The organism is Alteromonas sp. DY56-G5 (assembly GCF_041414725.1).
In the GTDB taxonomy this organism is placed as follows: Bacteria; Pseudomonadota; Gammaproteobacteria; order Enterobacterales; family Alteromonadaceae; genus Alteromonas; species Alteromonas macleodii.
On sequence record NZ_JANHZQ010000004.1, the window covers coordinates 1 to 57671 of the forward strand.

At 44.3% G+C, this 57671-nt stretch carries 46 protein-coding genes, 3 tRNA genes, 1 other RNA gene and 1 pseudogene; 13 read left to right on the plus strand and 38 right to left on the minus strand.

All coding sequences use genetic code 11. The features are described from left to right. Positions 1-110 precede the first annotated feature (110 nt). From NO989_RS02625 to NO989_RS02650, 6 genes are read right to left on the minus strand one after another with little or no spacing between them, the layout of a single operon-like run. Complete coding sequence (locus NO989_RS02625) at positions 111-1376, minus strand: hypothetical protein (RefSeq protein ID WP_371342003.1); 1266 nt, start codon at positions 1374-1376, stop codon at positions 111-113. Positions 1377-1378: 2 nt separating this feature from the next. Beyond that, entirely contained in the window at positions 1379-1990 is a 612-nt protein-coding gene (locus NO989_RS02630; protein WP_014948704.1) for an energy transducer TonB, read from the minus strand. Between the two features lies 1 nt (position 1991). Then, on the minus strand, positions 1992-2390 hold the full coding sequence (locus tag NO989_RS02635; protein WP_012517737.1) for a biopolymer transporter ExbD: 399 nt from the start codon (positions 2388-2390) through the stop codon (positions 1992-1994). 11 nt (positions 2391-2401) lie between these two features. Continuing rightward, on the minus strand, positions 2402-2926 hold the full coding sequence (locus tag NO989_RS02640) for a MotA/TolQ/ExbB proton channel family protein (protein WP_012517736.1): 525 nt from the start codon (positions 2924-2926) through the stop codon (positions 2402-2404). A gap of 1 nt (position 2927) precedes the next feature. Further along, positions 2928-4286 (minus strand): MotA/TolQ/ExbB proton channel family protein, encoded by a 1359-nt coding sequence (locus NO989_RS02645; RefSeq protein WP_014975938.1) that lies wholly within the window; start codon positions 4284-4286, stop codon positions 2928-2930. 6 nt (positions 4287-4292) lie between these two features. Further along, positions 4293-5054 (minus strand): DUF3450 domain-containing protein, encoded by a 762-nt coding sequence (locus NO989_RS02650; protein WP_014948702.1) that lies wholly within the window; start codon positions 5052-5054, stop codon positions 4293-4295. A gap of 460 nt (positions 5055-5514) precedes the next feature. Between NO989_RS02650 and NO989_RS02655 the strand changes: the two genes are divergently transcribed. After that, positions 5515-6072 carry a 2OG-Fe(II) oxygenase gene (locus tag NO989_RS02655; RefSeq protein WP_014975937.1) on the plus strand — a complete coding sequence of 186 codons (558 nt, stop codon included), beginning with the start codon at positions 5515-5517 and terminating at the stop codon, positions 6070-6072. Positions 6073-6078: 6 nt separating this feature from the next. On the opposite strand, the gene NO989_RS02660 is transcribed toward NO989_RS02655, so the two are convergent. The 8 genes from NO989_RS02660 to NO989_RS02695 all read right to left on the minus strand — a co-directional run bounded on the left by NO989_RS02660 (position 6079) and on the right by NO989_RS02695 (position 19395). Beyond that, positions 6079-7863: a putative 2OG-Fe(II) oxygenase gene (locus NO989_RS02660; RefSeq protein WP_371342004.1), complete on the minus strand. Its 1785-nt coding sequence runs from the start codon at positions 7861-7863 to the stop codon at positions 6079-6081. 7 nt (positions 7864-7870) lie between these two features. Next, complete coding sequence (locus NO989_RS02665) at positions 7871-8884, minus strand: aspartyl/asparaginyl beta-hydroxylase domain-containing protein (RefSeq protein WP_039226425.1); 1014 nt, start codon at positions 8882-8884, stop codon at positions 7871-7873. Between the two features lies 1 nt (position 8885). Beyond that, positions 8886-9143 (minus strand): hypothetical protein, encoded by a 258-nt coding sequence (locus tag NO989_RS02670; RefSeq protein ID WP_239299860.1) that lies wholly within the window; start codon positions 9141-9143, stop codon positions 8886-8888. Positions 9144-9160: 17 nt separating this feature from the next. Next, a complete protein-coding gene (locus tag NO989_RS02675) occupies positions 9161-10300 on the minus strand; it encodes a 2OG-Fe(II) oxygenase (protein WP_239299862.1) in 1140 nt (379 codons plus the stop codon). A gap of 69 nt (positions 10301-10369) precedes the next feature. Continuing rightward, the gene (locus NO989_RS02680) at positions 10370-13207 is read right to left on the minus strand and encodes a TonB-dependent receptor (protein ID WP_371342005.1); all 2838 of its coding nucleotides are present in this window, start codon (positions 13205-13207) and stop codon (positions 10370-10372) included. A gap of 337 nt (positions 13208-13544) precedes the next feature. Beyond that, positions 13545-15023 (minus strand): sulfotransferase, encoded by a 1479-nt coding sequence (locus NO989_RS02685; protein WP_371342006.1) that lies wholly within the window; start codon positions 15021-15023, stop codon positions 13545-13547. Between the two features lie 43 nt (positions 15024-15066). After that, the gene (locus NO989_RS02690; RefSeq protein WP_371342007.1) at positions 15067-18015 is read right to left on the minus strand and encodes a TonB-dependent receptor domain-containing protein; all 2949 of its coding nucleotides are present in this window, start codon (positions 18013-18015) and stop codon (positions 15067-15069) included. Positions 18016-18306: 291 nt separating this feature from the next. Beyond that, complete coding sequence (locus tag NO989_RS02695; RefSeq protein ID WP_371342008.1) at positions 18307-19395, minus strand: tryptophan 2,3-dioxygenase family protein; 1089 nt, start codon at positions 19393-19395, stop codon at positions 18307-18309. Between the two features lie 236 nt (positions 19396-19631). Here NO989_RS02695 and NO989_RS02700 point away from each other — a divergent pair, with 236 nt between their 5' ends. Further along, the gene (locus NO989_RS02700) at positions 19632-19913 is read left to right on the plus strand and encodes a late competence development ComFB family protein (RefSeq protein WP_014948691.1); all 282 of its coding nucleotides are present in this window, start codon (positions 19632-19634) and stop codon (positions 19911-19913) included. 15 nt (positions 19914-19928) lie between these two features. Here NO989_RS02700 and ffs read toward each other — a convergent pair. After that, positions 19929-20025, minus strand: an RNA gene (ffs, locus tag NO989_RS02705) — signal recognition particle sRNA small type. A gap of 86 nt (positions 20026-20111) precedes the next feature. Beyond that, the gene (locus NO989_RS02710; protein ID WP_014948690.1) at positions 20112-21170 is read right to left on the minus strand and encodes a Glu/Leu/Phe/Val dehydrogenase dimerization domain-containing protein; all 1059 of its coding nucleotides are present in this window, start codon (positions 21168-21170) and stop codon (positions 20112-20114) included. 308 nt (positions 21171-21478) lie between these two features. Here NO989_RS02710 and NO989_RS02715 point away from each other — a divergent pair, with 308 nt between their 5' ends. Next, positions 21479-21946 carry an Lrp/AsnC family transcriptional regulator gene (locus tag NO989_RS02715; protein ID WP_014948689.1) on the plus strand — a complete coding sequence of 156 codons (468 nt, stop codon included), beginning with the start codon at positions 21479-21481 and terminating at the stop codon, positions 21944-21946. Between the two features lie 45 nt (positions 21947-21991). Here NO989_RS02715 and maiA read toward each other — a convergent pair whose 3' ends face one another. From maiA to pspA, 7 genes are all read right to left on the minus strand, one after another. After that, a complete protein-coding gene (gene maiA, locus NO989_RS02720) occupies positions 21992-22645 on the minus strand; it encodes a maleylacetoacetate isomerase (RefSeq protein ID WP_014975930.1) in 654 nt (217 codons plus the stop codon). Between the two features lie 155 nt (positions 22646-22800). Continuing rightward, positions 22801-23811, minus strand: a complete 1011-nt coding sequence (locus NO989_RS02725; protein WP_014948687.1) for a fumarylacetoacetate hydrolase family protein — start codon at positions 23809-23811, stop codon at positions 22801-22803. 418 nt (positions 23812-24229) lie between these two features. Beyond that, positions 24230-25786 (minus strand): transcriptional regulator TyrR, encoded by a 1557-nt coding sequence (gene tyrR, locus NO989_RS02730; RefSeq protein ID WP_014948686.1) that lies wholly within the window; start codon positions 25784-25786, stop codon positions 24230-24232. A 215-nt stretch (positions 25787-26001) separates the two neighbouring features. Then, positions 26002-26802 (minus strand): phenylalanine 4-monooxygenase, encoded by an 801-nt coding sequence (gene phhA / locus NO989_RS02735; RefSeq protein ID WP_283645050.1) that lies wholly within the window; start codon positions 26800-26802, stop codon positions 26002-26004. Positions 26803-27005: 203 nt separating this feature from the next. Further along, positions 27006-27452 (minus strand): envelope stress response membrane protein PspC, encoded by a 447-nt coding sequence (gene pspC, locus NO989_RS02740; RefSeq protein WP_371342009.1) that lies wholly within the window; start codon positions 27450-27452, stop codon positions 27006-27008. Next, positions 27449-27688, minus strand: a complete 240-nt coding sequence (gene pspB / locus NO989_RS02745) for an envelope stress response membrane protein PspB (RefSeq protein WP_014948683.1) — start codon at positions 27686-27688, stop codon at positions 27449-27451. Before pspB ends, pspC begins: the two co-directional genes overlap by 4 nt. Positions 27689-27763: 75 nt before the next feature. After that, positions 27764-28447 (minus strand): phage shock protein PspA, encoded by a 684-nt coding sequence (gene pspA, locus NO989_RS02750; RefSeq protein ID WP_371342010.1) that lies wholly within the window; start codon positions 28445-28447, stop codon positions 27764-27766. A 222-nt stretch (positions 28448-28669) separates the two neighbouring features. Between pspA and pspF the strand changes: the two genes are divergently transcribed. The 6 genes from pspF to NO989_RS02780 are packed head-to-tail and all read left to right on the plus strand — an operon-like array spanning position 28670 to position 35266. Continuing rightward, positions 28670-29791 (plus strand): phage shock protein operon transcriptional activator, encoded by a 1122-nt coding sequence (gene pspF, locus NO989_RS02755; protein WP_371342011.1) that lies wholly within the window; start codon positions 28670-28672, stop codon positions 29789-29791. Positions 29792-29794: 3 nt separating this feature from the next. Further along, entirely contained in the window at positions 29795-31555 is a 1761-nt protein-coding gene (locus tag NO989_RS02760) for an ABC transporter substrate-binding protein (protein WP_371342012.1), read from the plus strand. Positions 31556-31614: 59 nt separating this feature from the next. Further along, complete coding sequence (locus tag NO989_RS02765) at positions 31615-32583, plus strand: ABC transporter permease (RefSeq protein ID WP_080752378.1); 969 nt, start codon at positions 31615-31617, stop codon at positions 32581-32583. Beyond that, positions 32570-33463, plus strand: coding sequence for an ABC transporter permease subunit (locus tag NO989_RS02770; protein ID WP_044583731.1), 894 nt, complete (start codon positions 32570-32572; stop codon positions 33461-33463). Before NO989_RS02765 ends, NO989_RS02770 begins: the two co-directional genes overlap by 14 nt. 1 nt (position 33464) lies before the next feature. Further along, positions 33465-34460 carry an oligopeptide/dipeptide ABC transporter ATP-binding protein gene (locus NO989_RS02775; RefSeq protein ID WP_371342013.1) on the plus strand — a complete coding sequence of 332 codons (996 nt, stop codon included), beginning with the start codon at positions 33465-33467 and terminating at the stop codon, positions 34458-34460. After that, a complete protein-coding gene (locus tag NO989_RS02780) occupies positions 34460-35266 on the plus strand; it encodes an ATP-binding cassette domain-containing protein (RefSeq protein WP_014948676.1) in 807 nt (268 codons plus the stop codon). The genes NO989_RS02775 and NO989_RS02780 overlap by 1 nt, the downstream gene beginning before the upstream one ends. Before the next feature lie 171 nt (positions 35267-35437). Here NO989_RS02780 and NO989_RS02785 read toward each other — a convergent pair whose 3' ends face one another. From NO989_RS02785 to NO989_RS02830, 10 genes and pseudogenes are all read right to left on the minus strand, one after another. Continuing rightward, the gene (locus NO989_RS02785; protein WP_014948675.1) at positions 35438-36568 is read right to left on the minus strand and encodes a sodium ion-translocating decarboxylase subunit beta; all 1131 of its coding nucleotides are present in this window, start codon (positions 36566-36568) and stop codon (positions 35438-35440) included. Between the two features lie 3 nt (positions 36569-36571). After that, complete coding sequence (oadA, locus tag NO989_RS02790) at positions 36572-38392, minus strand: sodium-extruding oxaloacetate decarboxylase subunit alpha (RefSeq protein WP_371342014.1); 1821 nt, start codon at positions 38390-38392, stop codon at positions 36572-36574. A gap of 19 nt (positions 38393-38411) precedes the next feature. Continuing rightward, positions 38412-38699, minus strand: coding sequence for an OadG family protein (locus NO989_RS02795; protein ID WP_371342015.1), 288 nt, complete (start codon positions 38697-38699; stop codon positions 38412-38414). A 219-nt stretch (positions 38700-38918) separates the two neighbouring features. Continuing rightward, a pseudogene (locus NO989_RS02800) lies at positions 38919-39328 on the minus strand (acyl-CoA thioesterase). 141 nt (positions 39329-39469) lie between these two features. Further along, positions 39470-39546: transfer RNA gene (locus NO989_RS02805), tRNA-Arg, on the minus strand. A gap of 53 nt (positions 39547-39599) precedes the next feature. Next, positions 39600-39676 (minus strand) — tRNA-Arg (locus NO989_RS02810). Positions 39677-39713: 37 nt separating this feature from the next. Next, positions 39714-39805, minus strand: a tRNA-Ser gene (locus NO989_RS02815). Between the two features lie 565 nt (positions 39806-40370). After that, a complete protein-coding gene (gene csrA / locus NO989_RS02820; RefSeq protein ID WP_012517705.1) occupies positions 40371-40562 on the minus strand; it encodes a carbon storage regulator CsrA in 192 nt (63 codons plus the stop codon). A gap of 134 nt (positions 40563-40696) precedes the next feature. Beyond that, a complete protein-coding gene (gene alaS, locus NO989_RS02825) occupies positions 40697-43294 on the minus strand; it encodes an alanine--tRNA ligase (protein WP_014948671.1) in 2598 nt (865 codons plus the stop codon). A 297-nt stretch (positions 43295-43591) separates the two neighbouring features. Beyond that, a complete protein-coding gene (locus NO989_RS02830; RefSeq protein WP_014948670.1) occupies positions 43592-44050 on the minus strand; it encodes a regulatory protein RecX in 459 nt (152 codons plus the stop codon). A gap of 118 nt (positions 44051-44168) precedes the next feature. Between NO989_RS02830 and NO989_RS02835 the strand changes: the two genes are divergently transcribed. Both NO989_RS02835 and NO989_RS02840 read left to right on the plus strand, forming a co-directional pair. Continuing rightward, positions 44169-45494, plus strand: a complete 1326-nt coding sequence (locus NO989_RS02835; RefSeq protein WP_321825201.1) for a GNAT family N-acetyltransferase — start codon at positions 44169-44171, stop codon at positions 45492-45494. Next, complete coding sequence (locus NO989_RS02840; RefSeq protein ID WP_110287704.1) at positions 45484-47559, plus strand: M13 family metallopeptidase; 2076 nt, start codon at positions 45484-45486, stop codon at positions 47557-47559. Before NO989_RS02835 ends, NO989_RS02840 begins: the two co-directional genes overlap by 11 nt. A gap of 228 nt (positions 47560-47787) precedes the next feature. Here the strand turns inward: NO989_RS02840 and betI are convergent, their stop codons facing one another. From betI to NO989_RS02860, 4 genes are all read right to left on the minus strand, one after another. After that, positions 47788-48363, minus strand: a complete 576-nt coding sequence (gene betI / locus NO989_RS02845) for a transcriptional regulator BetI (RefSeq protein WP_061485063.1) — start codon at positions 48361-48363, stop codon at positions 47788-47790. Between the two features lie 74 nt (positions 48364-48437). Further along, complete coding sequence (locus NO989_RS02850) at positions 48438-50861, minus strand: TonB-dependent receptor domain-containing protein (RefSeq protein ID WP_371342016.1); 2424 nt, start codon at positions 50859-50861, stop codon at positions 48438-48440. 253 nt (positions 50862-51114) lie between these two features. Beyond that, on the minus strand, positions 51115-52752 hold the full coding sequence (locus NO989_RS02855) for a SulP family inorganic anion transporter (RefSeq protein ID WP_014948665.1): 1638 nt from the start codon (positions 52750-52752) through the stop codon (positions 51115-51117). 11 nt (positions 52753-52763) lie between these two features. Beyond that, positions 52764-53417: a carbonic anhydrase gene (locus NO989_RS02860; protein ID WP_014948664.1), complete on the minus strand. Its 654-nt coding sequence runs from the start codon at positions 53415-53417 to the stop codon at positions 52764-52766. 158 nt (positions 53418-53575) lie between these two features. On the opposite strand from NO989_RS02860, the gene NO989_RS02865 reads away from it, so the two are divergent. Beyond that, positions 53576-54544, plus strand: coding sequence for a hydrogen peroxide-inducible genes activator (locus NO989_RS02865; RefSeq protein ID WP_014978617.1), 969 nt, complete (start codon positions 53576-53578; stop codon positions 54542-54544). Positions 54545-54561: 17 nt separating this feature from the next. After that, positions 54562-55449, plus strand: a complete 888-nt coding sequence (locus NO989_RS02870) for a LysR family transcriptional regulator (RefSeq protein ID WP_061485053.1) — start codon at positions 54562-54564, stop codon at positions 55447-55449. A gap of 135 nt (positions 55450-55584) precedes the next feature. Here the strand turns inward: NO989_RS02870 and NO989_RS02875 are convergent, their stop codons facing one another. Beyond that, positions 55585-57606: a methyl-accepting chemotaxis protein gene (locus NO989_RS02875; RefSeq protein WP_061485052.1), complete on the minus strand. Its 2022-nt coding sequence runs from the start codon at positions 57604-57606 to the stop codon at positions 55585-55587. Positions 57607-57671 lie beyond the last annotated feature (65 nt).

Here is a 57671-nt window from a genome sequence, read left to right on the forward strand (position 1 = left end):
AACACTCCGAATTTCACTATGCCTATTAGATCAAAGCCCCAGACTTTCGTCTAGGGCTTTTTCAACAGTCTGAGCCTCCCAAAGGGAGGCTTTTTTGCTAAAACCACATATTAGATACTAATACCGCGGTTCTTCGCTTTTTCCTTGATATAAGGTTCCCACGCTGCAGCGTTGCGGCGTAGAGAGCGATCTTTCTTAGCTTCTTGTACGTGCTTGTAAGCAGACTTGAAGTTACCTGCGTAGAAGTTCGCTTCCATTAACGTGAAGTGAATCTTCTCAGGGTCTTCAGCACCACGCTCTAGAGCATTCTCTAGTGCTTTAATAGCGCCTTTGTAGTCTTCCGCTACAAGTAAAAGTGTACCTTGCTTACGATAATGCTCAGGGTCTGAACTCTTAGCAGCAGCTTGTGCATACAAGTCGGCAGCTGTTTTGAAGTTCTTTGCCTGGTGATAAGCATTAGCTACGTTTGCTAACATATCGGCATCATTTTTTAGCAAGCCTTCTTTCACGTGCTTTTCAAGCAACTTGGCCGCCTTGTAAGGCATACCGTTACTTTGATAAAGCTGAGCAAGCGTCTTTATTTCTGACTCTTTCTCTAGATAGCCCTGCATATAAGCAAGTTCTAGCGTTGAAAGACCTTTCTTATAGTCTTCAACTAAGATGTAGAAAAAGCCAAGACGTGACCACCACGTTTTTTCCTGAGGGAAAGTTCTAACAAGATCTTCTGCCACAGCAACCGTTTCAGGGTACATCTTACGCTCGTAGAAAGAAGTTAGCTTTAATACATACGGGTTTTTGTTTGGCTCTTCATACAAAGCAATCGCTTTGTCTGCTGGCTCAACCATCTTCGCTAGTTGCTTAGATTCAAAGTAAGCCTGTGCCAAACGCGTATATACGTCTGCATCTTCTTTACACGTGAAGTCCATCCACTTGTTATACCATTTAATGGCATCAGTGTACTTCTCTTCCTGCATGCTCAAATCACCTAGTAATTTAAGTGTTTGAGAGTGTTCAAGGTCGTTTAGAACTTTTGGTTCAACTGATTCAACCAAATACCCTAAAGCTTTACCACCTTGACCTTCTTGCGCAGCAAGTAAGTTACCAATAAAACGCTTTACGTAAGCTCTATCGAAATCGTCAGATGCGTCGATTTCGTAAAGTACGTTTAATGCTTCATTAACTTGGTCTTCATTGTAGAACTCAAAAGCTTTCTGAACTTTTTTACCGGTACGCTCACCTACAAGCGTTGTTTTTCCTTTCTCATATCCAGGACAAACAACAGGTGCTGACTGCGCTAGGGCAGCGGGTGCTGAAAGCACCGCACCTGCGCCTAGCACTAAAGCAACGGCTGACATTTTGAATGTACGTTTCATCATGATCATTGCTCCAGTTTAAAGTCTAGCTGTACGAACATGCCAGGTTGTTTAACTGGCTTGCCATCAACGATCTTAGGCTTGTATTTCCACTTACGTAGAGCACGACGTGCTTCACGGTCGAATACGCGCTTAGGTTCAGCTTCAATAACTTCGATATCTTCAACACCACCAACTTCGTTGATAGTGAAAGACAGTCTTACCCAACCTTCACGGCCGTCACGGGCTGCATCAGGTGGATATTTCGGGTCGATACGAACGATAGGTGTTGCTTCACCATCACGCTGCATTGCACCAACACCACCGATGTTTACACCAACACCACCTGTGTCGATAGCTGGAATAGCTAAGCTAAAGCCATCTGCATCAGGTTCCGCTGTTTCCGGCTCTACTTGCTCCATTTTAGGAGGCTGTGGAGGCGGAGGTGGCGGTGGTGGTGGAACACGAGTACGCGTTTGCGTCTGGTCGTCTGGTTCCTGCATTACAATATCGATAACCGGTGCAGGCGGTACTTCGTCTGCTGGTCTAGATGAATTTTCAATCAACTTGGCCATTAGAACGAAAAGGGCAAATGCAACACCAGCACCTAAAAGTATAGATACAATTATACGTAACATCTTATCCCCTTGCCGCTACCGAGACTCGGTTAACGCCAGCGGCTTTAACCTGATCCATAATCTCAACTACTAAACCATGCTTCGCTTTTACGTCAGCTTGAATGATTACGTAGTCAGTAGGCTGCTCGGTAAGCAGTCTTTCAATATTCGCTCTTACGCTGTCCGGCGCAACTTCACGCTTATCTAGCCATACATTTCCGTCTTCAGTTACGGCGATGAAAATGTTTGCATTTTTGTGAAGAATCGCCTGGCTCGCATCTGGCTTGTTGACTTCGATCCCTGCTTCTTTAACGAAAACAGTGGTAACGATAAAGAAGATCAGCATGATAAACACGATATCCAACATGGGCGTCATGTCGATCTGTGCATCTTCTTCCTCGGTTCTGACTTTTCGAGCCATAATCTCTCTCTCTAATGATGTGGCAGGCTATCAACTAGCCCTTCTCTTGCCAGCTTCACTTTCGCTTCAAGACGTGAACTGATGAACAGTCCAGATAGCGCGGCTACCATTCCCGCCATTGTCGGGATCGTTGCCATAGAGATACCAGCTGCCATTAGACGAGCGTTGCTGGTGCCCTGTGTTGCCATTGTCTCGAAAACACTGATCATACCGGTTACTGTTCCAAGTAGACCGATTAGTGGACACATTGCAATAATGGTTCTGATAATCAGCATTCTAGCGTTAAGATCGTCTGACGCTTGAGAAATCCACGCGTCACGGATTCTATGCGCATACCATGATGTGGTATCTGCTCGGGCATCCCAATTCGCGATGATGTTTTTCTTCACCTTTGGGAAGACCGAGGTTAAATACCAGTAACGCTCAATCATTAAAACCCACATGAGAAAGAGCGCGGCAGCAACGAAGTATAGTACGTCACCGCCGGTAGCGATAAAGTCCCTGACCGATTCGAATAATCCAATCAGGTAATTCATATTACGCTTTCTCCGACTCTGAGTGAGCAGCTACGATACCCGCAGTTTGCTCATCAAGAATGTGGATGATTGACTTGCTACGAGAAGCTACGATGCTGTGAGTAAGGATTAGAGGCAGAGCCGCGATAATACCTTGAGCAGTAGTTACAAGAGCCATAGAGATACTTCCTGCCATCATACGTGGGTCACCTGTACCGAATAGTGTGATGGTTTGGAATGTCTCGATCATACCTAGTACTGTACCTAGTAGACCTAGTAGAGGAGCAATCGCTGCGAAGATCTTGATAACGTTGATGCCGCTTTCAATTTTTGGAAGCTCGCGAAGAATCGCTTCATCAAGTTTAAGCTCAAGGTTTTCTGCATCAGCAGTCTTGTTCTCTTGGTAAACTTTAAGGATACGACCTAGTGGGTTACCTTCTGAAGGATTGTTTACGTTCTTAAGCTGTGAACGCATTTTTCCACCAGTGATCGTTAGTGTGATCATTTTGTAGATACCAATTAGTAGGCCAATCGCAAGCATAATTGTGATTGTGTAACCAACTGGACCACCAGCATGATAACGCTCAGACATTGTCGCTTTTTGCTTCAATAGACCAAGGATTGCACCTTGAGAAGGGTCAGCAAAGAAAGGAACAAAACCAGAACTAGCGCCGATTAGTTCGTCAGCAGAAGCTACAAAGTGACCATCTGGTTGACGACCAAGAGGCTGAACAACTTCAGCTTCAGCGTCATACGCTAGGTAACCAGCTTCACCAACAAGGTTGAAAGTACCAACACGAACAACTTCTTGCTGTGAAGAACCGCCGTCAAGGTTAACAACTTCTGTAGTGAACTTAACTACTTCACCGCCTTCAGTCATTTCTTTCTGAAGAGCAAACCATAGGTCTTCAAGTTCTTTAATGTTTGGAAGACCTTTAGAGTCTTCTGACATTTCAGCAAGGAACTGACCACGGCCAGGGAATTGTGCACTTACGATTGATGTAGAGATACGGCCGTAAGCTTCAGAAGATGCTTGACGTACCACACCGAACATTTCACCAAGTGTACCTGTAGCTTGGTCTAGCTCAGCAGCTTTCTCGTTTAATGTAACTTCGTTGTCTGAGAATTGCTTCTGTAGACGGTCACCACGAGCTTGTTCAGCTTTAAGATCTGCTTGTGCTTTGCGAAGAAGTGCTTGCTTGTCAGCACGTGCTGATTGGAACTCAGCTTCGCGTTGCTTATCTAGGCGAGCTTCAGAAACGCGGTTCTGTTGAACCTGGTCTAGAAGGTCTTTCAGGCTCTTTGCTTCCTGAGCCTGCGCTCCGGTTGCTGCAACTGCAACTGTCGCAGCGGCTAAAAGAGATTTGAATACTGGTTTCATTAACAATTACTCCGCTGCGCTAATTGGTAGTTTAATCAGATCCGCAGGAATGACGTTGTTAGCCATTTTAACTGCGTCAACAACTGAAGACAGGTACTCGTCACCCAGTTTTTCCCATGCGCGGCTTTCGTTGTTCCATACCCATGCGTGAGTTTGGTCTAGAGAAAGTGCAACTAGCGCCGTACGACCTAGGTTAAAGAAGTCAACAGTAACTTCTGTGCCTGCGTCGTCGATAGTACCTTGGTAAGAGTTGATCTTAGTACCGTATTCAACTTCTACTAGGTAAGCTTCTAGTACCTGACGGAACTGTTCTGAAACAGTTACGTTAGAGTTAGCCATAAGGTCGCGAAGACGCTCAACACGCTGTAGACGCTCGTCTAAGTGAATTGGACGGTCTAGCTTGATGAACTGCTCTAGGCTGTCGATCATGCGGAACATAAGAGGAACGATGCCCTGCTTAGTTTGTTCGATGCTGTCGATCTGACGTTGTAATGAATCGATACCGCGTTGCTGGTCTGCAACTAGGCTTGCGATGTAATCGTTGTAGATTTTAAGGTTTTCTGTCTCATCTACTGTTTGACGATACTCAACAAGTAGTTCTTGAGACTGTTCAAACAACGTATTGATTTTTTCTTGAGATTTCGCTGCAGCCGCGTGGATTTTCGCTTCTTCTTTATGAAGATCTTCAAGCGTATCTGCAGAGACTGCGCTACCTGTTAGTGCGAATGCACCCATAACAGTAGAAGCAATAAGAGTTCTCTTGCTCATTTTGGACATAGTTCCCAACCAAATTTCTTATTTGAATCCTCGCCGATAGGAAAATATTCGGGCAAGGGGCGTATAAAACTTTCACAATTTTGTTTCAGGAATGTAGCGCCGACGTCAATTGTCAGTACTACGAACGTATTATACTCACATGGAATGTTACGTTTAGTCAAGTAACACACTGTTTACACCTAGTAGATTTCATTCCGTCTGCCTAATTTGTGTTCATTAGCAGTGCAGATTTCATTCCAAAATAATGACATCAAACAAGAATGGAGCATCACTGACACCTTAATCGATTAACTAATAATCAATTACCAAGTTTATTTAACAATTTATCAGCGCGCATTTCTGGCTACTCGCAGAAATTAGATATGATTTTTAACCTAGATGTTACTTGCTATTAAAAGAAGGGCTAATCATATAAACTTCATGAAAAATCCAAAATACAGACGAGTATGCAATGACATTCACGCCAACTCACCACATTACGATTGAGAACAAACCCCTGTGGATCTTCGACGACCTTTGTACTCAGGCAGAAGCGGAAAGCTTATTCAAAGGTTTACAAGTAAGCGCGTTCAAGCGAGACGAAATTGCTAGACCTGATACACAAGAATATCGGCATTGGGCAGTGAATCTAACATCTGAGCAAATTAGAACCCTCCCCGTATACCACAGAGCGATTGAGGCCATTCGCGGTATTACAAAACAAGATTTTAGTGCTTATAGAGGATATGTGAATCACGCATCGTATGGAGATATGCTTTTTACGCACACAGATTGTGCACCTGATGCGAATGAGTTCACTGTTTTGGTTTATATTGCACCTGAATGGGACATTGAGTGGGGAGGAGAAACGTTGTTCTATGACAACAACGACGATTGCTTATTCGCGTGCACACCAAAACCTGCTCGTGTTGCAATTTTCCATGGTGCGATCAAACACGTCGGCAGACCGCCCAATAGAATTTGTTACACGCCCCGCTACACCCTGGCGTTTAAGCTAGAAAAAGTGTAACTACGTTTAGTTTTCGTTTGGAATAATATCGAAGGCAACGGTTAATCTTTGTTCATCAGTGGTAAAGGCGTTAGTGCCATGCCACATATATGAAGGAAACAGAACGACCGTTCCCCCTTCGGGTTTGACTGCATAATCCCCTTCAAATCGTTGATTCGCAATATCAGCCCTACCAAACATCAACCAGCCTTGCCCATCCGTATTAACGGCTTTAGGCACATCCACATAGTAAACGCCGCTTAACCATCCTTCTGGATGGTAGTGAGACTTATGAAAGCCTCCATTTCTTAATCTTACTGACCAAGAACCGATATATTTAAGCTTATCGCTTAACCGTGATAAAAACGGATGGGTTTTGTCTGCACACTGTTGCGCGGTAAATAGTTTTGCCTGCGCTAAAATGTTTTCCGACAATTCTTTAATGATAGGTGAGGATGTGACGAATAAATCTTCATATGTTTGCGTCCCATTCTTCAATGATTGTCCAATAGGATGCCGTTGATTCTGATGTTTTTCTACAAGGGCAGTTTTTAGTTTTTCATTGAAATTAGCAGTATCAACTGGACTAGATTTAATAGCGTTAACGTAAACAAGCTTGTCATAGTCGCACAACCATTTATAACGGTTTTCTTGTTCGGCCATAGACCAACATGTAGATAACATTGTCCACCAACCTTGGTTTAGTGGTTCTATTTTTATCAATTGGTTGAAGCAGTTGAGTGCTTCTTTTGCGCGCCCCAAACAAAGCAGCGAATAGCCCTTCTCACTTAATAGCGCCACTTTATTTGACTGTATTTTGGCATTTTCTATTTCAACAATAGAAGCCTCATACTCACCTAGTTCTCTGAGCACTCTGGCCCTCAATGGCGCAATTTCGTGAGTCTTAATCGCTTCTGTAGTAAGTAAGTCTAATTGCTCTTTTGCCGCATGATATTCGTCTGCTTGTATTAGCAACTGAATAAAACGAAACCTGAAGCTATCGTCTTCAGGTTGTCGTTTGATATATGACTCAATATGAACAAATGGCGCATCAACTCCCTCTTCCCATAGAAACTTGGCCAGCTCCTCCTGAAGCTCCCAATCAGATGGTGCAACTTTCAATGCTTTCAGATACACCATTTCCGCGCGCTCTCTTTGATTTGATAGCGCGAGTACTGCTGCATAATTTCTTAAAATAGTAGGGTTAGCATTAGTTTTAGAAAGCGCTAATTCAAAATGCTTTAATGCTTGTTCATAGTCTTCAATTTTGCGATACAAATTGGCGATATTGTTCAAAGCAACAATATTTTCTGGACTAATAGCTAAGACATCTTTTAAGACGATTATGGCTTCATTAAAGTCTGATTGCTTCGAAAAAATGTCTGCCAAAATTAGCTTCGTTTGCACGTGATTCGGCACTAACGTTAGAACTTTTTCTGCTGCTATACGCGCTTGCTTTAACGCATTTTTTTCAATTAGTGCACGTGCCAAATTATAGTGTAAATCAACATTATTAGGCGCTGATTCACTCGCCTTTTGAAAGATCGATACTGCCAGGTCAATTCGCCGAGTGGATAGGTATAAATTACCTAAAGCATTTGATAATTCGGGGTGATTTTTAAATTTCTTCAGCCCTTTTACTAAATATTTCTCAGCTTCTTTCACTCGCTGAACTTGGCGAAGCGAGCCACAGAATAGTTGAATAAATACAGGGTCTTTTTGCAACAGAAATAACTGCTTCTCAATAAATTGGATAATCTGCTGATATTGTTTTTGGTTATAAGCTGAGACGAGCTGTTGTACTATATTCATACTATTATTATTTTCTTCGTAACTGTGCATCTAAGTTAGCTAACTTACCTACCCCATTGTTCCAGACAGCAAATTTTGTCATAAACTTTGCCAATCCTTCCTTTTCTAACGAAGATAAGTCTGGATGCCATATATCAAAAATAAGCACAATTCTTACTTCATCGCTCTCATTTTTTGCGGAATGTAGAAAGCTATCATCGAAGATCATCGCGGATTGTTCATTTTCCCACTTGAATATTTCGTCTCCCGCTTTCAACGATGCATGTTTTGTGACTTTTAAAGGTATATGCACAGTAAGCTTACAATTTGAAATTCCGTAATGCGGAGGGATGTATGCCCCAGGCTCTAGCACAGAAACAAACATTTCAGGTGCATGAGGTGGACAATGCGCCAATGGTGCCCTTTCCAATACTTCACGGAGCGGTTCACTTAACGATTTAAACACTTCACTGTGTTCCCCACCTTTTATTAGATGGGTAGAGAGCCATTCATCTCTTAGCTTGTTCCACTCTTCCAAATTCGGTAGATTTTCAAACTCTTCAACATATTTGCTTTTTGATACTTTGCCTATATCCAACAACTCATCTTTAAAAGGCTGCAATCTCTGTATCCAACTCTTTAATCCTTCACATTCCTGAATATCGTAAAACGGTTTACTGGTAAGCTCAGGAATATAAATGAAATTAGGTCGTTGAAGCGGGTTTGAAAAAGAAGGTTGTGCAAGACCAAACAAAACTTTGACCATTTCACCTAATCGCGGAGATATATCTTTAACAAACTGCAGTTCGTTGAAACCTGCTCTTCGCGCTAGATTTGCGGCGTTAGCAATATGTGTAGCTTTAACACGTGAAGGCTGGCTACCTTCGATATTGAAGTCTAGGGGAGAAGATTCGTACCACTCTAAATAAAGCGCTGTAGCGAGATCAAAATTCTGTTGTTTAAGGGCTTGTTCAATTTGCTTTGTCATTTTAATAAGTAGCGTTAGAAACGAGAAGGCTACTTTATAGTAGCCTTCGTTCACATTACAAGCCTGAGCCTGAAGTTTCAGTCCCTCTTTGCATACGAGTCCAGCTTTCGCGTGCGGCCTCTTCCATCATTTCCCTTTCTTCTGCTGTATAGCAAACTCGGCGCATCATATTTGAACCGACTTTTCGCTCCATCTTACACACCATACCGTCGTCTTCGTTACTTGCCACATCGCTTGATGAAGAGTTTGATGTTGAATTACATCCAGAGATTGCGAATGCTGTCACTAGACTTACTAGGATAAATTTTTTCATTTTGCTTCCTTGAACATTTATTTACAATTACTTCCGAAAACTAACGTACCATATTCGGTGCGATTTGACCTCACCCATTTTGTAAGCATCCATTTCTCGTTTGTGAAGACAGGTTGGCCACAATGATAACTCTGTTTTTCTAAGGCCAAATTTTTATCAACGTTAAGAAAACTCACTAGTTTTCCCTTTTCTGGAAAGATCGTTATCCCTAATTTGGGAAAGTGAGTAGCGCCCTCACTCAATGAATTCAAGTATGCCAGTATCGTATGGGTACGCTGGCCTCCCTCTTCAATAATACTGGTTTGCTTTAGTTGAGTATCAGTAAACCCATCATAATGCGGTTTGTATTCTTGGCCATCTTTGTACCTCAGTAAATTTAGTGGTTCACCATGCTGAGGTTTTGTATCAGACATACGGCTCATCTTCACTTCTACTTCGCGACTTATCCAATCTACCCATTGATTAGTGATAATAGCGACCTCACTCGTGCGAATATCATCTTTCATGGGATTACCATTCAATGGATTTAGAACCATAGATGGCTGAAGTAAACTTTTGTATCGAAGAAGCATGTAGTCACATTCAATATCTGACAGTACGCCGCTCATTTCACAAACGATACCGTTGCTATCAACAGCAGTTTTAGTTTTATTTAGTAGCGAGGTTTGCTTTTCAAGTACCGTGGTGATGGTTGTATCTTCACATAAAGACGTAGAAACATCGGCGTAATTAGGGTCTCCCATGAACAATTGACGATAAATGTTGGGATTATGGCGACCTAATGTACCCTTCAATTGAGCGTAAACCGATGTGTTTTGCTCAGTCCAACTAAGTAATACAATTAAGGACTCTGCATGCCCTGCTGAAGCAAGCCTGACGAGCTCACTCACCAGCTCATAATTCATTTCTTTAAATAGATAAAACCGTGAAATGAGTAAACAGTGAAACCTTACAGTAGGTTTTGAGTTGTCTGGTAATGCGCTCAGATAGTCGATAGCTGCTTTGGGGCTATTTGGTGCGATGTGATAAGCGTAGTCTAATGCGGCATACAAATGTCCTGACTGACCAGCAATGCGTAAACAATCATAAGCTTGACTGTATTCGTTCCTTTGAAAATGCAAATCTGCTTTTGTCAGGAGTTGTTCAATGCTCTTCACAATATTCTCCTACAAAAAAGGCCTCTTACGAGGCCTTTAAATTTTTGAAAATCTTATGCAATCATTGAATTAGAATTCAAGATTTACACGACCGTAGAAGAATCTTCCAGGGATTTCATACATTGATGGGTCGAAGCTATTCGCAAAAGTAGTGTAAGAAACTTCTGGGTCAGTATCCCAAAGGTTGTTAACACCAAGCGTTAGACGAAGGTTATCAGTAACTGCATAACCAACAGACACATCGTGGTAAGCCATATCTTCAAGCTCGTTAAAGCTATCTTTAACTAGGTTACCGTCATCATCAAATGTAGTCTCACCTGGATCGCTACATAGTGTATCTTCTAGGTAGTTACCATTCTCATCCGTATCGTCACCGAACGAACAAGCTTCTGTGGTGTGACCAATGAAGCGTACTAGGTAGTTTGCGGTCCAATCTTCATATGCCCAAGTAACAGACAGGTTAGTACGAAGACGTGGAATTACGTCACGGTCAAAAGCGCGACCTGCGTCATTCTCTGTAATTGACTCACCAGTTACAGGGTCAACAATGATAGTAGTACGCTCATCTACATAAGTACCATCCCAGTTAAGACGGAAGTCACCAAATTCAGTTTCGAAGTTATACGCAACGTTATAGTCGAAACCAGATGTTGTTTGACCACCAAGGTTAACAAGACCGTTGAATAGCTCAGTTACTACACCACCAGAGTTACGTTCGATTAGTGAACAGAATTGCGTACCAGTCTCAGCACACGCATCTAGGATACTTTGCGCGCCAACAGTTGATACTGCGTTGTCAACTTCGATATCAAATACGTCAAACGTAATTGATAAACCTTCAACTTGTGCTGGAGAGTACACTAAACCGTATGTAAAGCTCTCTGCTTCTTCAGGCTGTAGGTCAGCGTTACCGCCAACGGTCGTTCTGATTTGAGGGTTAGGCTGCTCGTAAGCTGACGGGATACCCGCACAACCTGGTGCGCTTGGGTTTCCTGCTTCACCGCCGTTACAAGGGTCTTGAAGTGTAACGAAGCTATCGCTGTTACCCAAGAATAGCTCTGATAGTGAAGGAGCACGGAACGCTTCAGACCATGTACCACGAACGATTAAGTCTTCGTTTACACGCCACTTAAGACCAACTTTAGAGTTTGTTGTATCACCAAAGTTGCTGTAGTCAGAGTAACGAGTCGCTAGTTCAAGGTCTAGTTGCTCTACGCCAGGCATATCTGAAAGTAGAGGAACAGCTAGCTCTAGATAGAATTCTTCAACACTAAATGAACCTGAAGTTGGCTGACGAGAGTTACCAGAAGTAATACCCGCTGCAATTAATGCGTCAGGCTGATCGTAACCAGACTGCCAGCGCTTTTCATAACCTGTAGCAAAAGCAAGGTAACCCGCAGGTAGCTCCATGATTTCACCAGAAAGGTTAGCAGTGTAGCTCTCTAGAGAAGAATTCAATGCATCTTGTGCAGTAAATTGAATGTAATCAAGCTGTTCTTGGGTGATTGTACCTTCCCCGATTGCAGTCGCGCCACCAAAGAAATTCAGAGGTACACATCCATCATCAGAATTGTTACAAGCGTCAACATCGCCTAGCGCCAATGCAACACGGTCCATGTTAAGCAAACCGTCAGTCAACGTATTTTGTGTAATATCTGCGTAAGTGTAAGTCGCGTCCCAGAAGAACTCCTTATCACCTAGTTCGATAACCCCTTCAAAACCACCGTTAAACTGGAATTGATCTACGTTCTGAGCGAACTGACGATAACCAGCTTCAAGCATACGACGACCAGCGAAGAATAGACTGTTAGGCTCACCGAAACCGGCTGCGTCAGTCAAGTCTAAGCCCGTTGGGTTAAAAGGGTTGTTTGCCGCAATAGTGATACCGGTAGTACCTGCTGCGTTACCCACGAATAAAGGTGTAGGCGCTAGGAGCTGAGACGAACGACGGTTACCGTAAAAACCTGTGACGTTTACAGTAAGGTTATCAGTCAGTTCATAACGACCCTGAGAATAAATATTGGTGCGTTCTTGAGGCGTTGAAAGGTAGTTAAGTGGCGCGAAGTTGAAAGCGCTGCTTCCGGTCCACGGGATTAGACCACCGTTGCCATCATTTTGAACGTTGAAAGAAGTGCCTTCGTCATCGAAGTACCAGAAACGGCCATTAGGTGTACCTGATGAACCGCCGTAACCAGTAGGTGCACCGAATACGGGAACCGCTGAAATTTCACGATCACCCGCGAATGTTGGCTCTTCTTCTACATAAGAAATATTAAAGTAAACGTTACCTTTGTCGTTAGAGGTACCGAAACCGATATCCCACTGTTCTTTGTTACCATCGCCTTCATCGTACTGACCCATGTAGCCAGACGCGTGAACGCCTTCAAAATCTTGACGAGTGATGATGTTTACAACACCAGCTACCGCGTCAGAGCCATATACAGCAGACGCACCATCTTTAAGTACTTCGATACGCTCGATAATTGCTGCTGGGATGTTGTTAAGGTCAACTGAACCGGTAAGACCTGGAGCCCAACGTTTACCGTTAACTAGAACAAGAGTACGGTTTGAACCGATACCACGAATGTTGATTGTAGTTGTACCATTACCACCGTTGTTGTTGTTGGTGTTAATAGCAGAACCTGCAGAAGGGATAGCCTGAAGAACGTCACCGATGGACGTTACACCAAATCGCTCAATGTCGATTCGAGACATTACTGTAACTGGGTTTGCACCTTCGATGTCTGTACGACGGATACGTGAACCTGTTACTTCGATTTTTTCTACTGCTTCCGCTGCTTGTTCGGTTTCCTGTGCGTTAACTGCACCAGTGAAGCCGATAGATGATGCAGCACCGAATGCGCACGCTAACTTCACTGATTTAGCCAGCTTAGAGTTTGTAAACATGTATTGTCTCCCTGGACCACTAAAACTCTTAGTGTGTGTTTCTTAAATCGTTTATATAACGAATTATTATTAGTAAGGTCAAAGCCTCACTTTGATAATAACCACATCCTGTGCGAAGGGTCAACTGGGATCAGACGGGTGTTTCACAAAAGTTCAATTTTTTTTTGTCTTTTAACTCTAATCTGTAAATATTAACTTACATTTTACATATACCTTACAAGCCTAAGCTTTTTTAGCTCACTTTTCATACACTTCAAACCAAGACTAAAGTTTAATGAACTCATCTATGCGGCGAACAGCAAAATCGATGACGGCCGCTTACAGTTCAGATACTCTTCTAATGAATTTCTGAATATGTTTTTTCGAACTTGGGGGGGATGTTTTTAGAGTGGGCATGGTCGCTGCTTATCGGCTGTCGAGCCTGATACATACTTGCAGTTCTTACTGCTGTTGTAATAACTCTTCCTGCTTCATATGGAGGTAAAGATAGCAACTCAGTCTCACGAGTAGCGCCTTGCTTTTCGTAAACCCTATTAATTACTTGTTTTATTGTTTCCTGTGGCTGGTCTTGCAAGGTTTCTAGCTGTATTACTATTGGTGCTACCTCTTTAGAATTAGCCAAAATTTTCGCTAATCTAGACTCATTATCAATAAAACTTTTTATTTTTCTAATATCCCAAGACCAATGTAAACTATTACTAAATTGCGTCTTGAATATTGACCATGCGTTATCAATTTCATTTCTTTTGGTGACAACAAAGATTGCTTTATTAAAAACGTGCTTGATAGCATAAGCATATCGCAAGTTACTTAAGCTTTTGTCAACGATCAGGGCATTTGATACCCCATATTCGCTACAAATCTTAAAATACTCGTCAGCTATCATACTGCATTTTTCTTCATCTAAAAGAGCGAGTGTTTTTAGGCGCTCTAGAGCATTTTTAGTTTTTAATACGTTATCTACTGCCATCGGAAAGGCATCTATTTCCCCCACACTCTGCGCTTCTGTATTTTGAATGATGACTTGTTCTACAAGCGTTGTTCCAGTTCGAGGAATTCCTAAAATAAAAATTAGAGAGCTTTTCGTTGAAACGCTTTCGTCTGTGAAGCTAGAAGGCTTAACCTCTGCGCACTTAACATTCTCGTTTCTCCAATCCTCAATTAATGAGTAATCAAATGACTTATCCTTTGGTGAGATCGCTCGCATGGTTTCTGCGCACTTTTCAAAATATTGGTAAGCGGTATCCACTTCGGAGGTTTTTAGGTAGGTATTCCCTAAGGCGTTGTAAAAGCATGCTTTGGACACTGATAAAGGGGCCTTGTCCATGCTAGATAGTAAGGTATCTAGTTCCTTCTGTAGCTCTTTTGCTTCCTCTGTATCAGACATCGTTGATAATAAGTGGAGTGTTTCCCCTGACGTTGGGACTGTTCTTAAGACTTCTCTAAGCGACTGCTTTGCTTGAGTGAAGTAACCCAGTTGATAAGCGAGTACTCCTTTTAAGTGTAATAGCACTACAGACGACACTCTGTTGCCGATAGACTGCAGGTATTCGTATGCCAACTCGGTTTTTCCTAAATCAGAGAGCATTCCCAAAGCTTGCGCTACCATTTGATCACTTTGGCTTTGTTCAAGCGCTTTTTCGATACAGCGCTTAGCTAGTCTATAACTGCCAAACGATTTTGCTATTTGCCCTACTCCAACCCATCTTTCTTGTAAAGGTGCTTGTAAGTTGATTAAGTCGCTAACTATCGCCTCAACCTGTGACTTATTGACTGATTTTGAGGCTGAAACTAACTTTTGCAATAGATGATTCATAGTAAAAAAGAAGCCCAGCACTATGCTGGGCTTTCGACCTTGTTTAGAAATTTACTTCTACACTGAAGCGCACGTAACGTGGCGTTTGGAAAGATGTAGGCAACCCGTAACTTGGGTTGTATTCTCCAAGGAATATTCCTTCATCACTTTGTCCAGCATAACGCTCGTTTATTTCGTTAAGCTGAGTAGCATCATCATTGTTGAATAGGTTAAAGATGTCAGCACGAAGTGCTACGTCCGCTTGCTCTAGCTCAATAAGGTATTTTGCACTCAAATCCAAAGTCCAAGTACTAGGCGTACGACCTTCAGAGCCACGAGAAACTAACTCACCATCTTTCACAAATGACTCCGCATCATAGTAGCTTGCAAAAAGATCAGTTGGGTGATAACCAAAAGAGTTAAGTGGTCTACCTGATGTCCAACGGAAGTTTGCTCCCAGTGTAAAGTTCTCAAAGAGCTGGTAAGCACCTGTTAGTTTAACAGCATGACGGCGGTCATTCGGTAAATTACCATATGCGCCATCAAGAAGGCCTGGTTGGTCAAAGTTTGTTGTTAAACCAGAATCTGTTTGGTCATTATCAGAACGAACAGCACCTTCAGTGTTACCCCAACTATGGCTCCACGTATAGGTGAAGCTCATCATCCAAATATCATCCCACGCTCGGTCAACAGTCAAATCAACCGCGGCATACTGACGTTCAGCTTCAGGGTAACCCAACATATCAGCAGGAATAGTGTATGTTCCGTATGGTACATCACCATCTCCATCTGGATCTGTGGTAATTTTTACATCGTTGCCTGGGTTTGTTAAAACATAATAATGGAAGCCAGAACATAGTGTACACGATGAACCAAACTCTTGTTGAATGTAGTCGTCGAAGCCTGCATCGATAGCAATATCTTCCAGAGAGCTTTTCAGGTCGCGGTAAGTTCCTTTGATACCGAAGCTCCAAGATTCGTTAATGACTTGCTCATAACCCAGAATATATTCATCTTGATACATAGGGTCGAGGTCGGCATTGACTGTTTCTGTCGTTCCTTTAAGCGTACCGTCACTGTATACCGTCAAACTGCCAGTAGCCTCGCCTAATACAGGCGTGAAATCATCATTTATTGACTCAACATCAAAATACTGGCGTGTATAGAGTTCATCACCCGCCAGACGAATGTTTGTATTCGTCGCAACTGGAAGATAGTAGCGGCCGTAGTTTGCAAATACTTTGCTCTCACCGTCACCTTTTACATCCCAGCTCAAGCCCAAACGTGGTGCCCACTGATCGCTTACATCAACAAATTTTTCACCGGCTTTGTTAAAGTTTTCGAAGGTTTCATTACGAAGACCAATTCTTGCAGTAATGTTGTCTGTCACTGTCCAAGTATCTTCAACATAATAAGCGAAGCTCTTGGTCTCAAAGTCGCCCTGGTTTACATAAAACTCTTGGCGAACTTGGCAGTCTGCATTACTCGGCTCATCTAGATTATCGCCACAGTTTTCATATCGGTATGCAACGCCACCTGCGCGAGAAGTATTTTCATAAGCCTCAAGGTCCTCATTATCGATACCAATTTTGAGGACATGGTCTGCATTAACGTACCACTCTACGTCAAAACGAATAGCCGTACGTTTATCTTCTTGAACTGAAGGCGTCGTTAAGCCGTAAGCACCATACTCTATGTTGGTAAATCTGTCGTAAATAACCGGAGCATCACCTAGCGGATTGGCGCCATTGTTCAGATTGCTGTAGCTCGTTTTGTTAACCGAGTATTGGGCACTCACGGTAAGGTCATCGGTAATGATGCCTGTATATTGAGCTCCCCAAGTCGTGCCGCCACGCTCCAGCGTATATTCACCTAACGACGATCCCACATTGTCGCTATCTGGGCTATATAGGAACTTTTCAGATTCTAGCTCTTCAGTATTATCCCATGCCGTAAATTCTAATATGTGCTCGGGCGTAATGTACCAATCAAGCTTTGCACTGAGTAACGTGTCGTTACCTTCGCGGTCGTAGATCGTTGTAGTCTCTGCGTAATCACGCTGACGTACTTTTTGATTTACTAAGCCGAAGAAAAAGAGTTTGTCTTCAATAAGCGCGCCAGAAGCCCACAGGTTGACGTTTGTCTCACCTGTTTCGTCTTCTTTGTTAACAACGTAATAGGCTGTTCCAGCCTCTTCTGCATCTTCTTGAGTTCTGTAGAATACGTCGGGCTGGTGAGCTCTAAGGGCTGCTGGCTCGTAATATGCGCTGGCTCCCCATTTGAATTCATTGCTACCGCTCTTGGTTCGTGCGTTAATAACACCACCTGTTGAACGCCCGAACTCGGCTGAGTAACCACCTGTTTTTACTTCGAAAGATTCGTACATTTCAAATGGAAGCTCTGAGCCCCCCAATCCGTTACGGAAGTTTGTAACGTTAATACCGTTCACATAGTAAACGTTTTCGCCAACTGAAGAACCGCCAAACGAAGCATAGTTACCGAAGTCGGAATCACCAGAAACGGTACCCGGAGCAAGTAGCGCTACTGAAGAAATATCGCGAGGTACTGGAACTTTAGATATAAACTCTTGGTCAACATATAGCTGTGACTCACTCGAAGTCACATCGATATTGGAAATTGAAGTTCCACGCACAGAGATTCTTTCGATATCACCCGCTTCGAGAGCGACATCCAAGTTTGTTTTACCTGAAGGCCTTACGCTGAATTGTTTTTCTTGCGCAACAGAGAAGCCATCTTTTTTAGCGGTTAAGCTATAATTGCCAGGTGGAAGAAGAGGAAAGGTATATCTACCGTCACTGTCTGTAACAATAGTTCTGGTTAACCCTGTTTCCAGATTTACAATAGTAACTTCTACTCCAGCAAGAGCTTGTTCTGTACTAGCTGATACTGATGTGCCAGTAATTGTACCTTTGGACTCTTGCGCAAATACGGGCGCAGAGAGGCCCATCGACGCGGCAACAGCCACCGCCGTAAGCGTTTTATTAAACGTCATTGTTTTTCCCTGGTTTTCATTTCTTATTAAAGTTTTTCTCTGTTTAGGTTTTTTAAAAACACCTTAAAACAGAATTAAACTAATGTTTTTATTAGGATTTTTTAAAATTATCCTTTTGTATAATTGACATATTGGCAGGATGAAAATCAAGTACTCTTCGATAGGATGCGGTTAGCTGCACCATAAACGTGCAGCTAACTTACTGATTTTGTTGTTTACGTTTAAATTTCATGCAGAGAAAAATGCGACGAATAACAGTAAGAAAAAACGCATAAAAGCTTACTTTTCAAACTATTGGAGATAAAACCCCAGTCGTCTTCTTACAGTTTCAGGCAATTCTGGCAATGCACTTTTGGGAAGTAAGAAGGTTGCCATGTTAAAAAAGTCTAAATAGATACGATTAGACTCAGTGGTCTTCTTGAGGTAATGATGTCCTGACGATCCACCAGTGCCAATTTTAGTGCCCAGCATGCGCTGAACCATCATTGCGTGACGATAGCGCCATATAGTGAGTTGCTCGTCTATCTCTGTGAGTGCGGTAATAAGCTGGAACGGCAGATTAAAGATAGGCTCTTCAGAGTACTGCTTTATAAATAATGCAGAAAGCAATGCTTTATGACTCAAGCGGAACTTGCCCTCGCCTCTTAACTTTTCAAACTGCGTATCATCAAACAACGCATCAAAGTTCTCCATCGTTGCTTGTAAGTCTTTTAGCTCTTGTCGCCGCTCTGTATCAGATAGCATGTCACTAGTTGAAATTGTATGATGATCGTCTTCCAACATTTCGTCTGCCGAATCTTTATAATATTGCCAAAAATCGAAACCTTCCGTTTTTAGAAGCGGCATTCTTGAAAGCCATTTGTCGACCAGCTCAAACAAACTGGGTTTGCTTTCAAGGGTTTCCAATAACGCTCTATCTTTATCAGTCAGACGGTTGTAGAAGCTTTGCTTATCAAAGTCGATTCTGAAATCACGCTTTAGGCCTAGTGATATTTCTAAACGCTTGAACTGTATACTTTGGAAGCCCGACGCAGGCACCAAGTAGTCCCTAAACGACAAAAACTGCTGTGGCGTCATGGTTTCCATGATAGCAATTTGATCGTTCATTAACTTTTGAATTTGTATGACTCGCTGTAAGCGATGCACCACTAGCGTTAGCTGCTGATCTTTAACTGTTTCTTGATTAAACGTATCAATTACTGCATTTAATTCATGAAGAACCTGCTTGAACCAAAGCTCATAAACTTGGTGAACAATAATGAACAGCATTTCTTCGTGCGCCGCGTCACCGTACTTCTCACTCTGTAATTCCTGCGCCCCCAAAATCTTATCAAGCTGCAGGTAATCGCCGTAGTAGCAGGGCTCTATATTTTTTTTCATGTCGTTCTTGCCTTATTGCTTTGTTTAACTTCGTAATTCTATCACCGTCGACTCGACATCCACAGAATACAAGCTATACATTATAAGGATATATAGCCAAGGTTCGTGTTGTGCCATTTAGCTTGTATAAAAATGTGTCCAATTAATTGGACAAGTGCTGTATTTTCCGCACAACATATTTGCATACCACAGCACTTTTACGCAGGGCGCTAACAACAATTATAAGGGGAATGAACATGAAACTAGATGACGACATCCATAACTATTATGAACACCTGGTTTTAGAAAGAATCAGTAAGCTGGGGCTCGATACCACGAAAAGTCCTGATTACTTAGCAGACTTGTGCTGTCTTGCCTTAAATCAGGTTCCACCACGTTATATCCGCTACGAAGTAGACATGGCGTTTTACCTGCCTCAGAGCGAACGAAATCAAATGGAAATGAATGTTGAGCATGCTATCAGCAAAGCGCTCAAGTACTTAGATGAAATAGAAAAGACTAAAAAAGAAGACGAATAAGGAATTTGGGTGGCGGGCCTCCAGCCACATCCCGGCACATGAGTCGTCTGCTGCGGCTGCTCCCTTCCAGGCCTGACCGGGTTCACAGAGTATCATTGCGGGAGGACCAAAAGCCCACCATAGAAAATCGCATTCAAAGCAAAGTCATTCGCCCCTGCCTGAGTGCAGGGCGCATTATGACTATTTGGTTGAGAGTTTTCAACCCTTTAAAGAAAATCTCTCTTCGGCAATAAGGTTGGCAACACGGTTTGTCGCCGCCCCTTCTTGCTCTGCACGGGTATAAATTTCTTTTAGCGTTTCGCCGATTTGCTCAATATGTGCGCGAAGCGCTTCATTAGAACTCGATTCCATACGCTGATGGAAGATGTCGATAACGCCACCCGCATTGATCACGTAATCTGGCGCATACAGAATGCCGCGCTGTTGAAGCAATTCACCAATATCTTCACGTGCAAGCTGGTTATTTGCAGCGCCTGCAATTACTTTGGCTTTGATTTCAGGCAATGACAGATCGTTAATGGCTGCACCCAACGCACATGGCGCTAACACATCCACATCTAAGCTCAGTATTTCTTCCGGCGCTACAGCTGTCGCACCAAATTCAGATACTGCTTTTTCAACACCTTCAGGATAGATATCCGCAACATAAAGCTTGGCACCGTGCTCATGCAAATGCTTTGCAAGACGGTAGCCAACGTGCCCCATACCTTGTATAGCAACACTGACGCCATCAAGGCTGCGCTTCAAGCCGTACTCTACCGTCGCCTTCAATCCCACAAACACACCGTATGCTGTAGACGGAGCCGGGTTTCCGTCAGGTACTTCGCCCGCATAGTGGTATTTAGCATTAACACCAGCGATGTAATCCGACTCGGTTGCCATGGTTTGCAAGTCCGTTACTGAAATACCAGAGTCTTCAGCAGTGAAATACTTGCCGCCCAATGATTCAACAAACTTGCCCATTGCCTTCATCATTTCTGGCGATTTAGCCTTACGAGGGTCGCCGATGATCACTGATTTACCGCCGCCAAGCTCCAAGTTAGCCATGGCTGCTTTATACGTCATCCCCTTTGACAGTCTCAACACATCGGTCAATGCCTCACCACTATTTACGTAGGGCCACATGCGACAACCGCCAAGTGCTGGCCCCAGATTGGTATTGTGTACAGCAATAATGGCGCTCAAGCCCGCCTTCTCGTCATGATAAAACGCAACGTGTTCGTGATTATTGAACTCCGGGTGATCAAAAACTGACATATTTTCCCTATTAATACTGTGATGAATTAAAGCCTACCCAAGGTCTAGCTGTCACGAAAACGAAACGCCGCTCATTTGGGATGATGTGAGAGTCTGAAGATGATTTGCGGTACACTTATCGGCCTCGCAAAGATCAGCAACATTTTGCCAAGTGTATCCGATTGTTTTGAGGACAGGCCTTGCAAAGTTTGTTAATGAAATTTACAAACTGAAACGCAATAGAATTGATTACAATTTTTCTAGGACAGCTATCCTAGAATTTTTTTTGATATATAATAAACATCATAAAAACGACGGAAACAGTGTTAATGAAATTGGATAAATTTGACCGTGAGATTTTGCGCGTACTTCAGCAAGACGCCACGGTGTCGATGGCAGATTTAAGCCAGCGTGTAGGATTGTCGCATACTCCGTGCTGGAGACGTGTCAAACGAATGGAAGCCGACGGCATCATTCTTGGTAAAGTCACATTACTAAACAGCAAAAAACTGAATTTAGGTGTGTCGGTCTTTATCTATGTCACGTTGAAAAACCATGACGGTGACTCGCTAACCGATTTCGAAAATGCCGTACAAAACATCGATGAAATCGTGGAATGTCATACCACCAGCGGTGAAAAAGACTATTTACTAAAAGTGATAGTGGAAAGTATTGAAGAGTACGAATTCTTACTTAAAACGAAATTAACTCACCTGCCTCTTGTCGATCATTTAAGCTCAACCTTCGCCTTAAAGCAGGTGAAAAACACCACCGAGCTACCGATTAAACGCCAATAACTCAAAAAATGGGGTCAGAGTACATTTCTACTCTACCCCGTCAGTCTAAGTGGCGTCTATTTGATTTTCGGGCTTAGCCCGCTCAAAAGCATCTAACTCGTTACAGTTCTTCGCTATCTTACTAATTAAAGGGTAGCGACTCATATCGACGTTAAAACGTTGCGCATTATACACTTGGGGTACTAAGCAAATGTCAGCCAGCGTAACATCGAAATCAAAGCAGAACTTTCCAGCTTGGGTCTGAAGACGCTTTTCAATGCCGTCGAACCCCAGCGTTATCCAGTGGGATGCCCACTTCGCCACATCATCTTGTGACGCCTCAAAATTCCCTTTTAGCGCATTCAGTACACGTAGATTACCCAAAGGCTGAATATCACACGCGATATCTTGTGCTAGCGCTCTGACTCTGGCTCTCTCTGTTCGATGTTCAGGCACCAGCTGGTGTTCGCCTTCATACCGCTCATCAAGATATTCGATGATTGATAGCGATTGATTCAGAATAATATCTTCGTCTTCGTCGACCAAAGTAGGGACAAGGTGCGCAGGATTGAGACGCGTATATTCGCTACTATGCTGCTCGCCACCGTTGTTTACAAGATGTACAGGTACATACTCGTACTCAACCCCTTTCAAATTCAGCGCAATCCGCACGCGGTAAGAGGCGGTCGAACGCCAATAGCCGTAAAGTTTTATACTCATGGTACTACCACACCTATTAAACGTTTTTGGTAGGAGTGCAGGGCTTTGATGATTCTAAACGCTCTACTCCCTCTTATAATGATAGTGGGGAAAACAACAACGTGCCTACTGAGTAAACCACGTTATTACCCCACACTACTTTTCATTTTAAAATTTTAGCTAAGCGGTTTAACTTGCTGTTCAATGGCACCAAAAACAGAGTGGCCTTCTTTATCTAGCATTTCTATGCGAATACGATCGCCAAATTGCATGAAAGGAGTAGAAGGTTTGCCGTCTCGAATAGTCTCAATCATGCGCACTTCTGCAATACATGAATAACCCACACCGCCTTCAGCGATGGCAGAGCCATGATCTGTACCCTGTTTATTAGACACTGTACCCGAGCCGATGATAGCACCTGCACCTAGGTTTCTGCTCTTGGCGGCATGCGCGACTAGCTGACCAAAATCAAACGTCATGTCCTGACCCGCTTCAGGCTTACCGAATAGTTCACCATTGTAGGTTGAACGCAAAGGCAAGTGCACTTTGCTATCTTTCCACGCATCACCTAATTCATCTGGTGTTACAGCAACCGGAGAAAAGCTAGACGCAGGTTTTGATTGGAAGAAGCCAAACCCCTTCGCCAGTTCGCCTGGGATTAACCCTCTAAGTGACACGTCGTTAACTAACATAATAAGTCGAATGCGCTCTGAAGCTTGTTCAGGCGTACACGCCATAGGAACATCATCGGTAACAACAGCGACTTCACCTTCGAAATCGATTCCCCAATCATCACTTGGAAGTATGATGTCATCCTCGGGTCCAATAAAGTCATCGGAACCACCTTGATACATCAATGGGTCAGTCCAAAAGCTTTCCGGCATTTCTGCATTACGCGCCTTTCGCACCAATTCCACATGGTTCACGTAAGCACTTCCATCAGCCCATTGGTAAGCTCTAGGCAGAGGCGACTCACAGCGAGATGCGTCAAACGGCACGCTGTCACACGCATTGTCATTTAGCGCTTGGTATTTCATCTGTAGCTGAGGGGCAATCTCTTTCCAATTATCCAATGCGTCTTGCATCGTTTTCGCAATGTCCTGTGCACTGCATGCTCGAGAAAGATCCTTCGACACTACCATTAGGCAGCCATCTCGGGTTTCATTCTTATAGGTTGCTAGTTTCATTGTTCTTTCCTCGAAAAATTATTCATCAGCTTGGCGCTCTTGTCTTTTATCAGTACGTTCTGAATAAAAGACCTATATTTTTTTACGCGGCAGCATCACACACAATTCCATGATGATAGTTATGCCACTAGTTGGTGTGCGTTGAGAAGTGATCTGTTGACGAAGTTTTATTTGGCTGTAAGAAAGGATGTACGCTAGTAAGCCTCTGTTGAGCAGGTATAGCGCTGCCCGCTTGCTCCGTGGGCGATGTAAATTTATCGTAACAGATGAATTGATATTGCTATGAGGCACTAAAACGCATTAACGATAAAAAAATTGGCGTAGACCATTTGCCATTTTTTTACTTTACTAAGCGACGTCAAATATACTTGGTCACATTGACCTTCACCCTATGGCAAAGGTCAATGCTCCCATCTAATTAAAGCTTAACCGTTGCTTTGTTAATGCCGTACTCACGTAACTTATTTGCAATTGCCGTATGACTTAATCCCAGTTTTTTAGCCAATTGACGTGTACTTGGGTAAGAAGGATATAACCGCTTGAGCAAGTCCTTTTCAAACTTCTTCACTTCTTCGTCTAATGTGCCGTCAAAGTTTTCGTCAATATAAGTGACGCTTGGCGCACAACTTGGAAGCTGAATGTCTTCCTTGGTAATCTCCTTACCGTCAAGGAGTGATAACGCGCGATACAACGCATTTTGTAGCTGTCTCACATTACCCGGCCACGGGTACTGCTGCAGAAAATCAACACAGGATTTACTGAGTTTCGCAGGACGACGACCTAACTTGGTACTGTGTTGAACGATGAAAGACTCGGCAAGAGGAACGATATCCTGCCTTCTGTCTTTTAAAGAAGGCATAACTAAACTTAGTACGTTTAAGCGGTAGTACAGTTCTTTTCTAAATCGTCCTTCTTCTACAAGCTGGCCTAAGTCACGACAGGTGGTGCATATAAATCGCACGTCTACCTTAACTGGCTCAGAATCCCCTACTCTTCTAAATTCGCCGTCTTCTAGAACGCGGAGCAGTTTAGCTTGAAGCTGAGAAGACATATCAGCAATTTCATCGAGAAGAAGCGTACCGCCTTTTGCTTGCTCTAATAGCCCCACTTTTGCATTAGGCTGATTGAATGCCCCCGCTGCGTAACCGAATAATTCAGTTTCTGCCACGCTGTCTGGTAAGGACGCGCAGTTTAAAGCTAAAAATGCTCCTTCACTGCGACGGCTAGACTGGTGACAGGCTCTGGCAATCATTTCCTTGCCTGTGCCTGTTTCACCAAAAATTAAAATGGGTGCATCCAAATCAGCTATTCGCTTGGCTTCATGAACAACTCGCTTCATAAACGGAGATTGAGTGACAAAGCGGTCAAAGCTATCAGTGGGAGACTGGTGGAACGCGGTAAATTGTTGCCCTAGTCGCATCTCTGATTTTAATATCACCACAGCACCTGCCATGATCATATTCTGCTCGCCGTCAGGTACGGTAATAGGCAGCATATCGGCTAGGTAATCCTGTTGAATAAACTTCACTTTTGAAGACTGAGGGCCAGGCGATTTACCGTCCATCCATTTAGTAAAGTTAAAGCCTTTCACAACTTCGCCAATTTCAATGCCTTCTATTTCGCTACTCGGAATTTCTAGCCCCGCGCATACCGCTTCATTGCATAGCAAGATATTGCCTTTGGCGTCGATAGAAAACACAGGGTCGGGCAACGTTCTTAAAATAGCGGAAAGCTGATTTTTTTCACGCTCTCCTGGCATGAAAAGCGTCGTCTTCACATCGTCGATACCATCGATGCGGCGAATTTGAGGCATGAGGTGTTGAAAATCTGCAAATTCGATATTGGGAAAATTAAGGAAAATTTTCCCCGCAGGGTCAATTTCAATACCGCGTAAATCTATTTCTTTAGTAACGAGAATATCTAAAACATCTTGAGTGATACCAAGACGATCCTGACAGCTTATTTCTAGACGCATAGGGTGTTATAGCTATTTTGTAAACATATATGTACAGAATATCATACTTTTACAAAAAGATAACAAGATAAATGTTACAGATGGTTAAATTTGCGATGAATCACACATTTAAGAACGCGTAGAGAGCATGATTAAAAGGCCGCGCATACCAAATAAAAAAGATGCCGCTTCAGTGAGCGGCATCCTATATAAAACACATTTAATTAACAATAGTGTTAACTGGCTTTTTTCTCTTTAGGTGGGAAAAGTGGGGAAAATAGCCCTAAAGACTTCGCTTCTTCTACGAGTGCCATAATATCCATTTCCGCTAATTCAAACAGGTGGTCGAATTCCGGTAAGATATAATAAAGAGGCTGCATAATATCGATACGATAAGGTGTTCTTAATGCATCAATAGCAGTGAGCGGGTTACGCAGAGGTGTGTCGCTGTCTAACGCATATATTGTCTCGCCAGGAGAAGATAAGATGCCTCCACCGTATATCTTCAATTCATCTTTGGCTCTCACCAATCCAAACTCTACGGTGAACCAATAAAGACGAGCAAGATAAACTCGGTCTTCTTTGCTGGCAGCAAGGCCCAACTTTCCGTAAGTGTGAGTAAAATGAGCAAATGCAGGATTCGTTAGTAGCGGACAATGCCCGAAAACTTCATGGAAAATATCCGGCTCCTGCAAATAATCGAATTCTTCTCTGGTGCGAATAAAGGTGGCAACAGGAAATTGCTTATTCGCCAGTAATCTGAAAAATTCGCCAAAATTAATTAACGCAGGCACTTCAGCTGTTTGCCAACCCGTTTTCTCCATCAGTACTTTGTTGATGTCGAGTAGCTGAGGGATTTCCTTTTCATTTAACTTCAACAAATCAAGCCCGTCTAAGTATTCTTGGCACGCTCTTTCTTTCACCAGCGGAATTTGTCTCGCATAGAGTTCAGACCAAATTTGGTTCTCTTCGTCTGACCAATGGATAATGCCATTCTCGTCAGATTGTCTCGACTGGTATTGCGTTGATTTTGGCATAACTTCTGTAACCAATAAGAGTTGAAAAACTTGTCTATCAGTCTAATGAAATTCGCGACGTCGAAAAGTGTAAGCCCTTACGAGCGACTCGATTTTGCTGTAACAGGAATTTTACAAAACCAAGTAAACGCATTGTTTTGTATAACAAAAAGCCGCTCATTACGAGCGGCTTCATTCAAGTTTGCTTGGTGCGCCATCGCCAATTAAAGACGGCTAATTTCTTTATTGAGTTGATATTCGCGAGACGTTACATAAGTTTCCATTTTACGAAGTCGAACTTCTGCTTTTTCAAAACGATTGCGAATATCGTGAAACGCTTGTTTTGGTGGCTCGCCCGCCTGCCAAACTTTCGTTTTCACTTCCACTTTTGGGCTTTTTACCTGACCACCGTTGGGATTTATCCATCCTTTACCTTTTGAGAAAACAGGTTGCGTTGGCGCATTTTTTAACCCAACAGGTTTTTTATCGAGAATGAACCAAGCTGCAATATATGCAACAAAGATGAAAGGTCCGGCTAACAAGAAGAAACCTGTTACAACTAAAATCCTTACTAACCAGGTTTCTAAGCCAAAATATTCAGCTACACCCGAGCACACGCCTGCAATTCTTGCATTTTCTGGGTTGCGATAGAGCTGCTTACCGTTTCTCATGCTCTATTCCTCCACTCAGGTGCCTCGCTGTCTAAAATGGCCTCTAGAGTTTCAATGCGTTCGCTCATTTTCTCGGCTTTCTCGGCTAAGTCTTGCAAAGATGCGTGCTCTTCTGCACTCAATCCCTGATTCACTTGCTTCTTGCTTCGATAGTGTAATATTAGCCAAATTGGAGCAACGAATATTGAAAACACCACAAGGGGCATCACCAACATTGCAATCGTACCTTCATCCATCTCAATCTCTCCTACAAACTCTGATGTAATTACCCTCCTTCCGATTTCACATCCGGAGGGTACACCCTACTCTTATTATTCTGATTTTTCGGTGCTTGTGTTTGCACCTTTTACTTTCGCTTTAAGCGCAGCAAGTTCGTCTTCAACTTTGTCACGGGCCTCTAGTTCAGCAAACTCATCCTGTAACGTTTTCTTACCTAGATCGTAAGCTTCAACCTGCGACTCAAGGTCATCGATTTTACGCTCATATTGCTCAAAGCGTCCCATCGCATTATCTACTTTAGTGCTATCCAGCGTCTTTTTCACTTCAAGACGAGAGCTTGCAGTTTTCTGGCGCATAATAATCGCTTTTTGGCGACTCTTCGCATCAGCTAGCTTTTCTTGAAGCTGACCAATTTCATCCTGAAGTTTGCTGATTTGCTCATCAACAATAGCCAGCTCTTTACTTAACGCTTCAGCAGCTTCTGCAGACTTCTTCTTTTCCTGCAGCGCAGCACGCGCCAAGTCTTCTCTGTCTTTGCTCAAAGCAAGCTCAGCTTTAGCTTCCCAGTCACTTGCATCGCTTTCATACTTTGCAATTTGACTAACAATTTCTTTTTTGTTGGCTAAGGTCTTTGCTGATGCTGAGCGCACCTCAACCAATGTGTCTTCCATTTCCTGAATGATTAATCTAACCATTTTCTCAGGATCTTCCGCTTTATCTAAAAGCGCATTAATATTCGAATTCACAATATCTGTAAAACGCGAGAAGATACCCATAATAATTACCTCTTGCTAAAAATGGTAAGTGTTTAAAAAACACCACACTTGATAAATAGGTTACTCTTGGTATTAGTTGTATTCAATATGCTTGCCAACTTTATAACTGTGCTAACCTGCTATTTTTTATACACTTTTTATAAGTTCAAATAATACTCGTTTCTCAATATGTTTTGTTCTACACTATTAATTGGTCGAAATGACTAACTTTTGAGGGATTTAATGAGTAGGTATCGACAGCAAGACAATTTACTTGGCCAAGCGAATAGTTTTCTAGAAGTTTTAGAGCAAATTTCACAAATTGCACCGCTAGATAAACCAGTGCTGGTAATAGGTGAGCGAGGCACAGGTAAAGAGCTTATTGCCGCGCGACTTCACTTCTTATCTAAGCGCTGGGATCAGAACTATATTAAGCTTAATTGTGCTGCCTTAAGTGAAAGCCTATTGGAGAGTGAATTATTCGGTTATGAAGCAGGTGCGTTCACCGGTGCCTCAAAACGTCGTGAAGGTCGCTTTGAAGTGGCCCACAACGGCACCTTATTTCTTGATGAACTGGCTAATACTTCTGGCCTTATTCAGGAGAAGCTACTGCGCGTTGTCGAATATGGCGAATTTGAGCGCGTTGGCGGAAGCAAGTCAGTAAAAACTGACGTACGCCTTATTGCAGCTACAAACGAAGACTTACCCGCGCTTGCCGATGCAGGTGAATTTCGTGCAGACTTACTCGACCGACTTGCCTTTGACGTAATTACCATTCCTCCGCTACGCGAGCGTAGGGAAGATATCATGATGTTGGCAGAAAACTTTGCTATTAATATGGCCCGTGAAATGGAAATGGAATTATTCAGCGGCTTTACAGAGAAGGCGAAGCGGACCCTTCTTGACTACGATTGGCCAGGCAATATACGTGAACTAAAGAACGTGGTCGAACGTGCAGTTTATCGAACAAATAATCCTCATTTGCCCGTACATGAAATCGTTCTTGACCCCTTTGAGTCAGCTTATCGCCCGAAAGGTAGAGTGAAGACCAATGACAGAGTGAATACGCCCGACTCACCCATTACTCAGTCCCCTTCAGAGCCCGCTGCCACCAATGAACGCATTGAAAGTGCAGACATTACGCCACTGGCACCAGTGAAAAAGCCAGAAATTGTTGAATATCCCATAGATTTGAAAGAACGTTCTCAACAACATGAGATAGATATGATAAAACAGGCACTTGCTGACAGTCAGTTTAATCAGAAGAAGACTGCTGAAAAATTGAGCCTGACGTATCATCAGCTGCGAGGCTATCTCAAAAAATATAACTTATTAGATTCTTCCGCGGAAAGCGTCGAGGCGTAAAGCATGTCCCATGGTTTGGTAAAGCGTTTGTCATTATGTATATGTACAGCGCTTCTTGTTGCATCCTGTGCTAAGCAGAACAAACAAGCGTTTTACAATACGGGTATTATATACTGCTCTGAAAGCAATCCAGTTACCTTCAATCCGCAGCTAGATACATCAAGTACAACGTCAGATGCATCTTCACACCAACTCTACGACAGATTGCTTGATTTCGACCCTGAGTCTGGCCGCATCGTGCCTAGTTTGGCGAGTAGCTGGTTAGTGAGTGATGACGGTCTTACCTACGCTTTTCAACTGAGAAAGGATGTATGGTTTCACAATACGCGCTACTTCACGCCAACACGAAACTTTAACGCCGACGATGTTATCTTCAGTATAGACAGATGGCGCCTACGCTCCCATCCATACCACTACGTATCTGGTGGGCGCTATCCCTACTTCGAAAGCATAGGCCTTGCACAAAATATCGCGTCGGTAGAGCGCGTAAACGGCTACCGCGTTGAAATTACACTTAAGCGCAGGGATAGCTCATTTTTGGCAAATCTAGCAACCGATTTCGCCGTTATCTTATCAGAAGAATATGCTAACCAGCTGGCACAGACCGGCACGCCGGGCAAAATCGATGAGCTTCCAGTAGGTACTGGCCCCTTTAAATTCGATAGCTATCGCAAAGACCATTTCATTAAGTTCCTGCGCCACGACAACTATTGGCGTGACCAAATGGAAGATGCGCCTACAAGTGATGAAGCCCTAAGCTATAACAATACTGTAGAGAGTGCCAACCAAGAAGTTGAAAATGGCCAAGGTGGCGAAGATACTGTTCAAGATGGTACAGCACAAAACGGTAACGAAACGCGCCCTGTTGTAGAGCAACTTATATTCGACATTACGCCAAGAAGCTCACTGAGGCTGGCTAAATTAATGACCGGTGAATGTGACGCTACCGCTTTTCCTGCACAGACTGAACTTGAAGTGATTCGGGCAAAAGAAGATCTGACGCTAGCGGAAAAACCAGGACTAAACATTGGATTTTGGGCGTTTAACACTCAACGCCCTCCTTTTGATAACCCAGATGTAAGACGTGCGCTAGCGGCCGCAATCGATAAGAACACATTGCTAGAAGCGGTGTATTTTGACAGTGCTACTAGAGCTAAGACCCTGCTGCCTGCGGCAAGCTGGGCGTTTCAAAATGACGCAGATGACACCGCCTACAATCCAGTTCTTGCGCGCAAATTATTAGCTGACGCCGGTGTTAAGGCCGGCTTTTCTATGACGATATGGGCTATGCCTGTTGAACGTTCTTACAATCCTAACGCAACAAAGATGGCCGAGCTCATTCAGCGTTATTTGCGTGATGTAGGCGTAGAAGCAACCATTGTCAGTTACGATTGGACTACCTTCAGACGCCATCTTCAGGAAGGCCTGCACGACTCGGTATTAATTGGTTGGTCTGCCGACAATGGAGACCCAGATAACTTCTATCGTCCGCTATTGAGCTGTGGCGCTATACCCTCAGGTACAAATCGCGCCATGTGGTGCAGTGAAGACTATGATAAGTTACTCAACGACGCTCTTCAGACAGATGATATTGAAGAGCGCACAGCCATATACCGGCAAGTTAACCGATTATTATACGAACGCCTTCCTCTTGTTCCCATCGCACATGCCTACCGCTATCAGGCATACAGAAATGAACTAGAAGGAATGACCATTAATCCCTTTGGCGGTGTACGCTTTGGTGGAGTAAAAAAAGCACTGTGATCCAGATCCTCGTAAGATACTGCACTTTATTTATATTAACGCTTTTGGTGTTAACGATTATGTCGTTTTCACTCGCCTACCTTTTTCCAGGCGATACACTTGAAAACCTAACAGGACTCGTGCCGCAAAATGAAATTCAACGCGCGGCATTGGAGCGGCAATTTAAACTAGATCAGCCCTATATTTTCCAGTTTTTCTATTATGTAGGCAATTTGCTCACTGGTGACTGGGGATACAGCTTTACGTCAGGTCTGCCGTTAAGAGAAGAGGTAGGTATTGCGATGCCAGCCACAATAGAACTGGCAACCTATGCCATGTTGATGGCGTTATTCATTGGAATACCACTTGGTTATTATGCGGGGATTCGCAGCTATTCAACGTCTGATCACCTAATAAATAGTGCGAGTATAACGACCTATTCTTTTCCTGTTTTTTGGTTTGCGCTCCTGCTTATATTGGTTTTCAGTTTGCAGCTAGACGCTGCACCGCTGTCGGGTCGTATCAGTTTGCTTTATAACATCGAACCCGTGTCAGGCTTTATTCTCATTGATATTTTATTGTCCGACGTAGAAAACAAGACCTTAGCCTTCAAAGATGCGTTATCGCACTTAGCATTACCTACGTTTGCCATTGGTGCTATCGCCACCGCTTCGATGATACGTATAACAAGACGTTCTGTTATAGACGTGAAACACCGTCCCTATATCGCTGCAGCAATATCTAGAGGCCTTTCAAGTTGGCAGATATTCTTTCGTCATATTCTGCGTAACGCGTTACTGCCCATTTTACCGCTAATGGCGATACAAATTACAACATTAATAACGAACGCGATGATTGTCGAAACCTTGTTTTCTTGGCCGGGGATCGGTAATTGGCTGATTCAAGCTATTTATCAACGAGATTACCCTGCCCTTAGAATTGGTATGATGGCAGTATCCACGGTGGTAATTACACTCACGATTCTGGTTGATTTGTTTAACCGAATGATTGACCCAAGCAGAGAGAAATACGAACGTGCCACAGTTTAGTTTATACGACGAAGAATTCCATCCGTCGCCGTGGCAACGGACTTGGGCATCATTTAAAGCGAGCCACATCGCCATGCTGGGCCTGATTATGCTGGCATTGTTTGTTGTGTGTGCGCTGTTCGCACCAATCATCACTCCCTATGATGCCGTGGAACAAAATATCGACGGACTGTTAATACCGCCTAGCTGGTTAGCTAATGGCTCTATATCGCACCTTTTCGGTACTGATGCGTTGGGTCGAGACCTATTTACCCGCATAATTTATGGGTGTCGCATCACACTAGGCTCCGCATTCATTACTGTTGTGCTTGCCATGTTAGTTGGCGTTAGCCTTGGGACCTTTGCTGGCATGCTGCGAGGTGTTCGCTCAAGTATCGTCAACCACTTACTCGATGCACTTATGGCCATTCCCACGCTACTTATTGCGATTATTATCGTTGCAATATTGGGTACCGGTTTGGTTAACAGCATGTGGGCAATTACCCTTGCGCTTATTCCACAGTTTGTTCACCACACAAGAAGTTTTGTGCGCGCCGAAATGAAAAAAGAATATATAGTGGCGTCTAAATTGGACGGTGCCAGTAGATGGCAACTTTTTGCTCATTCTATATTACCCAACATGACCGAAATGCTGGTTGTACAGGGCACGCTTGCACTTTCTATTGCAGTTATCGACATATCTGCACTTGGCTTTCTGAATTTAGGCGCACAGTCACCGCTTCCTGAACTTGGTGTTATTCTAGCTGATGGGCTAGATGTTGCTTATCTAGCACCGTGGAACGTTGCCGTCCCCGGCATGGCAATATTCTTCATGGTGCTATCTATCAACATTGTGGGTGACGGTTTGCGTTCAGCACTTAGAAAAAGAGTGAGTCATTAATATGCCAATGCTTGATATTAAAAACCTCACCTTGGAGATGCAGAGCAGCGATGGCGCAATTAAAGCGCTGGATAAGGTTAACCTGTCGGTTAGCAGCGGGGAAATTCGCGCACTGGTAGGAGAGTCTGGCTCAGGCAAAAGCTTGATCGTGTCCGCCATTTGCGGAGCCCTTCCTAGCCAATGGAATTTAACGGCTGACCGCATGAGTTGGAATGGTGAAAACCTGCTGAGCATGTCTGTGCAGCAGCGTCGTGAGGTAATGCGCCGAGAAATAGCGGTCGTGTTCCAAAACCCACAGGCGAGTTTAGACCCATCGGCAACTCTTGGAGAGCAGTTGGAAGAGAGCATTCCCGATGAATTTGTTGAAGGGAGCTGGTTCTGGCAACGAGCACAACATCGCAAAAAGATCGCAATAAGCACCGTTCACAAAGTAGGAATAAAGCACCACAAGCATTATTTAAGCGCTTTTCCTCATCAAATACCGGCTGACATAGGTCAAAAATTCATGATTGCGATGGCCTTGGTTTCACAGCCTAAATTGCTCATCGCCGATGACCCAACTCGGGGAATGGAGCCTACAACAAAAACACAAATTCTGAAGCTCTTCACGCGTTTGAATCAGACGCGCTCGCTCTCGATCTTGTTTGTTAGTCACGACCTACTGGCAATTGCAAGTATGTCTCATTCTATGACGGTGTTGTATGCAGGGCAGACTGTAGAATCAGGTAGAATGAAGCACATTAAGAAGCGCCCTCTGCACCCTTACACAAAAGCATTGCTAGACAGTGCGCCGAGCTTCAGAAAAGATTTACCACCGAAATCGCTGCTACCCACGCTTAGTGGCTCTATTCCCACACTACAGCATTTGCCTATTGGTTGCCGATTAGGTCCGCGTTGCCCTCGTGCTCAGCGCGCCTGTGTACAAACGCCAGCCGTGCGTAAAATTCACGATCACAATTACAGCTGTCACTTCCCTCTACATATGGAGAAGCTGTAATGGATATCATGCAGGTTAAAGATCTCACGTTTATTCATAACGAAAGGAAACGTTGGCTAAAACGCCCTGAAGTATTTCAACTTGGCCCAGTGAACTTAAGCGTAAAGCGCGGTGAAACCATTGCAATTATTGGTGAAAACCGTTCAGGTAAATCCTTGCTAGCTAAGCTCTTGGTAGGTGCACTGCCTGCTGATGCAGGTGAAATTGAAATTAACACGCACAAATATTTAGCCAAATACCAGTCTAAAGATAGCCAGCAAAAACGTACCCATGACATTCGTATGATCTTGCAGCATAGCTCCGAGTCGATGAATCCATCGGTTCCTGTGGGAAAAATTTTGGATGAGCCATTGCGTTTGAATACAGGCCTAAGCGAAGCAGAACGCAAACCAATTATAGAAGATATGTTGGTGAAGGTAGGCCTCTTGCGCGAACACTATTACTTTTATCGACATATGCTTTCTGATGGACAGCAGCAGCGCGTAGCGCTAGCCAGAGCCATTGTGTTAAAGCCCAAAGTGTTAGTGGCTGATGAACCCTTTGCAGCGTTAGACCCTTCCATTCGTTCGCAAACGGTGAATCTTATATTGAAGCTTCAGCAAGAACTTGGCTTGGCGTTTATCTTTATTAGTCACAACTTGGGTATTGTACGACACATTGCAGACAGGATTATTGTGATGGAAGGCGGTGAAATTGTAGAAGAAGGCAAGACCGAAACTATCTTTAGGTGGCCGCAGCATACGCGCACTAAAAAACTCGTTACCGCCTACCAATCACTGGTACCACAAAACACAATTCGAGAATAAAGAGCTTATCGTTTGGGTACTGTTTTCTTTGAGAAGCGCACTTACGTACCGAACTGGCACGCTCGACTCGTCACAAAAAGAAAACCCTAGAAAGCCTTTTTTTGAACAAACGCCATGCAATAAAAAAGGGGCAAATAAATTGCCCCTTGTACAGCAATGCATTTGTGCATTCTAGCCAACCAGAGCCAATAGAATACCTGCGGCAACCGCACTACCTAGCACGCCAGCCACGTTAGGCCCCATCGCATGCATAAGTAAGAAGTTATGAGGGTTAGCTTCTAGCCCAACTTTGTTCACCACTCTGGCTGCCATCGGCACAGCAGAGACGCCAGCTGCGCCAATCAGTGGATTTATACTGCCACCCGACAGCTTACTCATTAGCTTGGCCATGAGTACGCCTGCGGCAGTGCCTATACCAAACGCGATAGCCCCAAGCCCCAAAATACCTAAAGTCTCGACCGTAAGGAATGCTTCAGCTGATAACTTTGATCCTACTGCTAAACCAAGGAAAATGGTGACCGTATTGATGAGCTCGTTTTGGGCTGTTTTACTCAATCTGTCTACCACGCCACACTCTTTCATTAAGTTACCGAAGCAGAACATGCCGACAAGCGGCGTAGCGGCAGGTAAAAACAAGATAGTCATAAACAGCACTGCGAGCGGGAAAATAATCTTCTCTCGCTTTGACACAGGCCGTAGTTGACCCATTTTTATCTCGCGCTCTTCTTTTGTGGTCAGCGCTTTCATGATGGGCGGCTGGATAATAGGCACCAACGCCATATAAGAGTATGCAGCGACTGCAATCGCACCAAGCAAATCAGGTGCAAGGCGTGAGGCGAGGAAAATGGCAGTAGGCCCATCCGCGCCACCTATAATAGCAATGGCGCTTGCATCCTTTAATGTGAACTCAAAGCCAGGTATAAGGTTCAGCGCTATAGCGCCAAACAAGGTAGCGAAAATACCGAACTGCGCAGCCGCGCCAAGTAACAGCATTTTGGGGTTAGCAATAAGCGCACTGAAATCCGTCATTGCGCCTACGCCCATAAAGATGAGCAGAGGAAATACCCCTGTATCAATGCCGATTTTATAAATGTAGTGAAGTAAGCCCCCCGCTTCTGAAAAACCAGCAATAGGGATATTAGTAAGCAATGCACCAAAACCAATAGGCAATAAAAGCAGTGGCTCAAACTTTTTAACAATGGCCAAGTACAGCAAGCCAAAACCTACTGCCATCATTATAAGCTGGCCGGCCTCAAAATGCGCGAGCGCGGTACTATCCCAAAGTACCATTAACTTATCCATGTACTACCCCAATAAGATTAACGGTTGGCCACTGGTTACGGCATCGCCCTCACCTACGGTAATGTCGGTGACCGTACCGGTGTATGCGGAGCGGATCTCTGTCTCCATTTTCATGGCTTCTAAGATCATCACCACATCGCCTTCTGACACGCTGTCGCCGTTTCTCACCAAGACTTTGAAGACGTTACCTGCAAGCGGTGCATCGATAGACTGTGAAGCGGTAGAGTCTGATGGCGCAGCGCTGTTGGTTTGAGGCTGTGCTTGCGTCTGAGAGCCACTAGCAGGTGTAACGCTCGTCAGCGTACCTGAAGGTGCCACTTCTACGCGATACACTCTTCCATCTACGTTTACGTCGTAAGTTTCACTCGCGGTAGCCCCTTGTGAGCTTGACTTGGCTTCAGCAGGCTTAGGCGCACTCGAGCTTTGCGACTCTTGCGCGCTAGGTGCAGGTTCAAACGCATCAGGGTTGCCGCGGTTTTCGATAAACTTTAGGCCTATCTGCGGGAATAAGGCATAAGTCAAAACATCATCAATTTTATCGTCTGACAGCGATAGTTGCTTTTTCTCAGCCAGTTCATCAAGCTCTTTACTCAGTGTATCCAGCTCTGGTGCAATATTGTCAGCAGGGCGACATGTCACGGGCTCTGCGCCATCAAGCACACGCGCCTGCAACTCCTTGTTTACTGGTGCTGCGGTAGCGCCATATTCACCTTTAAGAACGCCTGCGGTTTCTTTTGTAATGCTTTTGTAACGCTCGCCGGTGAGTACGTTAAGCACTGACTGCGTGCCCACGATTTGTGAGGTTGGCGTAACAAGAGGAATGAACCCAAGATCTTCCCTTACCCGTGGAATTTCTTTTAACACTTCTTCGAATTTATCTTCAGCGCCCTGCTCTTTAAGCTGACTTTCCATGTTGGTTAGCATACCGCCTGGCACTTGCGCCAAAAGAATACGTGCATCTACCCCCTTGAGACGACCCTCGAACTTACTGTACTTCTTTCTTACTTCCCTGAAGTAACTGGCGATTTCTTCTAGTTCTGGCAGTGCAATACCCGTATCGCGCTCTGTACCTTCCACGATAGAAACCATGGTCTCTGTTGCACTATGGCCGTAAGTCATGCTCATTGAAGAAATAGCCGTGTCCAGCATATCAATACCGGCATCGATAGCTTTTTGATACGTCGCCGTACTCAACCCTGTTGTGGCATGGCACTGCATGGCAATAGGTACATCAACCGTTTCTTTTAATCCGGTAATCAATGCCTCGCACTCGTACGGTTTTAAAAGCCCAGCCATATCTTTTACGCAGATAGAATGAACCCCTAGGTCTTCAAGCTGTTTCGCCATTTCGAGCCAAAGCTTAAGATTGTGCACAGGGCTTACCGTATAAGAAATTGTCCCTTGCGCGTGAGCGCCACTGTCTATGGTCGCTTTTATTGCGGTTTTCAAATTCCTAATGTCATTCATGGCATCAAAAATTCTAAATACATCTACGCCACTTTCGTGAGCACGCTCTACAAAGCGAGTGACAACATCGTCAGCATAATGGCGGTAACCCAATAGGTTTTGACCACGCAACAGCATTTGCTGTTTCGTGTTAGGCATGGCTGCTTTTAGCTTTCTGATGCGCTCCCAAGGGTCTTCCCCTAAATAACGAATACAGGCATCAAATGTAGCACCACCCCAAGATTCAACTGACCAAAAGCCAGCTTTATCTAGTTTTTCCGCTATGGGAAGCATATCTTCAATACGCATGCGCGTAGCAAGAAGGGATTGGTGGGCATCACGCAGAACCAGCTCGGTAAGGGCCAGAGGCTTAGACATGGTAACTCCTGATTAGACTTTATTTTTTAGAATTTTGGCGATGGGTATGAATTGCGGCAGAAATAGCCGCGATAAAGTTTCCGTCTATTCCTGGTTGTACCGCTTGATTGTTTCGACTCAAATTAGCTGAAGGCCCTTTTAAATGAGCTGAAGGCTCTGCTATTTCACCGGGAAAAGCTTCACAAAATCGGGCAATGAGATGAATACCCACAATAAGAAGCCCTAAGAATGAGAAAACAAATATCATTCCTATAAGCATAAGAGAACCCGCTTCAAAGAGCAGGCTAGCGACGGATCCCGAATTCATATTCAATCCTGTTGTTATTTTGTACCTGAATAAGTATCACGTGGTTTTTCAAAACACAACAAAGCAGCATAAAAAAACACTTTAAAATGAATAAAACCCGCCAAAATGAAACTTAATGCATTATTTCTTAATAAATTTGCAACAAAAGCATATTTTAGGAATTAGCATAAGCGTTGCCGATGCCAGCAATCTACGTTTACGTTCATTTATACTCACACCTTAATGAAAGCCTATATTTTCCGTAAAGTCACTGTCTAGCTGTTTAGCGAAATCTTTCGCATGCACCGCCATAAAAGTTATAAAACAGCTATTTGCGAACGAAGTAGTATTTTCCGTGGCGTCGCCCGATTTAACCACAACATAGATATGCATACTTGACGCTCCAGTGTGTACCAACGATGCGGTTATTTCTACGAGTTGACCTACCTTTATTGGCTTTATAAAGCGAATACCGTTCGATGAAACTGTAACGCAATAGCATTTCGACCACTGCGCGGCACAGGCATAGGCTGCTTGGTCAATCCATTTCATTAAGCTGTTATAGAGAGCATGCCACCGTGAACGTTACCGCCAAAGTTTACGTCGGTAGGTTCTGCTAAAAATCGAAAAGTAGTAGATGGATGTGCCATAGCGTACCTCGCGCTTTACTGCTGTTAAACACATTAAGTTTAGCTTAAATTTTAAACAGCGCGCTTAGACGAAAGTGGAGAGAACAAAAATAAAAGGAGTAAAAATGAAAAAACCCACCTAAAAAGGTGGGTTTTTCAATATGGCGCGTGTGGAAGGATTCGAACCTCCGACCGCCTGGTTCGTAGCCAGGTACTCTATCCAGCTGAGCTACACACGCGTAAACTTGTGTACTTTTGAATTCTACCTCAAAAGGTGACGCTTTAAAATAAGTGGCGCGTGTGGAAGGATTCGAACCTCCGACCGCCTGGTTCGTAGCCAGGTACTCTATCCAGCTGAGCTACACACGCGCAAAACTTGTTGTTGGCCGTCACTGCCAACGAATAATGGCGGAGAGGGAGGGATTCGAACCCTCGATACGCGTATATGCGTATGGTTCCTTAGCAGGGAACTGGTTTCAGCCACTCACCCACCTCTCCTTGACTGCGGGGTGCATTTTACGGATTCATTGGCCTGAGTCAAACCTTTTTTATAAAGAAATTGTTCACCCGCTGCCATTTTAAACGATTCGAGCAAAAAACCAGTAATTTGTTCGCAATACAAGCAATTAAACCGAATTTTATTTAACGATGCTCGTTAATTTGCATTCGAATATGCGCAGCTTCATTGCAGTTTTAACTGACCCGCCTTAATAATTTAGTCAATTTTTCAAAAATAATATCAAAAAGTTTTGAATTTATTTGTTCATAACCAAGTACGCTGATTCGTATTACTTACTTAAGTTATTTAAAAACGCTCCAAAATCTCAAATAAAGCGGTATATGTCTCTATTTAAAAATCGTCCACCCAGAAGGCATTGTGCTAGAAAAAAGCTGTGCACGACCCAGAGACTTAACTTGGTCGTTAGCGCGAGACATCACAACGTCATTTCTGGCGAAATAGAACAGAAACAATAGACTTGCGCTAAAGCCCGATAAGATTTACTCACTTAAAACAAAAAAGGCCAGCGTAAGCTGACCTTTTCCAATGAAGCGTATAATGCAATTATTCTGCAGAGCCTGGCTGACCGCCTTTTTCTGCTTGAATGCGCATGTATATCTCTTCACGGTGCACAGAAACTTCTTTTGGTGCATTCACACCGATACGTACCTGATTCCCTTTTACACCTAGTACGGTAACGGTTACATCGTCACCAACCATAAGCGTTTCACCAACTCGACGAGTCAAAATAAGCATTCGCTTGCTCCTGTTCCTTAATACTGAACATCATCCATTAAGATTTGCCAACCCATCGGCACGACCCGATGGAAGCGACAGTGATTCCATGTTTCTGCGTCACTTCAAAAACTCACTGTTATACACAAAAATAATTATAGCTTATCTTGTAACCAAGCGTTAACCGAATCTAGCGCCTGGCCCAAGTTTTCAGGCTGGTCACCGCCTGCCTGTGCCATATCTGGACGACCGCCCCCTTTGCCACCTACTTGTGATGCAACAAAGTTAACTAGCTCGCCCGCTTTAACTTTACTAGTGAGGTTTTTAGTAACGCCAGCAATAAGATTCACTTTCGCGTCATTAGCCACACCTAATACTACGATCCCTTCACCAATTCGGTTTTTAATGTCATCCATCATTGAACGCAATGACTTCGCTTCAACACCTTCCAAATTCGCAATAAGAACTTTAACGCCATTTATCTCTACTGCATTACTAAGCATATCAGCACCTTGCTGACTCGCCAATTTTTGTTTCGCAGAATTGAGTGCTTTTTCTAGTTCTTTAGTCTGATTTTGTAGAGAAACTACGCGATCAAGTACATTTTGGCTGTCTGTTTTCAATAACGCAGACAATGAAGACAGTGTCGCTTGTTGGGTTTGCACGACTTCAAGTGCATGCTCGCCAGTAACTGCTTCGATACGTCGAACGCCCGATGCAATACCCGCTTCACTGGTAATTTTAAACAAGCCAATATCACCAGTACGTGTAACGTGAGTACCACCACATAGCTCAACAGAGAATGGCCCCATGGTTACCACGCGAACTTTTTCGTCGTACTTTTCACCAAATAGCGCCATTGCGCCTGATGCTTTGGCTTCATCCAAATCCATTAGTTCAGTTGCTAACGTGTGGTTTGCACGTATTTCTTGGTTAACTCGTCTTTCAATCTCAGCAAGTTGCTCAGCCGTTACTGCCTCAAAATGCGAGAAGTCAAAACGCATGCGCGGCGCTTCAACCAATGAACCTTTCTGAGTTACGTGCTCACCTAAAATTTCACGCAGTGCTGCATGAAGTAAATGCGTTGCGCTGTGGTTCTTTTTAATGGCTTCACGATTTGCTGCATCAATCGCTGCGGTTGCCGTATCACCTTTAGATACCGAACCTTTAGCAATACCTTTGTGTGCAAACGCATTACCCATTTTTTGGGTGTCAGTAACGATGAATTCACCGTTTGCCACGCGAAGCACACCTTTGTCACCTGCCTGACCACCGCTTTCAGCGTAGAACGGTGTGCTGTCTAATACCACAACGCCTTCTTGACCGTCTTCAAGCTTCTCAACAAACGCATTGTCGGCAATAAGTTCAACCACATTCGCCTGGCCTTCTACATCGGTGTACCCAGTAAATGAGGTTGTGTGGTCAATGGCGAGTTTACTATTGTAGTCTGCACCAAAGTTGCTAGCCTGCTGTGCACGGGCACGTTGTGCTTGCATAGCAGCTTCAAAACCTTCTTCGTCAATCTTAAGGTCGTGCTCACGCGCTACATCATTGGTTAAGTCAGTAGGGAAACCATAGGTGTCGTAAAGCTTGAACACTACGTCACCCGGCACTGTGTCGCCTTCTAGAGTTTCTAGTGTATCGTTTAGGATAGCCATACCACGGGCTAACGTTTTGCTAAACTGCTCTTCTTCAACACGTAGTACTTTTTCAATTACCGGTAGCTGGTCTACAAGTTCTGGATACGCTTCACCCATTTCTTTGGCAAGTGATGCTACAAGCTTATAGAAGAAAATATCGTTTGCGCCAAGTTGATAGCCGTGGCGGACAGCGCGACGAATAATGCGACGTAATACGTATCCGCGCCCTTCATTTGATGGCATAACGCCATCGCAAATTAAGAAGCTGCACGAACGAATGTGATCGGCGATGACCCGTAGCGATTTATTTTCTAAATCTTCGCTTCCAACAATTGATGCTGCTGATTTGATCAAGTTTTGGAAAAGGTCGATCTCGTAGTTGCTGTGCACGTTCTGCAAGATAGCGGAAATACGTTCTAGGCCCATACCGGTATCGATTGAAGGCTTAGGGAGTGGCTCCATGGTACCGTCAGCTTGTTTGTTAAACTGCATAAATACCAGGTTCCAAATTTCGATAAAGCGGTCGCCGTCTTCTTCTGGTGTTCCCGGAGGACCTCCCCAAATGTGCGCACCGTGATCGTAAAAGATTTCAGAACAAGGACCACATGGACCGGTATCGCCCATAGACCAGAAGTTATCTGACGTACTAATGCGAATAATCTTTTCTTTTGGAACACCAATATGGTTTTCCCAGATGTCGAAAGCTTCGTCATCTTCAGAATAAACGGTGACTAAGAGCTTTTCTTTTGGCAAACCAATTTCTTTGGTAAGGAAATTCCACGCAAACTCTATCGCTTCTTTTTTGAAATAATCGCCAAAGCTGAAATTACCCAGCATTTCAAAAAAGGTATGGTGACGCGCAGTGTAACCTACGTTCTCAAGGTCGTTATGCTTACCACCTGCGCGAACGCAGCGCTGTGACGATACCGCACGGGTATAGCTGCGTTTTTCCGCACCTAAAAAACAGTCTTTAAACTGGTTCATGCCCGCGTTGGTAAAAAGAAGTGTGGGATCATCTGCCGGAACCAGTGACGAGCTCGCCACCGCTTGGTGGCCATGGCTTTTAAAATAATCGATAAACTTGTTACGTAAGTCAGCAGTTGATAATGTCATTGAAAACCTAACTTCCTTTATTCTATTTTTGAAACGTGCGATTTGCCTGTTCTAATGAGCTTTATAATCGGGGCAGTTTGCGAATACGCAATACGCTTATCCTCGCTATAATTCTCTGGATAATTAAAATGCACACAAATTTGCGCAACAATACCATGGATAACGCAATTTTGTTAAGTGTAACGGGGAGAAGATAGGCTCAAATTTCACTTTAAGTAGACGAAAATAGCCAGTATTCATAAAACGAATCGCCAACGGCATCTATTTGTCGGTAAACATGAGCATAAACCAGCCGTTTTAGCTAGATTCGTTTGCGCTTACAGCATATTCAATGTGATCTTGGTAAAAGCCACGATATTGAAGAAATTGTTTCTGCTTTTGTCTCAACGCGAATTCGGTTTCATAAAACTCGCCAAACTTTTTCTCTTTTACTTTTTTAGCACTTTCAAACCAGTCAGCGTCAATCTCTCTCATTGCGTGTTCTGCAGTACTTTCATCTACACCGTATTGCTGTAAGTCTAATTTAATTGCGCGGGGTCCCTTCCCTTTTAAATACAGTGCGCGAGCTCGGCTTTCTGCAAATCTAGCATCGCTTTGGATATCAGCATCTTTGAATTCCTCCAGAATAGGCATGAAAGCATCACTCGCTATTCCCTTCTGCTGCAACTTTCGCATAATCTCGTTAAAGCTATGCTCTCGTCGTGCCAGCATGCGAGTAATCGCGTCGGTAATGATTTTTCGGTCGAACTCTGACATTTTTGTAAACTTACTCTTCTGTATTAAACGTAGAAACCGCGTTATTTTAGCGTTAATTACTCGTACATTGCGACTATCTAGCGTTTTACGCACTTAACCTCTACATGATGTAAACTGCATGACAGCATCCAACTATCGCATAACAATAATAGATTCGATTGAACAGATCTCTAAAGAGCGCTGGCAATACCTCGCAAAAGAATCGGGTCCTTTCGTTTCTTATGAATTTTTACATGCGCTAGAACGCAGCGGCTCGTGCAGCAATGAATCTGGGTGGCAGCCTTGCCATATTGCTATAGCGAAAGGTCAGCATGAGGCTGTTAATCTCGTTATTCCCGGCTACCTGAAAACTCACAGCTACGGTGAATACGTGTTTGACCACGCATGGGCTAATGCTTATGCACAGCACGGTCTCGACTATTATCCTAAATGGATATCGGCCATCCCCTTCACGCCTGTAACAGGCTCTAGACTACTTTCTGATGGGCACATTGCGCTTACTCCGTCACTTTTAAGTGAACTGGAAAATACATTGACAGCGCATGTAGAGTCCGTTTTTGGTGAGGCTTTATCTTCTTTTCATTGGCTATTTCCCAATGAAAGCACCTCAGCTCAACTTATTGGTAAAGACGAGCCTGAGGCCTGTGAATTAGCCGATGATTTGCCTAATGACCAATTCAAAGTTCAACCCAGTATTCCCAACCACTACCTGACCCGATACGCGGTTCAGTTTCAGTGGCATAACTACGGTTATGGTGATTTCGACGATTTTCTTAACGCGCTTACTTCCCGCAAAAGAAAAGATATCAAGAAAAGTCGACGTAAACTGAACGAGCAAGGCGTCCGCTTCACCCATCATACCGGCAGTGAGATTAGTCCAGAGACACTGCAGTTTTTCACAAAGTGTTACAAAGTAACCTATTTAAAACGAAGCGGTCACGTGGGATATTTGAACGATGCGTTCTTTGAGCAGCTAGTCGAGAGCATGAGCGATAACATGCTTATAGTTACGGCAATAGAGAATGAGGTAGCAGTAGCCAGCGCCCTCTTTTTCTATGATGAGACAGGACTGTATGGCAGATACTGGGGAGCACTGAAAGAAATAGACGGGCTACATTTTGCCTGCTGTTATTTTGAAGGCATTGAATTCGCCATTGAGAAAAAGCTATCGCTTTTTAATCCCGGCACCCAAGGTGAACATAAAATACTTCGAGGCTTCGAGCCCATTTATTGCCGTTCTCATCACAAATTACAACATCCGTCGTTTCACACTGCTGTAGCAGACTTTTTACAGCGAGAAACGCCACATATCGCAAGCTATTTTAATCAGGCACGGAATGCTTTACCGTTTAACAAGGAATTTGTGCCTACTTTAAAAACAACGAGTGTCACTGCACCTAACGACGACACTTATAATCACAACGAGAAAAACGATGAAATATAAACTTCTTGCCGTAGCGATTACGGCATCTTTGGGACTTGCTGGTTGCGGTCAGCCTGAACAAGCCCAAGAACAAACCAGCAATGTTGAAGCGCCAGAAATGAAGGGCGAAGCGGAACTAGGCTCTTTTGGCGTAGACTTGACCGCTCGTAATGAAGCGGTAAAACCTGGTGATGACTTCTTCATGTACGCGAGCGGTACATGGTACGACAACTACGAGCTGCCCGCTGACAAAACTCGCTACGGCGCGTTTACGGGTCTTGCAGAGCGTAGTGAAGAGCAAGTTAAAAACATCATTGATGGGCTAATGGAAAAGTCTTCTCTAAATGCAGAAGAAAAGCTTGTTCACGACTTTTTCGTTGCTTATATGGATACCGATACTATCAACGAAAAAGGTATTGAGCCAATTAAAGACGTACTCACGTCTATCGATAGCATTGAAAACAAAACTGACCTAACCAAAGCATTTGGTAACAGCTGGTTAGTAGGCTCAACCACGCCAATTGGCGGCGGTATGTGGTACAACCGCCTTGACCCAAATGAATACCAATTAAGTGTTGGTGTTGGTGGTTTAGGCCTTCCTGATCGCGACTACTACCTGAGCGATAGCGAACGTTTTGTTAAAATTCGTGAAGCTTATGTAGCGCACATCGAGCAGATGCTAAATTTTGCAGGCGAAGAAAACGCAGCTGAAAAAGCGGCGAACATTCTTGCCCTTGAAACACAAATTGCAGAAATTCAGTGGCCTCGCGAAAAACGCCGTGACCGCGATCTTACTCTCAACCAGATTGAACGTAGCAAGCTGTCTGACGAGTACCCTGGCTTTGATTGGGATACGTATTTTGCTCAAACCGGTTATAAGGTACCTGAGCTAAATATTACACAGCCTGAGCCAGTAAAAGACGTTATTAAAATTATTAACGAAGCTGATCTCGCTGATTGGAAGTCGTACTTGAAATATCACACTATTTCAAACAATGCGGATTTCCTTTCTGAAGATATCTACCTAGCCAACTTTGACTTCTTTGGTCGTACACTAAGCGGTCAGCAAGAGCCTCGTCCTCGTTGGAAGCGCGCAGTGAGCCAAATGTCTGGTACTGAGTCACTTGGTTTTGCTATCGGCAAGATTTACGTAAACGAATACTTCCCAGAAAGCTCAAAAGAGCAGATGGCGGAGCTGGTTGAGAACTTGCGTACAGCACTAGGTGAGCGTATTGAAAACCTAGACTGGATGAGCGAAGAAACCAAGGTAAATGCCAAAGAAAAGCTAATGGCATTTAACCCTAAAATTGGCTACCCAGACGAATGGCAGTCTTTCGACGGCGTAACCATCAGCGACAAAGACTTAGTAGGCAATGTTCGAAACCTACGCACATTCTTCCAAGACCAATCGGTAGAACGTGAGCTAGAGAAAACGGATCGCAATCGCTGGGGTATGACACCGCAGCGCGTTAACGCCTACTACAATAGCTCGTTCAACGAAATTGTATTCCCAGCGGCTATTTTGCAACCACCATTCTTTGATCCAAACGCCGACGCAGCAGTTAACTACGGTGCAATCGGTGCGGTAATTGGTCACGAAATGGGACATGGTTTTGACGATCAAGGCTCGAAGTCAGATGCAAACGGTATTCAGCGCAATTGGTGGACCGATGCTGACCGCGCAGCGTTTGAAGAAAAAGCGGATATGCTAGCCGAGCAATACAGCCAGTACGAGCCTATCGAAGGTAACTTCGTAAATGGTCGCAACAGCTTGGGTGAAAACATTGGTGACGTGGGTGGTCTAGCCATGGCTTACCACGCCTACAAACTTAGCCTTAACGGCAAAGAAGCGCCGGTAATTGACGGCCTAACAGGCGATCAGCGTTTCTTCCTTGCATGGGCACAAGTGTGGAAAGAAAAACGCACTGAAGAAAGCATGCTGAATCAACTTCGCGCAGGTACACACGCGCCAGGTCGTTATCGTGCACAAGCTCCAAGAAACCATGATGCATGGTATGAAGCGTTTGACGTGAAACCAGGTGATGCACTTTATCTTGCGCCAGAAGAGCGCGTGAGAATTTGGTAACTCATTGAGTTAAGCACGTAGTGAGCACATGCTAGCTTCTCGCGCCGGATAGCGATTTGTATCTGGCGCCAGCTAATACCAGTCCGCATAGCTCATTTAGAAAGTGTAGATAATTAAAAAAGGCGGTTCGACTTATCTCGAACCGCCCTTTTTATTTTTCTAATCAGTATTCGCTCGGTGGTACTTATACGCCAGCCGCGAGTACTTGTTTAACTTCCGTTTGCTTATTTATCTTCCGTATTGGGCAACTAAATCGCGAACGTATTGCTTACAACGGGCTACAGCTTCTGAAAAATCACCGTTACCCACACTGCCCATGGAATAACGAAGCCAATACCCATCAATTAATGCAGCGGTAGACGCAGCGGCGTTTTTGACCTGCTCAGGTTTAAGTAGCTTGCGGTAACTAAACGCTAAATTACGCTCTAAGCGTTTGTGGTTAATACACTGCAAACGATGCAAGCCTTTGTTGTGTAGTGACAACGCCCAGAAGTTAAACCAGGTATTGGTGGCGGAACTCGCCCCTTGCGTTTGTGAAAAGTTATTTTCAATAATGAAATCAATCCGCTCTAGGGGATCGTCAATACGCTGCGTGATTTTTAGCGCATCGAGAAGGTGGCGCATCGTTGCTTCAATTAAACCTTGCTTGTCACCAAAATAGTGACTGATTATCCCTGAAGAAAGCCCAGCTCTTTTGCTAATTAAGCTAATCGTTGTACCGTGATAGCCAACTTCTGCCATCACTTCTAGCGTTGCTTCTATTAATTGCTTCTTGCGAACTGGCTCCATTCCCACCTTGGGCATGCTACAACTCCAAACCTTAAATCTAAAAAAATAACCTGCGACAGCACAATGCCGCCGCAGGCATGATATCACGATTAAAAGGTTAAGCGTGCGTTGACTGCAACAGCGCGAGGTGCGCCAATCCAAAATGCGCCTGGTGCAATGGTAGACGCATAGTCTTCATCAAACAGGTTGTTTACTGTTAAACGCACTTCTAGCTCTTCAGCACCTGAACCAATGTTTTCGATAAAGCCGCCAATATAGAAGTCGCTAACGATATAGTCATCAACTTGTGCTGCATTATCAATATCCAGGTAGCGGCTATCAACGTACTTGGTAGACAGGCCTGCAAAGTAGTTATCGCGTGCCCAATCAAGGCTAATTACCGCCATAGTGTCAGGCGTACCGATAACCGTATTACCTTCAATAGCGACCAGTGACACTTCTGGGTTTTCAGGATCAGCGATGGCTGCCAGCGCATCGTCAAGTGTATCGTATTGCGTACCTGAACTACCTACCGTCGCAACATATTCTGACTCGCTTAAGGTAATAGAAGTGAACAACGAGAACTCTTCGGTTAGCATAATGTCTGCTGAAATTTCAAAACCGCTAGACTCAATACCGCCCACGTTTTTGTATCCACCCGCGGCTGCTTCAAGAAAGTCTATACCCTCTGAGGTTTCGTTACTGGTAAATTGAATACGGTCGTTAAACTCAATATTGTAGTAGGTCACGCTGGCATTGAAACCAGGTGAAGAGTAGCGGAAACCTACGTCAATGTTGTCAGCGGTTTCTGGCTTTATAAAGCGAAGGTCAGTATCGTTGCGCTCTAGTTGTGCATCTTTGATTGCCGCAAAGTTCTCACCGTAACCTGCGAAAACTTCCACTCCTTCAATGGGTAAAGGTGCAACGATACCGGCTGAGAATAAGGTATCTGAGTCAGTATTCACCGCTAAGTTGTTGGCTGAATCAAAATTGTCCGTTTTCTCGATATCTACGTTAAACTTCTTGGCACCAGCGCGAATGCGGGCAAAGCCTAAATCAAGCTCATCTTCCACATAGTACATCAAGGTATCAACTGGGAAGGTTCTGTCGTACTGCACCCAATAAGGCACGTTGTCATAATCGACACTAATAGACGAGTTGGTAATTTTATGCCAATCGCGAGACTCGCCACGCTCATAGTCTTCCCACCAAATACCAAAGCGTACGGTATTATCAAAATCACCAATTTTGGTGTACCACACAGCATCAGTATTAATGCCAAAACGCTCTTTATCATAATGGGTGTGACGATATGAGCCCACAGGAATAGCGCCTTGCGCATGACAGCCTGGGTCATATTCTGCACCTGCACCACCATAAGGGAAGGTCAGTGAGCTTTGACAACCATCAATAGGACTTAGCTGGTTGCCTTGTCTATCAACAAAGTAGATTTGTCCCAGCTCTTCTCCACCGAATACCGTATTTCCAACAATAAGCTCTGAGTGCCCTTCTGCTCCGTCATCAGTGATATCGACAATATAGGGTGGAACCCATTCGCCGCGTCCTTCATTGTCGTGATAATACACGTTAGTCATAAAATCGACCTGGCCAATAGTAAAGTCAGCCTGTAAATAAGCGAAAAGGTTTTCGCGTAGGGTAGACCAACCTCGACGATACGCCTGATCTTGATAAGGCACGCCTGTCCACTCGTCAGTTAACTGGTCCCAATCTGGATTTTGCTCATATTGCGCCAGCCCGTAAATGCGCTGGTAGTTATCTTCGTGGATATCGTCGTAAGACAGGTAACCTGTAAGAGACACGTCGTTAACGGTAGAGATAAACTTCATGGCGAAATGATCACGGGTGTTCTCTGCTGCCTGCTGCATAAAGTCAGAACTTTCTTGACTTGAAAGGCTTATCCACGCGTAAGTATCTTTAAAGATTTCGCCTGTTTCGTAGCGTACATAGTATTTTGACGCATCAAATGAACCCGCAGTTACACTGGTTATTAAGCCCTGCTCCGCAGACGGGTTAATGGTGGTGAAATTCAGTGTGCCGCCCAAGGCTTCGTGTGAACGGGAAGCGATATCCGCCGTACCCTGAGAAACTTCAACGCCTTTTACGTTTTCGGTATCGATATAGCGATTCGCTTTCGCGCCACCACCGTAATTCGAGTTACCGTTGGCGATGCCATCTACCGTCATTCCAATTTGCTGCTCGTTTAGGTTTACTTGAAAGCCACGAATAACAATAGACGTTGACCAGTCATCAGCCCCAAAGGTATCACCTTCGTTAATAAGCACACCCGGCAGGTTATCAACCGCGGCTAACACACTGCTAAGATTAGCCTGTTGTTTAAACATATCGTCGCTCGTTGCGTTATTCGCGTAAGAAACGCTTCGCCCAACAACGGTAATTTCTTCTATGCGCTCTTCGTCAGCACGCTCTGCTTCCTCTGCCCACGCCACTGTAGGTGTAGTCATAGACGAAAGTGCTGCAAGTACAGCTAACGAGAGTTTATTGTGTGTTTTCATGTGTTTCCCAAAGTAGTTGTGTAATGTTTACTCACTACTCTAGGGAGGAATTGTTACAGTAGCGTTAAGTTTAATTGAACAATCAATTAATAAAACATTTTCCATGTTTGTTTACTCAATGACATCCAAGTAAACACGCACCAGCTGTAAACGGACCCAGAAATTTAGCAAAGAAATCTTTGCCTAACAGACACAAAAAAGCCCTCACTAAGGAGGGCCAAAAGGGAAAGGTTTATCTTACCTTGATATTACTTTACGACTGCGTTGCGGCTTGAAAACGGGTGTTTTTGCTTTCAGTCCCGGCTACTTGCTTTTCTGCGTAAAGCAAGGCGTCGTGTAGCGTGTCAAAGTTGGGGATACCTGGGTGCGCTTCGTTTACGCCCTCAAGCACCTTATTGACTTCTGCATTAGCACCACAAATAACCAGCTGACGACCTGCCGCTAGTGCATCTGAGGTAACTGTATCAACTGCCATCGCAGCAGAAACATCCATAAGTGGAACGCGCGAGAAATCTAAAATGGTGACTTTAGAACCCGGCTTCACACGCTCACGAACGTGGTGGCCCAAATCGGCAGCCGCACCAAAGCTTAGTGGTCCGCCAAAACTAAAGATTGATACTTTGTCTTTAAGAGATTCCAATAGCTCATTTTCTTTAGGGTCGTTTAACGACTCAGGGATTTTCTTAAGCTCTTCAATTTGCAGCTGTGCGATTTGCTTAACGTAAGCTAATGCTGCGAATACCACGCCAACACCAACTGCTGTGATCAGATCTACAAATACCGTTAGCGCAAGCACCATAATCATTAGGCCGAAGTCCCAACGTGGGCCTTTGTGAGCGCGCTTCAAGTAACTCCAGTCGATAATATCTAAGCCAACTTTAACCAAGATACCAGCAAGAACTGCGTGAGGAATTTGCGCTGCTAGCGGGCTAAGACCTAACACAATTGCTAGAAGAACTAGTGCGTGTACCATACCTGAAATGTTGTACTTACCACCGCTACGGATATTCACAACAGTACGCATCGTTGCGCCTGCACCTGCGATACCGCCGATAAGACCAGCAAATGTATTACCAATACCTTGGCCGATTAGCTCTTTGTTACTATCGTGACGAGTACGCGTCATGTTATCAGCAACAAGAGATGTAAGTAGACTATCGATGGCTCCCAGCACAGCTAGAATAAACGCGGCTTCAAGAATAAGCAGTGCTTTGCTTTGGTCAAATACTGGAAGGTGAAGGCTAGGTAAACCCGTCGGGATATCACCAAGAATTGGCACAGACAACGCTAAACTTACAAGCGTGCCAATGATAAGTGCAGCCAGTGCGCCAGGCACATACTTGCCTAATTGCGGTGGCCATTTGTAGGCAATAACCAAGGTACCAAGGCCTAACGCTAAGGTTGCAAAATCAATATCGGCAAGCGCGGTTGGCAAGTATGTCAATGCGCCGATTGTTCCGCCTGGCGGCTCATGGCCCAGTAAGCGGCCGATTTGAAGAATGATGATGATTGCACCGATGCCCGACATAAAGCCCGATATTACCGGGTAAGGCACCAAGCGAATGTATTGACCAACGCCAAGGACACCAAAAACAATCTGGAATATACCGGCCAATATCACAGCTGTGAATATAAGGCTGGCGTCGCCTGACAGACTTGCGAACAAGCCTGCAAGAACAACAACCATAGGCCCCGTTGGACCAGAAATCTGTGCTGGTGTACCACCGAAAAGTGCGGCAAAGAAGCCAACCGCAATAGCACCGTACAGACCCGCCATTGGGCCTAAGCCTGACGCTACACCTAGTGCAAGCGCCAGTGGTAAGGCTACAATACCGGCTGTTAAACCGCCGGTAAAATCGCCTCGTAGGTTTGAAAGGTTAATTTTTACCATAGTTATAGACCTTATTCACCGCGAGCAAGTTGTGCTTCGGCAGTAGACTCGTCCATTACATCAAATTCACCAGACTCAGTGTTGTAGTAAAGCACTTCACCTGAACCAATGTTATAAACCCATCCGTGAAGTTTAACCTGACCTGTTGCAATTTTTGCAGCAACAGCAGGGTGAGTGCGAAGGTGCTGAATTTGCTGAACAACGTTCTCTTTCGTTACCGCTTCTAGATCGTCAATAGAAAGGTCTGAATGGCCACAGCGCTCTTTAACAACTTCAGTTGCAACACGGCAATGACCTAGCCACTCTTTTACATGCGGAAGCGCACTTAAGCCTTCAGGGTTGATGGCGCCTTTCATCGCACCACAGTCAGTATGGCCACAAATAACAATGTGAGAAACGCCCAGTGCAGCAACTGCAAACTCAATAGACGCTGTCATGCCACCAGTTTGATTGCTGTGAGGAGGTACGATGTTGCCCGCATTACGGCAGATAAATAGCTCACCCGGATCAGTTTGTGTTACTAAGTTCGGGTCGATACGTGAATCAGAGCACGTAATGAAAAGCACTTCAGGGTTCTGCCCAGTAGCTAGTTTTTGAAACGTAGCTTTTTTGTTTGGGTAAACTTCTTTCTGGAATTTGGCAACACCTGAGATAACGTGATCCATATATAACTCCCAATTTTTTAATAATTGTAATGATTATGTAATTACGCCAGTTTCACCTGATAGATTAATAGTTTAATATACTAACTCGCGATAGCTAAATACTATCACTGCTTACGTAACACTACCCATAAGCATAGTAAGAGAGAGCCATTTTCACCATGCAGTTCAACGGAAAGACCCCGTCAATTAACCAAATCCGCTATTTTGTTGCAGTGGCTAAATACCTAAGCTTCAGGCAAGCAGCGGGAATACTGGGAATTAGTCAGCCTACTCTGACCAGTCAGATCAGTGCGCTAGAAAACCTCTTAGGGCTAACGCTTTTTGAACGATCACGCACGGGAACGCTATTATCTCCCCAAGGTAAAGCCTTGCTTGATGCAGCGGAAGAGGTGCTGCAGGCCTCTCAACGGTTCAGCGAAATTGCACGAGACTTGTCCGAGGGGGAAGTTGTAACCTACCGGTTAGGGATACCGCCAACACTAGGGCCTTATTTACTTCCCTTTGTGCTACCAGATCTGCACAAACGGAAGCCCGGCTTGCGCTTCTATGTTCGAGAAGGCGCCCCTAACGCATTGCAACACGGTCTACTGCGTGGTGAATATGACCTAATTCTTTCCCCACTTTCGGGCGAAAACTCTCAATTGATCACGCAACCACTCTTCAAAGAGCCTTTAAAATTCGTCACGCCTTCTGATCACAAATTGTCAGGAAAAGCCTATGTTAAGCCAGAAGAAATAAGCGGCGAGAAAGTGTTAACACTCGAAGACCGACATCACTTTCATCATCAAGTGCAGCGCATTTGCGATGAGATTGGGGCAGATTTACAGCGTGATTATGAGGGCACCAGCCTCGATACTTTGCGTCAAATGGTGGTAATGGGCATGGGTGTAGCCTTCCTACCCGGGCTTTATATTCATTCTGAGTTGCACAAGCCTGAAGCATTACACGTGTGTGAGATTGCCGATATGCCTATTGAGCGTCAGCACTCATTAGCGTGGAGAAACACTGCGCCTGGACGAAAGACCTTTAGAGAAATATCAATTATCATAAAAGAGATAATTGAAACTCGCCTGTCGGACGCCGTGACTATAGTCAGTGCTGCTCCAAGCCCTCTTCCAAAACGTTAAACTGGTTGTAATTTATTATGATTGATAGACAACATTTACGAATAGTAAGAGCGATAGATGCTGAAGGCACGATGACAGAAGCGGCAAAATCGCTTTTTCTAACCCAGTCAGCGTTAAGCCACGCAATGAAAAAGTTGGAAGCCCATTTTGACGTACCGCTTTGGAAAAAAGACGGCAGAAGACTCACGCTGACTCAGGCGGGTCAGAGTGTATTGGGCTTAGCTCACCGAGTTTTACCCCAGTTTGAGCATACTGAAGCCCAATTACGCAGATTCGCCGATGGTAAACAGGGCATATTACGCATTGGGATGGAGTGCTACCCGTGTTTTGAATGGTTGCTCAAGGTAGTGGCGCCTTTTTTGAAAGCCTTTCCAGATGTTGATGTCGATGTACGCCGAGCGTTCTCTTTTGGCGGTTTACAAGCGCTTCACGGGTACGATATTGATATATTGCTCACGCCAGACCCTCTTTCACTTGAAACCATTACCTACACGCCAGTGTTCGAATATGAACAAGTGTTGGTAATGGATAAGCACCACCCTTTGGCAGAGAAACCATTTGTTACACCGAAAGACTTAAGCAATGAGACGCTTATCACCTACCCCGTAGAACTCAGTCGACTGGACGTATTCACGCATTTTCTTACTCCTGCCAATTGCACAGTGAGGCAACATAAAACGATTGAAACCACAGAGATCATCTTACAAATGGTAGCAGCGGGACGTGGTGTTACTGCGCTACCTAAATGGTTAATTGATGAATCAAAAGAAAGCGATCTCCTGACTTGTCGGTCGCTTGGTGAACAAGGCGTATCAAAAACGCTGTACTTGGGTCATAGAAAAGCGCAGGACGTATTGGGGTTTGTAGATGATTTCATTGCCCTTTCGCAAATGCACAAGCCATAGGTTTTCCAAACTTTATTTCGGAAACTTATGTCAAACTAAGGAATAAAAAAACTCGCTTGCCAACAATGTTGGCAAGCGAAAACGCTCTAATTAAAGACTATTGCGCATTATGCGCGGTTAACGGTATGAATGGCGCTAAATTTTAAACTGCCCCACCAATTCTTTTAAGTCACCAGAAACGGCACTTAACTGCGTAGCTTCCACAGCTAACTCTTCTGCATGCTGACTAGTTTTATCACTTAAACCAGTGATAGCTACGAGCGACTTATTAATATCTTGCGCCACCTCCGTTTGCTGCTCGGTCGCAAGTGCTATGTGAGTACTTTGCTCGTGAACCAAACCTATAGACTGGGTAATGTCTTTAAGCGTTTCGACCACTTTCTCTGTTTTATCGACACCAGATTGAGAACGGGATTGTCCTTCCTGCATAACACTGTTGGTCTGCTCAGACATCGCCTGCAATCGCTCTACCATTTTTCGTATATCAGTCGTCGATTCTTGTGTACGACTTGCTAATGAGCGAACTTCATCTGCAACAACGGCAAAGCCGCGCCCCTGTTCACCGGCTCTCGCCGCTTCAATGGCTGCGTTTAATGCCAGTAAATTAGTTTGTTCAGCTATGCTGTTAATTACATCGACTACAGCACCGATGCTATCTGACTCTTTGCTCAATCCGCCCACAACTTCAACACCCTGACTGATGGCGTCAGCCAGCGCGCGAATTTCCCTCATGGCATCTTGCACTTGCTCACTGCCGGCTTGTACCAATTCATCTGCTTTAGTCGCAGCGTCACTGGACTGTGCCGCATTTTTTGAAATTTCAACGACGGTAGCAGCCATCTGCGTGACTGCCGTAGACACATTGTCCACCTGACTACGCTCTTGGTTAATTTCCTTGCTAGTGGCGTGACTCACATCTCGAAGGTGATCCGCTGCATCAGAAACAGCCTTAGTGTTAGCGGCAGTATCTTTTAGCAATGATCTTAGTTTATCGGTGAAGGTATTAAACTCTATAGCAAGCGCACCGATTTCGTCGTTACTCTTAACTTCCAGACGCTTGGTTAAGTCGCCGTCGCCATGCGCTATTTCCGCCATAGCGTTGCGCATTTCGACCAAAGGCTGAGTGACTTTAGCACTCGCAAAATAAGTAATAAGCGCTATTAATCCAATAATCACAAAGGCGACGATAATTGCCGTAGTAATTGCATTATTTATAGGGCTATCAATGATGCTTGCAGGGATAAGAATGCCCAGCGACCAATTCATTTGTGGGTTAGTTAACTGAGCGTGCTCAAAAACCGCAACATAGTCTTCCCCCTTCCAGGTTACGTGCACAATACCAGATTCATTAGCCGCTATATTACTTGCCAACTTGCCAAACCCTTCAGTGCTATCAAACACGCTGTCAAAGTTGCGAATAGAGGAGCTTAGTGGCAACGCTTTGCTCTGTTTTGGAAAGTAAACAATGTTTTGGTTTTCATCGAGTAAAAACGCCGTGCCTTGTTCTTCATAACGAATGGCATCTATGACCTTACCCACCGTGCTAATAAGAATATCGACACCGCCAACGCCTAGTAACGCTCCATTTTTGTATATCGGGGTTTGTACTACTGCAGATACGCTTCCATCTTGGGAATCGACAGCAGGAGGCGTTACATATAGCTTTCCTTTTTCAACGGCAGTAGTAAACCACGGACGCTTAGTTGCAAAGTAACCGGCGTTAGGATTACCAGCATCAGGACCCGAAGTGTCTACGCCGACTCGGCCCTCTTCATAGAAGTATTCACCCGTCTTAGCTGAACCAAAGAACGCCGATTTAATAATGGGATCTTGGCTGCTGATGCCCTCAAATGTGGCATAGATATCTTTGGATTGAGCCAGTTGGCTTTCGGGCGCCCCTCGCGTGTTATGGCGCGTAAAAAAATCTTGTAGAAAAGGACTACTTAGGAACGCTCTAGCAACGCCGCCATAGGTTGCGAAGAAGCCTTCAACGTCATTAGCCTCACGTGCAACTAAGGATTTAAGCTCTTTTTCTACGCGACTGCGGGTGTTATCTGCAACGGTATTGACTAAGAAAAACGCCGTAATGAGTAACATCAAAGCTATGCTACCGCCAACGATAAGCATGAACTTTTTTTGGAGTGATATGGATTTCATTTGTACTTCTCACTGTTTACTAAACGCCACAACGTGTGAAAAGTGTATTCCAGCACTAGGGGCTG

Coding starts and splice junctions, on each gene's coding strand:
- NO989_RS02625 (WP_371342003.1), bottom strand. CDS start 1,376: ATGATGAAACGTACATTCAAAATGTCAGCCGTTGCTTTAGTGCTAGGC.
- NO989_RS02630 (WP_014948704.1), bottom strand. CDS start 1,990: ATGTTACGTATAATTGTATCTATACTTTTAGGTGCTGGTGTTGCATTT.
- NO989_RS02635 (WP_012517737.1), bottom strand. CDS start 2,390: ATGGCTCGAAAAGTCAGAACCGAGGAAGAAGATGCACAGATCGACATG.
- NO989_RS02640 (WP_012517736.1), bottom strand. CDS start 2,926: ATGAATTACCTGATTGGATTATTCGAATCGGTCAGGGACTTTATCGCT.
- NO989_RS02645 (WP_014975938.1), bottom strand. CDS start 4,286: ATGAAACCAGTATTCAAATCTCTTTTAGCCGCTGCGACAGTTGCAGTT.
- NO989_RS02650 (WP_014948702.1), bottom strand. CDS start 5,054: ATGAGCAAGAGAACTCTTATTGCTTCTACTGTTATGGGTGCATTCGCA.
- NO989_RS02655 (WP_014975937.1), top strand. CDS start 5,515: ATGACATTCACGCCAACTCACCACATTACGATTGAGAACAAACCCCTG.
- NO989_RS02660 (WP_371342004.1), bottom strand. CDS start 7,863: ATGAATATAGTACAACAGCTCGTCTCAGCTTATAACCAAAAACAATAT.
- NO989_RS02670 (WP_239299860.1), bottom strand. CDS start 9,143: ATGAAAAAATTTATCCTAGTAAGTCTAGTGACAGCATTCGCAATCTCT.
- NO989_RS02680 (WP_371342005.1), bottom strand. CDS start 13,207: ATGTTTACAAACTCTAAGCTGGCTAAATCAGTGAAGTTAGCGTGCGCA.
- NO989_RS02685 (WP_371342006.1), bottom strand. CDS start 15,023: ATGAATCATCTATTGCAAAAGTTAGTTTCAGCCTCAAAATCAGTCAAT.
- NO989_RS02690 (WP_371342007.1), bottom strand. CDS start 18,015: ATGACGTTTAATAAAACGCTTACGGCGGTGGCTGTTGCCGCGTCGATG.
- NO989_RS02695 (WP_371342008.1), bottom strand. CDS start 19,395: ATGAAAAAAAATATAGAGCCCTGCTACTACGGCGATTACCTGCAGCTT.
- NO989_RS02700 (WP_014948691.1), top strand. CDS start 19,632: ATGAAACTAGATGACGACATCCATAACTATTATGAACACCTGGTTTTA.
- NO989_RS02710 (WP_014948690.1), bottom strand. CDS start 21,170: ATGTCAGTTTTTGATCACCCGGAGTTCAATAATCACGAACACGTTGCG.
- NO989_RS02715 (WP_014948689.1), top strand. CDS start 21,479: ATGAAATTGGATAAATTTGACCGTGAGATTTTGCGCGTACTTCAGCAA.
- maiA (WP_014975930.1), bottom strand. CDS start 22,645: ATGAGTATAAAACTTTACGGCTATTGGCGTTCGACCGCCTCTTACCGC.
- NO989_RS02725 (WP_014948687.1), bottom strand. CDS start 23,811: ATGAAACTAGCAACCTATAAGAATGAAACCCGAGATGGCTGCCTAATG.
- tyrR (WP_014948686.1), bottom strand. CDS start 25,786: ATGCGTCTAGAAATAAGCTGTCAGGATCGTCTTGGTATCACTCAAGAT.
- phhA (WP_283645050.1), bottom strand. CDS start 26,802: ATGCCAAAATCAACGCAATACCAGTCGAGACAATCTGACGAGAATGGC.
- pspC (WP_371342009.1), bottom strand. CDS start 27,452: ATGAGAAACGGTAAGCAGCTCTATCGCAACCCAGAAAATGCAAGAATT.
- pspB (WP_014948683.1), bottom strand. CDS start 27,688: ATGGATGAAGGTACGATTGCAATGTTGGTGATGCCCCTTGTGGTGTTT.
- pspA (WP_371342010.1), bottom strand. CDS start 28,447: ATGGGTATCTTCTCGCGTTTTACAGATATTGTGAATTCGAATATTAAT.
- pspF (WP_371342011.1), top strand. CDS start 28,670: ATGAGTAGGTATCGACAGCAAGACAATTTACTTGGCCAAGCGAATAGT.
- NO989_RS02760 (WP_371342012.1), top strand. CDS start 29,795: ATGTCCCATGGTTTGGTAAAGCGTTTGTCATTATGTATATGTACAGCG.
- NO989_RS02765 (WP_080752378.1), top strand. CDS start 31,615: ATGTCGTTTTCACTCGCCTACCTTTTTCCAGGCGATACACTTGAAAAC.
- NO989_RS02775 (WP_371342013.1), top strand. CDS start 33,465: ATGCCAATGCTTGATATTAAAAACCTCACCTTGGAGATGCAGAGCAGC.
- NO989_RS02780 (WP_014948676.1), top strand. CDS start 34,460: ATGGATATCATGCAGGTTAAAGATCTCACGTTTATTCATAACGAAAGG.
- NO989_RS02785 (WP_014948675.1), bottom strand. CDS start 36,568: ATGGATAAGTTAATGGTACTTTGGGATAGTACCGCGCTCGCGCATTTT.
- oadA (WP_371342014.1), bottom strand. CDS start 38,392: ATGTCTAAGCCTCTGGCCCTTACCGAGCTGGTTCTGCGTGATGCCCAC.
- NO989_RS02795 (WP_371342015.1), bottom strand. CDS start 38,699: ATGAATTCGGGATCCGTCGCTAGCCTGCTCTTTGAAGCGGGTTCTCTT.
- csrA (WP_012517705.1), bottom strand. CDS start 40,562: ATGCTTATTTTGACTCGTCGAGTTGGTGAAACGCTTATGGTTGGTGAC.
- alaS (WP_014948671.1), bottom strand. CDS start 43,294: ATGACATTATCAACTGCTGACTTACGTAACAAGTTTATCGATTATTTT.
- NO989_RS02830 (WP_014948670.1), bottom strand. CDS start 44,050: ATGTCAGAGTTCGACCGAAAAATCATTACCGACGCGATTACTCGCATG.
- NO989_RS02835 (WP_321825201.1), top strand. CDS start 44,169: ATGACAGCATCCAACTATCGCATAACAATAATAGATTCGATTGAACAG.
- NO989_RS02840 (WP_110287704.1), top strand. CDS start 45,484: ATGAAATATAAACTTCTTGCCGTAGCGATTACGGCATCTTTGGGACTT.
- betI (WP_061485063.1), bottom strand. CDS start 48,363: ATGCCCAAGGTGGGAATGGAGCCAGTTCGCAAGAAGCAATTAATAGAA.
- NO989_RS02850 (WP_371342016.1), bottom strand. CDS start 50,861: ATGAAAACACACAATAAACTCTCGTTAGCTGTACTTGCAGCACTTTCG.
- NO989_RS02855 (WP_014948665.1), bottom strand. CDS start 52,752: ATGGTAAAAATTAACCTTTCAAACCTACGAGGCGATTTTACCGGCGGT.
- NO989_RS02860 (WP_014948664.1), bottom strand. CDS start 53,417: ATGGATCACGTTATCTCAGGTGTTGCCAAATTCCAGAAAGAAGTTTAC.
- NO989_RS02865 (WP_014978617.1), top strand. CDS start 53,576: ATGCAGTTCAACGGAAAGACCCCGTCAATTAACCAAATCCGCTATTTT.
- NO989_RS02870 (WP_061485053.1), top strand. CDS start 54,562: ATGATTGATAGACAACATTTACGAATAGTAAGAGCGATAGATGCTGAA.
- NO989_RS02875 (WP_061485052.1), bottom strand. CDS start 57,606: ATGAAATCCATATCACTCCAAAAAAAGTTCATGCTTATCGTTGGCGGT.